General features: G+C 35.1%; 25 protein-coding genes and 13 tRNA genes. 11 read left to right on the top strand and 27 right to left on the bottom strand.

Annotated elements, in window-relative coordinates:
* Both ACP6PL_RS30545 and ACP6PL_RS30540 read right to left on the bottom strand, forming a co-directional pair.
* Positions 1-1,954 (bottom strand): ATP-binding response regulator (locus tag ACP6PL_RS30545; protein WP_426549125.1); only part of this gene is annotated, 1,954 nt, incomplete at its 3' end.
* A 257-nt stretch (positions 1,955-2,211) separates the two neighbouring features.
* Positions 2,212-5,613 (bottom strand): response regulator, encoded by a 3,402-nt coding sequence (locus ACP6PL_RS30540; RefSeq protein WP_426549124.1) that lies wholly within the window; start codon positions 5,611-5,613, stop codon positions 2,212-2,214.
* 687 nt (positions 5,614-6,300) lie between these two features.
* Here ACP6PL_RS30540 and ACP6PL_RS30535 point away from each other — a divergent pair.
* Positions 6,301-8,364 (top strand): NAD(P)H-quinone oxidoreductase subunit 5, encoded by a 2,064-nt coding sequence (locus ACP6PL_RS30535; RefSeq protein ID WP_426549123.1) that lies wholly within the window; start codon positions 6,301-6,303, stop codon positions 8,362-8,364.
* A 97-nt stretch (positions 8,365-8,461) separates the two neighbouring features.
* On the opposite strand, the gene ACP6PL_RS30530 is transcribed toward ACP6PL_RS30535, so the two are convergent.
* Positions 8,462-8,641, bottom strand: a complete 180-nt coding sequence (locus tag ACP6PL_RS30530; protein ID WP_426549122.1) for a hypothetical protein — start codon at positions 8,639-8,641, stop codon at positions 8,462-8,464.
* A gap of 77 nt (positions 8,642-8,718) precedes the next feature.
* Between ACP6PL_RS30530 and ACP6PL_RS30525 the strand changes: the two genes are divergently transcribed.
* A complete protein-coding gene (locus ACP6PL_RS30525; protein WP_426549121.1) occupies positions 8,719-10,299 on the top strand; it encodes an NAD(P)H-quinone oxidoreductase subunit 4 in 1,581 nt (526 codons plus the stop codon).
* Between the two features lie 69 nt (positions 10,300-10,368).
* Here the strand turns inward: ACP6PL_RS30525 and ACP6PL_RS30520 are convergent, their stop codons facing one another.
* The 5 genes from ACP6PL_RS30520 to ACP6PL_RS30500 form a co-directional block, all read right to left on the bottom strand.
* On the bottom strand, positions 10,369-12,306 hold the full coding sequence (locus ACP6PL_RS30520) for a type I restriction enzyme HsdR N-terminal domain-containing protein (RefSeq protein WP_426549119.1): 1,938 nt from the start codon (positions 12,304-12,306) through the stop codon (positions 10,369-10,371).
* Between the two features lie 141 nt (positions 12,307-12,447).
* The gene (locus tag ACP6PL_RS30515; protein WP_426549118.1) at positions 12,448-12,681 is read right to left on the bottom strand and encodes a DUF6737 family protein; all 234 of its coding nucleotides are present in this window, start codon (positions 12,679-12,681) and stop codon (positions 12,448-12,450) included.
* Between the two features lie 221 nt (positions 12,682-12,902).
* A complete protein-coding gene (locus ACP6PL_RS30510) occupies positions 12,903-13,145 on the bottom strand; it encodes a hypothetical protein (RefSeq protein WP_426549117.1) in 243 nt (80 codons plus the stop codon).
* Positions 13,146-13,290: 145 nt separating this feature from the next.
* Entirely contained in the window at positions 13,291-14,382 is a 1,092-nt protein-coding gene (locus tag ACP6PL_RS30505; protein WP_426549116.1) for a hybrid sensor histidine kinase/response regulator, read from the bottom strand.
* Positions 14,360-16,321, bottom strand: coding sequence for a PAS domain-containing sensor histidine kinase (locus ACP6PL_RS30500; protein WP_426549115.1), 1,962 nt, complete (start codon positions 16,319-16,321; stop codon positions 14,360-14,362). The genes ACP6PL_RS30505 and ACP6PL_RS30500 overlap by 23 nt, the downstream gene beginning before the upstream one ends.
* A 228-nt stretch (positions 16,322-16,549) precedes the next feature.
* Between ACP6PL_RS30500 and ACP6PL_RS30495 the strand changes: the two genes are divergently transcribed.
* From ACP6PL_RS30495 to ACP6PL_RS30485, 3 genes are all read left to right on the top strand, one after another.
* Positions 16,550-17,068 carry a hypothetical protein gene (locus ACP6PL_RS30495; protein WP_426549114.1) on the top strand — a complete coding sequence of 173 codons (519 nt, stop codon included), beginning with the start codon at positions 16,550-16,552 and terminating at the stop codon, positions 17,066-17,068.
* 767 nt (positions 17,069-17,835) lie between these two features.
* Positions 17,836-18,030: a DUF2949 domain-containing protein gene (locus tag ACP6PL_RS30490; protein ID WP_426549113.1), complete on the top strand. Its 195-nt coding sequence runs from the start codon at positions 17,836-17,838 to the stop codon at positions 18,028-18,030.
* A gap of 658 nt (positions 18,031-18,688) precedes the next feature.
* Positions 18,689-19,075 (top strand): nuclear transport factor 2 family protein, encoded by a 387-nt coding sequence (locus ACP6PL_RS30485; RefSeq protein ID WP_426549112.1) that lies wholly within the window; start codon positions 18,689-18,691, stop codon positions 19,073-19,075.
* 184 nt (positions 19,076-19,259) lie between these two features.
* Here ACP6PL_RS30485 and ACP6PL_RS30480 read toward each other — a convergent pair whose 3' ends face one another.
* On the bottom strand, positions 19,260-19,628 hold the full coding sequence (locus tag ACP6PL_RS30480; RefSeq protein WP_426549111.1) for a hypothetical protein: 369 nt from the start codon (positions 19,626-19,628) through the stop codon (positions 19,260-19,262).
* 987 nt (positions 19,629-20,615) lie between these two features.
* On the opposite strand from ACP6PL_RS30480, the gene ACP6PL_RS30475 reads away from it, so the two are divergent.
* Positions 20,616-22,097, top strand: coding sequence for a MurL C-terminal domain-containing protein (locus ACP6PL_RS30475; RefSeq protein ID WP_426549110.1), 1,482 nt, complete (start codon positions 20,616-20,618; stop codon positions 22,095-22,097).
* Positions 22,098-22,627: 530 nt separating this feature from the next.
* Here the strand turns inward: ACP6PL_RS30475 and ACP6PL_RS30470 are convergent.
* Positions 22,628-26,029, bottom strand: coding sequence for a CHAT domain-containing protein (locus ACP6PL_RS30470; RefSeq protein ID WP_426549109.1), 3,402 nt, complete (start codon positions 26,027-26,029; stop codon positions 22,628-22,630).
* A gap of 903 nt (positions 26,030-26,932) precedes the next feature.
* On the opposite strand from ACP6PL_RS30470, the gene ACP6PL_RS30465 reads away from it, so the two are divergent.
* Positions 26,933-27,532, top strand: coding sequence for a fasciclin domain-containing protein (locus ACP6PL_RS30465; protein WP_426549128.1), 600 nt, complete (start codon positions 26,933-26,935; stop codon positions 27,530-27,532).
* Positions 27,533-27,815: 283 nt separating this feature from the next.
* Here ACP6PL_RS30465 and rsmA read toward each other — a convergent pair whose 3' ends face one another.
* On the bottom strand, positions 27,816-28,637 hold the full coding sequence (rsmA, locus tag ACP6PL_RS30460; RefSeq protein WP_426549107.1) for a 16S rRNA (adenine(1518)-N(6)/adenine(1519)-N(6))-dimethyltransferase RsmA: 822 nt from the start codon (positions 28,635-28,637) through the stop codon (positions 27,816-27,818).
* Positions 28,638-28,932: 295 nt separating this feature from the next.
* On the opposite strand from rsmA, the gene ACP6PL_RS30455 reads away from it, so the two are divergent.
* On the top strand, positions 28,933-29,298 hold the full coding sequence (locus ACP6PL_RS30455; RefSeq protein WP_426549127.1) for a Uma2 family endonuclease: 366 nt from the start codon (positions 28,933-28,935) through the stop codon (positions 29,296-29,298).
* A gap of 202 nt (positions 29,299-29,500) precedes the next feature.
* Here ACP6PL_RS30455 and ACP6PL_RS30450 read toward each other — a convergent pair whose 3' ends face one another.
* Positions 29,501-30,844, bottom strand: a complete 1,344-nt coding sequence (locus tag ACP6PL_RS30450) for a hypothetical protein (RefSeq protein ID WP_426549106.1) — start codon at positions 30,842-30,844, stop codon at positions 29,501-29,503.
* A 160-nt stretch (positions 30,845-31,004) separates the two neighbouring features.
* Between ACP6PL_RS30450 and ACP6PL_RS30445 the strand changes: the two genes are divergently transcribed.
* Entirely contained in the window at positions 31,005-31,763 is a 759-nt protein-coding gene (locus ACP6PL_RS30445) for an SH3 domain-containing protein (protein WP_426549105.1), read from the top strand.
* Between the two features lie 131 nt (positions 31,764-31,894).
* Here the strand turns inward: ACP6PL_RS30445 and ACP6PL_RS30440 are convergent, their stop codons facing one another.
* Positions 31,895-32,140 (bottom strand): hypothetical protein, encoded by a 246-nt coding sequence (locus ACP6PL_RS30440; RefSeq protein ID WP_426549104.1) that lies wholly within the window; start codon positions 32,138-32,140, stop codon positions 31,895-31,897.
* Between ACP6PL_RS30440 and ACP6PL_RS30435 the strand changes: the two genes are divergently transcribed.
* Complete coding sequence (locus ACP6PL_RS30435; protein ID WP_426549103.1) at positions 32,133-32,636, top strand: SH3 domain-containing protein; 504 nt, start codon at positions 32,133-32,135, stop codon at positions 32,634-32,636. The genes ACP6PL_RS30440 and ACP6PL_RS30435 overlap by 8 nt on opposite strands.
* Positions 32,637-32,950: 314 nt before the next feature.
* A complete protein-coding gene (locus ACP6PL_RS30430; protein ID WP_426549102.1) occupies positions 32,951-33,583 on the top strand; it encodes an SH3 domain-containing protein in 633 nt (210 codons plus the stop codon).
* A 58-nt stretch (positions 33,584-33,641) separates the two neighbouring features.
* On the opposite strand, the gene ACP6PL_RS30425 is transcribed toward ACP6PL_RS30430, so the two are convergent.
* From ACP6PL_RS30425 to ACP6PL_RS30360, 14 genes are all read right to left on the bottom strand, one after another.
* Entirely contained in the window at positions 33,642-39,173 is a 5,532-nt protein-coding gene (locus tag ACP6PL_RS30425; RefSeq protein WP_426549101.1) for an AAA family ATPase, read from the bottom strand.
* A 469-nt stretch (positions 39,174-39,642) separates the two neighbouring features.
* Positions 39,643-39,720, bottom strand: a tRNA-Leu gene (locus ACP6PL_RS30420).
* Positions 39,721-39,729: 9 nt separating this feature from the next.
* Positions 39,730-39,804, bottom strand: a tRNA-Leu gene (locus tag ACP6PL_RS30415).
* A 7-nt stretch (positions 39,805-39,811) separates the two neighbouring features.
* A tRNA-Gln gene (locus ACP6PL_RS30410) sits at positions 39,812-39,882 on the bottom strand.
* A gap of 191 nt (positions 39,883-40,073) precedes the next feature.
* Positions 40,074-40,145, bottom strand: a tRNA-Asn gene (locus ACP6PL_RS30405).
* A 182-nt stretch (positions 40,146-40,327) separates the two neighbouring features.
* A tRNA-Met gene (locus ACP6PL_RS30400) sits at positions 40,328-40,403 on the bottom strand.
* Between the two features lie 10 nt (positions 40,404-40,413).
* Positions 40,414-40,487 (bottom strand) — tRNA-Leu (locus ACP6PL_RS30395).
* A gap of 68 nt (positions 40,488-40,555) precedes the next feature.
* A tRNA-Phe gene (locus ACP6PL_RS30390) sits at positions 40,556-40,628 on the bottom strand.
* A 4-nt stretch (positions 40,629-40,632) separates the two neighbouring features.
* Positions 40,633-40,707: transfer RNA gene (locus tag ACP6PL_RS30385), tRNA-Arg, on the bottom strand.
* Positions 40,708-40,791: 84 nt separating this feature from the next.
* Positions 40,792-40,873, bottom strand: a tRNA-Tyr gene (locus ACP6PL_RS30380).
* 45 nt (positions 40,874-40,918) lie between these two features.
* Positions 40,919-41,005, bottom strand: a tRNA-Ser gene (locus ACP6PL_RS30375).
* A 15-nt stretch (positions 41,006-41,020) separates the two neighbouring features.
* A tRNA-Trp gene (locus ACP6PL_RS30370) sits at positions 41,021-41,094 on the bottom strand.
* 65 nt (positions 41,095-41,159) lie between these two features.
* Positions 41,160-41,231: transfer RNA gene (locus ACP6PL_RS30365), tRNA-Ile, on the bottom strand.
* Positions 41,232-41,337: 106 nt separating this feature from the next.
* A tRNA-Ile gene (locus ACP6PL_RS30360) sits at positions 41,338-41,409 on the bottom strand.
* Positions 41,410-41,522 lie beyond the last annotated feature (113 nt).

Raw genomic sequence — 41,522 nt, 5'->3', positions numbered from 1 at the left:
GTTTGGTAACAGCTAACCCTAAACCTGTACCACCATATTTTCTGGCTGTGGAACCTTCTCCTTGTTCAAAAGATTTAAAAATGGTCTCTAGTTTATCACTCGGAATACCAATGCCAGTATCAGAGACAACAATTTTTACTACTGGAGATTGCTGCTGATTTTGATTAGAGTATTCTTGACTCCAGAGTTGGCGAGAATCTATAGAATTATTCATAACTACTGTAGCTGAAATTTCTACTTTCCCAGAATCAGTAAATTTAATACCATTGCCAATTAAGTTATAGAGAATTTGTTGGAGACGGTTTTCATCAGCACAAACGGGAGGTAAATTTGTGGGAATTGCATTGATTAACTGTAGACTTTTATTTTTGCTTACCAATAGATTTAAGGTGACTACTGTTTCTACGACTGCAAAAACATCAACAGGTTTAATTTGTAATTCTAGTTGATTGTATCTAATTTTGGAAAAGTCAAGAATGTCGTTAACAAGATTTGAAAGACGACGAGCGCTAGACACAATCATACTTAAGTTAGAAGTGATGAGTGGGTTTAGATTTTGAGTTTGCCCTTCTAGAAGAAATTCACCAATACCAATAATGCCATTCAGTGGGGTGCGTAGTTCATGGGAGGTGTTCGCTAAGAATTCGTCTTTAAGGCGATCTAATTTTTTGAGTTCCTGATTTTGTTCTTCCAGGGTGTCAAAGGAGCTTTTAAGTTGGTTTGCCATCCGGTTAAAAGACTGAGCAAGTTCTCCTACTTCATCCCTACGGTGAATATCAAGTTGATTTTCCCATTTTCCTTCGGCAATTTTTTTTGCAGCAGAATTAACTTGTAATATTGGTTTCGTAATCCAGTAAGCAGTAATTATCCCTACTAAGATAGCTACAACTAGAGCAGTAATACTTAATAGAATAGTAGTCCTTGTATTTGCGTCTATTTTTTCCATAAAATCACTTTCAGGAACAATAACAACTACTAACCAATCAATACCCTGTCCATCTCTAACTGGCATAATACTTGCATAGTACCACTCTTCATTAATAGGAAAATTGAGTTGTTTGCTGCGCTCAACTTTTTCTAAACTACCAAACTTTTCTTGTAGGTGGATTACAGTTTGACTTACCATAGTCCGATCACTGTCAATAGCGTGTAAGCGTTCTATTTTTCTCTTTCCATCAACTTCACTAATCACAAAAGGTTCAGGAATTTGGGAACTAGCAATTAAATTTCCTGATCGCTCCATGATAAAGCTTTTACCATTCGGACTAATATTTAATTGCTTGAGGAATTCTGTCATCTGAGTTAAGCTAGTTTCATTAGCTAAAACCCCAATAAAATCACTGTTATAATCAAAAATAGGTATAACAGCAGCTATATCTAAAGATGTGTTATAATTAGAAAAAGCAGAATAAATAGGACTCCATGTAGGTTTACCCAGTTTTTTTGCTTCTTGATACCAGGGACGAATACGCGGATCGTACTTTCTAGCTTTAAATAGTTTGCCGATATCGCTAATCTTTTCTAACTTATAAGCCTCACGAAATGGTTGAGTATCTGTAGTCCTAGTTTTCAAGATAATATCTTTATTCTCAAGATTAATTTCAAGGCTAAGATACTCTCCCTGTTCGTTACCAAAAAAAAGATTGGTTGCCAACTTCTGCTGTACAATAATTTGCCAAAAAACGAGTCGCATTTTCTCAAAGGTGTAGTCATCAGGGTTGCCACTCTTCATAGAATCATTCGTTACTCTTAGCACTTGATGAGATTCATCTAGATAATCTAAAATATGTTGCTGAATACGAGTACTAATTTCATTGGTTAACTTAAGCGCCAAGGTGTCAACTGATTCGCGTCCATTGGTAAAAGAAAAATATCCGACTAATCCAACAGCAGTTACAACTTGTAGAATAAACGGGACAATAAGGACAGTTTTTAGGGGAAGTTTGTTAAGCATTTTGCCCAGTTTTGTATTATACTAATTATTAAAAATAATGCTATAGTTTCAAACTACTTTAACTACTTTGGAATTAGGGTAGGTTATCAAGATATAATACTAATTTATAAGAATGATTACAAATTCATTACAAATAGGTTTTATTGTATCATATACATAGCAAATTTTTATCTCTGAATTTTGCATTTTATAAATTATAATTTATATCTCTTTATTATTGCTAAAAAAAATGTAGCAAAGTAAGACTAAAATCGGTATTATTTTTTAGTAAATACCCAAACCCCATTCCAGTTTTCAGGAATACCAATTAATGTTAATTGTTCGATTCTTTCTAGATAAACTCGAGCAGTTTTATCCGCAGAATTAACTGCTAATACTTTCTTGAAATAATTTTTAGCCGAAACTAAATTTCCCAAACGATAATATTCTAAACCTAATATAAAATCTGCCTGAGTTTTTAACTTTAATTCTTTTACATAATCCATTTCTCCATCTAAAACTTCATAAACATCGAGAGCCTCGTGCCTACCCTTAACAGATACACGATCTAAAAATCGAATTTGATATTGTTCTGGATTTTTTAAACCCTCAAAAGCTGATTTGGAAATTAGCAAAGAAACTCCATAATACTTAGTTAGACCCTCTAAACGAGACGTCAAGTTTACATTATCAGAAAGTGCATCTCCTGACATCCGATTTGGTTCTCCGACAATACCAACCATCATGTGGCCTAAATGGATACCAATTCCTACCTTAATCGGAGGTAATTTTTTTCCCTCCAGAGTCTGGTTATATTCTTGTAATTTTTTCAGCTTACCAATAGCAGCTTGCACCGCATCATCTGCACCATCAGGAAATACTGCCATAATACCATCTCCCATAAATTTAATAATTAAACCGTTACGGTCTCGTATCTCTGGGGAAACTTGTTGTAAATAACCATTGACAAAAGCAAAAGTTTCTTGAGGAGTCATCTGCTCAGATATAGTAGTAAAAGAGCGAATATCAGAAAATAATATTGCCATTTCTTTACTCACGCGGTCTCCTAATTTTACATCAAGAATATTTTCTTTTGATAGTAATTTTACATATTCATGAGGAACAAAACGTCCGTAAGCGTTAGTAATTTTTGATAATTGAAGATGAGTTTTTATTCTTGTTAATAATTCATCTTTAGCAAAAGGTTTAGTTAGATAATCATTCGCACCAAATTGAAAACCCATGACCAGATCGGCGATTTGATTTTTGGCAGTTAACATTAAGATTGGCAAATTTTGGGGAGGGTATTTTTCCCTAACTTTAGCACAAACTTCATAACCAGACATTTTAGGCATCATAACGTCCAGCAAAATTAGGTCAAAATTATGATACTTTTCTAAAGCACCTAAAGCTTCAGTTCCATCTAATGCTTGGGTAACTTGATATTGATTGGCTTTTAAATGATTGTTTAAAACTTGGATATTAATCGGTTCATCATCAACAATTAAAATATGAAAGTCACTATTAGCAACATCAGTTTTGCTAGAATTAATTTCTACGGGTACTTCTGTTTTATCGACAAGATAACGAATATTATTAACTGTAGGAGCAGTTGAAGTTTCTGCTACAGATTCTAGGGAGATGGGTAGGGTAAAGTAAAATTGAGAACCGACATTAACTTCGGACTCAACCCAGATATGACCCTCGTGGAGTTCGACTAATTGTTTTGTGATTGCTAAACCTAAACCCGTACCACCGTATTTTCTGGCTGTAGATCCTTCTGCCTGCTCAAAAGATTCAAATATTTGATCTACTTTATCCCTGGGAATACCAATTCCAGTATCTGAGATCACGATTTTCAATTGTTGAGAGCGATCGATATTTTGACTGAGGTATTCCGAATCTAGAGATTTGCTATCAGAATCTGTAAAATTGCTGCTAATTACCTCTGCGGAAATTTCAACTTTACCAGACTCAGTAAATTTAATAGCATTACCAATTAAGTTGTAGAGAATTTGTTGTAAACGATTTTCATCAGCACATGCGAGGGGTAAATCTTTAGCAATAGTATTGATTAATTGTAGATTTTTCTTTTTATTGACTAAAAATTGATTTAAGGTGACTACCGAATCCACTATTCCAAAAAGATCAACTGCTTTAATATTTAACTTTACTGTATGGTGTCTAATTTTAGAAAAGTCTAGAATGTCATTGACAAGATTAGATAGACGACGAGCGCTAGAAACTATGATACTTAAGTTAGAGCTAGTAAGTGAATTTAGCTCTGCTCTATTTCCTTCCAAGAGAAATTCACCAATACCAATAATACCGTTTAGTGGAGTTCGTAGCTCGTGGGAAGTATTGGCTAAAAATTCGTCTTTGAGGCGATCTAATTTCTGGAGTTGTTCATTTTGTACCTCCAAAGTTTCAAAAGAATTTTTAAGTTGAGTTGCCATACGATTAAAAGAGTTAGCTAATTCTCCTACTTCGTCATTTCTATGTATGTTAGACGTGTTTTCCCATTTACCTTCAGCGATTTTTTTGGCAGCAGAATTAATTTGTAAAATTGGTTGAGTAATCCAGTGAGTTGTCAGCATTCCTATCAAAATAGCGACAATTAGAGCAGCAATACTTAAGAAGATTGTGGTGCGGGTGTTGGCATTAATTTGTACCATGAAGTCATTTTCTGGAATGACTACAACTATCAACCAATCAATACCTCTACCATCTTGAAGTGAGATGACTCTGGCATAGTGCCAAACTTCATCAATAGAAAAATGGAGTTGTTGGTTACCGTTAATATTTTTAAAACTACCAAAATCTTTTTGTAACTGTTTGACGGTAGCAGTGACTATGGGTTCGTTGCTTTTGATTGCTGGTAAACGTTCTATCTTGCGTTTTTTACCTTCTCCAGTAATGATAAACGGTGCCTGAATTTGGGAACTGACTACCAAATCTCCCGATCGCTCCATAATAAAACTTTGACCGTTCGGACTAATATATAAATTACTGAGGAAATTTGTAACCTCCATAAGAGTAGTTTTATTCGAGAGAACTCCTCTTAATTGCCCAGTTGAGTCAAAAATAGGTCGAACTGCGGATATATCTAGGGAAGTATTTTGACGAGAAAACGAAGAAAAAATAGGACTCCATGTCGGTTTACCCAAGTTTTTTGCTGCCTTATACCAAGGTCGAATTCGAGGATCGTATGCTTTGCCTTTTAAATATTTACTGATGTTACCTTGGTTGTTGAGTAGATAAGTTTCCCGAATGGGTTGAGTTGTAATATTGCGAATTTTAAAAATAATATCTCCATGTTCTAGATGTTCAACCCCGATAAATTCTCCTTCTTCATTGCCAAAAAATAGATAATTCTCTAAATCTCTTTCTTTGACCACTTGCCAAAAGTAAGGTCTAAGTGTGGCAAAATCCTCAATATCTAAACCTCCACTTTTTATAGCATCATCAGTAACTCTTAGCACCTGATGGGATTTGTTGAGATATCCTAAAACGTGCTGTTGAATGCGGTTACTAATTTCGCTAGTTAATCGATTTGCCAGAGTATCGACAGTTTTGCGTCCATTGGCAAAAGAAAAATATCCTACTAATCCCACAGCTCCAAAGACTTGCAGCATAAAAGGGACAATGAGTACAGTTTTTAGGGGAAGTTTGTTAAACATTTTGCCCAGGCTGAGGGATAGAAGTTTAAATGCCATGAAAGCTTTAGGTATTTTTTCTAGTATATCTCTCGGCTTATAGAAGCCCTGGGTGTATCTCCAGAAAAGAGGGAGTAGGGAATAGGTATGGAGGAGGAAAGAATTATGGCCGTTTTCACAAAGGTAGACTACAAAATTTATTGTTATTAATTTAAAATTTAGAATTCAGAATTATTAAATTAAGGGATAGTATAAAAAACTTCTGCTTTCTGCCTTTAAGTAAAATCTCTGTACTCTATGTTAATGAAAACTACTATAATCTATGGCTATTAATTTCTACCTTTTCCCATATTCCCCACACTTCTTTGATATCAAAGCTAAAAAACTTACCTTTGTAAACTTCCCCTTCTACTCCCTATCCCCACACTTCCACTTCTTCCCCCTCTAGAGGAGTGAGTCACCACAATGCCAGGTGTGCCAGTCTACTACAAGTCAATTCTAATTTTTTTGACAAAAATCAATAAATATGATATCCAAAAAGTTTAACTCCTAAACGAATCAACTTTTGACCTTTAAATTTTAACTTTTGTCTTTTTAACCTCAATAACTTTTAAAAAAATCGATCTTTAGCGCCCATCCCAAGAAACTCTATGTAAGAATGCTTATTAGTTTTGCCCACGTTAGTTAAGAATTATAAAGTAACCATAAATTATGGAACCACTTTATCAATACGCCTGGTTGATTCCAGTATTGCCCCTATTTGGAGCAATGCTAGTCGGCTTAGGGCTAATTTCCTATAGTCAAGCCACGAATAATTTACGGCAGAGAGTCGCTGTCTTCATCGTCTCCCTGTTAGGAACTGCAATGGTTCTCTCCTTTGCATTACTCTGGAGTCAAATAAATGGCCATGAAACCTATACTCAAATGTTTGAGTGGGCATCAGCAGGTGACTTCAGGCTCAGTATGGGTTACACCATAGATCATCTGACTGCTCTAATGTTAGTCATCGTGACTACCGTTGCCTTCTTGGTAATGGTTTACACCGATGGTTACATGGCTCACGACCCTGGATATGTACGCTTTTATGCCTACTTGAGCTTATTTAGCTCTTCAATGCTAGGTCTAGTAGTCTCTCCAAACCTAGTCCAAGTTTATATATTCTGGGAACTTGTTGGTGTATCCTCCTACCTACTAATTGGTTTCTGGTACGACCGGAAAGCAGCGGCAGATGCCTGTCAAAAAGCTTTTGTTGTCAACCGTGTCGGTGACTTTGGTTTGCTACTGGGGATGCTAGGTATTTACTGGGCAACAGGTAGCTTTGAATTTGAGGTAATGGGCGTTCGTTTAGAGCACCTTGTAGAAACAGGCGCTCTAAGCGTTGGTTTAGCTACCCTTTTCGGTGTGTTAGTTTTCTTAGGACCTGTAGCCAAGTCAGCCCAATTCCCATTACATACCTGGTTGCCAGATGCAATGGAAGGCCCTACTCCCATCTCAGCCCTAATTCACGCAGCGACGATGGTAGCTGCGGGTGTATTTCTAGTGGCGCGGATGTACCCAGTATTGGAACATCTACCAATTGTAATGAATATTATCGCCTGGACAGGAGCTTTTACGGCTTTTCTAGGAGCAACGATAGCTATTACCCAAAATGACATTAAAAAAGGGCTCGCCTATTCGACCATTTCCCAGTTGGGCTACATGGTAATGGCAATGGGTGTGGGTGCCTATAGCGCCGGACTATTTCACCTAATGACACACGCTTACTTCAAAGCCATGCTGTTCCTTTGTTCTGGTTCAGTAATTCATGGTATGGAGGCAGTAGTTGGCCATGACCCAGTTTTGGCTCAAGATATGCGGTTAATGGGCGGACTACGAAAATATATGCCTATTACCTCTGCTTGCTTTTTAATTGGTACTCTGGCAATTTCTGGTATTCCTCCTTTTGCTGGCTTTTGGTCAAAGGATGAAATTCTTGGTAGTGCTTTTACAGCAAATCCGGCTTTGTGGTTTGTCGGTTGGGCAACTGCTGGTATGACTGCTTTTTATATGTTCCGGATGTATTTCTCCACTTTTGAGGGTGAGTTCCGGGGTAACAATGAGGAGATTAAACAGCAATTATTAGTTGGAACTCCAGCTCCTGCTATGGCTTTCGGCCCTGGGGCAATGGACCCGAATGAACTAGAACATGGCCATGATGACCATGACCATGATCATCATCATAGTCACTCTCCCCATGAGTCTCCTGTGACTATGACTTTACCATTGATGGTTTTAGCTATTCCTTCAATGATTATTGGTTTATTGGGAACGCCTTTTGCTAATTATTTTGAGCAGTTTATTTATGCTCCTGGAGAATCTTTAGCAGAGGTGCTAGAGGGATTAGCAGAGTTTGACTTGACTGAATTTTTAATTATGGCAGGTAACTCTGTGGGTATTGCTTTGATTGGTATTACTTTTGCTTCGCTGATGTACTTGAGTCGTAAAATTGACCCTGGTGCGATCGCGCAACAAATTAAACCTCTTTACAACTTTTCCCTCAACAAGTGGTATCTAGACGACATCAACGACAAGCTATTTGTTCAAGGTAGTCGTCGTCTAGCACGCCAAGTTTTGGAAGTAGATTACAAAGTAGTTGATGGAGCTGTTAACTTAACAGGTTTTATCACTCTTTTGAGTGGGGAAGGTTTGAAATATTTGGAAAATGGTCGCGCTCAGTTCTATGCCTTAATTGTATTTGTGGCAGTTTTGGGCTTCGTTGTCTTCTCTGGTGTCTAGTTCAGTTATCAGTTATCAGTTATCAGTTATCAGAGGTTCTCTTAGTGGTATTTAGGGAAATATTTTCTTTGTTAACTTTATGTTTCTATAAATAATATCAAATTCGGTAGTATCGGTACAATTCAATATTGTAGGAGTTTAATGACCAAACCTCTACAAAAATTGGAGTTTTTGCCAATACTCCAAAGTCAACAGATTTGATATAACTTCTGACTGATAGCTGATTATAACAAACTGTAAAACTCAATTCAACAGGAATAGAAACAAAAGAAGTCATAATTACTAAAACTAAGTTGCTTCAGGACTTCACTGCTCATAACCTTACAAAATTTTCAAAGTGAGACTTAAATATTTATGGCTGATTTTCCCTGGTTGACTACAATCATCCTATTTCCAGTAGTTGCATCTTTGCTAATTCCGATTATTCCGGATAAAGATGGCAAAACGGTGCGGTGGTACGCCTTAATTGTTGGATTAATTGATTTTGCTATTATCACTTCTGCTTTTTACACAGGTTACGACACGAATAACCCAGAACTCCAACTGGTAGAAAGTTATGCCTGGGTACCGCAGCTAGACTTAAATTGGTCAGTGGGAGCTGATGGTTTATCAATGCCATTAATTATTCTGACTGGCTTTATCACCACCCTAGCAATTATGGCAGCGTGGCCTGTAACTTTTAAGCCAAAGCTGTTTTATTTCTTGATGTTGTTAATGTACGGCGGTCAAATTGCTGTATTTGCCGTACAAGATATGCTGCTATTTTTCCTAGTTTGGGAATTGGAATTAGTACCTGTTTACCTAATTCTGTCTATCTGGGGAGGCAAAAAACGGTTGTATGCAGCAACTAAGTTTATCCTCTATACAGCAGGTGGTTCCCTGTTTATTTTGATAGCAGCGTTAACAATGGCATTTTATGGCGATACTGTTACCTTTGATATGAGAGCGGTTGCTGCAAAAGATTATGCTCTGAATCTGCAACTGTTGTTATATGGAGCGTTTTTGATTGCTTATGCTGTGAAATTGCCAATTTTCCCATTACATACTTGGTTGCCAGACGCTCACGGGGAAGCAACAGCACCCGCTCATATGTTACTGGCAGGAATTCTGCTGAAAATGGGTGGTTATGCTCTACTGCGGATGAATGCCGGAATGTTACCGGATGCTCATGCGGTATTTGCTCCGGCGTTGGTAATTTTGGGAGTTATCAATATTGTCTATGCTGCTTTAACTTCGTTTGCTCAAAGAAACCTGAAGCGGAAAATTGCCTATTCTTCGATTTCTCACATGGGGTTTGTGTTAATTGGTATGGCTTCCTTTACCGATATTGGTATGAGTGGAGCTGTGCTGCAAATGATTTCCCATGGTTTGATAGGGGCAAGTTTATTCTTCTTAGTGGGAGCTACTTATGACCGTACCCATACTTTAATATTGGATGAAATGGGTGGTGTCGGTAAGAGAATGAAGAAAGTGTTCGCCATGTGGACGACTTGTTCGATGGCATCTTTAGCATTACCAGGAATGAGTGGTTTTGTGGCTGAGGTGATGGTATTTATTGGTTTTGCTACCAGTGATGCTTATAACCCAACTTTCAAAGTTATGGTGATTTTCTTGGCAGCAATAGGAGTAATTTTGACTCCAATTTATCTATTGTCAATGTTGCGGGAAATTTTGTTTGGTCCTGAGAATAAGGAGTTAGTAGAACACGAAGTTCTCAAGGATGCGGAACCCCGCGAAGTGTTTATTATTGGTTGTTTGTTAGTGCCAATTATTGGGATAGGTTTGTATCCTAAGATTGTGACTCAGATTTATGATGCGACAACTGTACAGTTAACAGCGCGGTTACGAGATTCTGTACCGTTGTTGATGGAGTCTGAGAAAGTGGCGTTAACAGATGCGAGTGAGTCGTTGATGCGTGCGCCTGCGATTAAGTAGTGTTGCAGTTATTTTTGATTAGTTTTTTTGTCAACCCCCCTTTAATTATGGGGGTTTTATTTTGTTTTACTAATCTCGATTTGGATAAATATGACGCTCTTCAAAGCGACTTAATTCCCAAAGCGGTATTAGAGCATTTTTTGCAGCATTAAGTTGGGTTTGAGAGTAGTGGAGATCATCCTCAGACTCTAAAAGACAACTAAATGTCCTAGATATTAAATCTACATAAGAACTATTTTCAAATTCTAAATTACTAATTCTTTCTACTTGTTGGTCTAAAAAATTTACCACACGTTCGTAACTCCAGTTTCCATTATTTACTGAATTTAGCTGTTCATTTTTACTAGAGAGTTTATCTTCAATTGCTCCTAGTTTTTGAGTAACATAATGCGTTTCCGATACTTCACTATCTCTAACTAAATTTGTACAACTTTGGTAGTAAGGGTATAAGAGTGAAGCATCAATTGCTTTCAACCTATGGTTAGTCCATTGTTGAATATCACAAATATAAGGTTTTAGTTGACTAGCTTCATAAATGTTTCTAATAAGAATATGTTTTTCTTCTGGATAATCTAAAATATTATCTTCAAACTCAGTTTGATCTTGATGATGGAAGTAGTAATCAAGGACTTTGGGGATAAACTTTTCTAATAACCACTTTTTAGTATAGGTAGCATTCCAAAACCCTCTATAGCCTACATTTTTTCGCCATGACTCATAATACTTGTCAAAAAATTTTAATTCATCATTATATAGAAAATAGATTATATCAATACTATAATCTGAATCTATATTGGAGTTTAAGCTAGGCCAAATATTGGTTTGCTCTGGATAATTACTTCTACTACAAGGACGACAAACTTTAATATATCTTACTTTATCAAAAATATGCCAATCTGAGTTTCCATCATCATAACTAAACTCACTGACAAATTTAAGCATTAATTCCCACAATTCTTTGGTGACTGAAAACAGCTTAAAACCTTGAAGATATTCAAGATTAACTGGCTCAAATTCAGATGCTTCAAGAATATTCTCAGATTCGATAATTATACGTTGATATTCTGAAAAAACCTCATCAACACAATCACATAAATCTTGGGTTTCTGCTGCTGATAAAATTACTGTTGTTCCACCTAAACTTGCTTCAAAATAATTATCTTCTAATTGTCTAAGAAAACTACGAGTTAGCCAGTGAGGTTTAGTTTTTAATCCCATCATTAAGTTGCCAAGTATTTCTTGATGACTTAAATAAATTGTTGAACCTCTTAAAATTAAGCTACTAAACTCTATTGTACAGTCACCCTCATCAAATGCTATTGGCAAATTACATTCTATTGCTACTTTAGGCTTGACAACCCTTAAGTAATTTTTTCCTCTAGTAATAGAAGGTTCAAAATCACCTCTATCTAAAATATCTTGTATATCTGGATGACGTTGTAAGGCTTTTTCTAGAGATACATATTGACTATGAGTCAAGTCATTAGCTGCCTTTTCATTAATTTGTTTGACAATTTCAAAGTTGAGTTGATTATAAAACTCTGAAGCTATTTTTCTATCTTGAAATTCATCAGTAGTAATATCAAATACAGGTTCTTCTATACGGTGGCGAGGTCGCTTTAAAACTTTCACTTGATAGCCATTAGTTATTACTAAAAAAATCGACTTAAGGTAGTCACCATAAAATTTAGCTTGTTTTATATGTGGTTCTAAATTTTCTTTAGGCTTTTTTGCTTCAACAATAATCAGTGAGGTATCAGCATTCTGTTTTTCTTGGTCATCTGTTGAAAAATAGACATGATCTGCTTCTGGATCTCTACCTTGTTTTTTTCCTGGTTTATAAGCTTTGATAGGATATTTACCTCGGCGATTATTTTCTGGATAACCTAAGAGTTGAAAGAAGGGTATGACAAATTTAGTTTCAACATCATCTTCATTTTTCAGAAGTTCTGGATTGAAATTATTTATCCACTCAATTAATAAATCAATCTGATGTTTATTTGACATATTGTTATTAAGATTACATTATATTTAACCAACTAAATATATCTATATAGTACATAACTTTTTATTTTCCATATACGATCGCTTATCCTAATTATCTAGAAAAGCGATCGCTCTAAAATATCTCTAGATACTTTCTAACAATCAAACTTTATTTGACATTTTTAATTCTGCCATTAACTTCGGCCAGATTATTAAGAAAAATCCCATCCAAGTCAATATAGGAATAGAAACAATAACTGTTAACCAAACCATTCTAAATACAAACCAACTACTACTAATAATAGTAATTCCTGTCAAAAGTATTGACCAAGGTTGACACCACCAAGGTTTATAATTCCACGGGTTAAACTTTTCTGGTTCAACTGAGTTGTTCATAATAAATAATGTTAGGTTTAGATAGACAGATTATCAAAAAGTCTTTGTTTGTATTTATCCTTTATGATGCCCAATATTTCGAGCAGCGTAAAGCGTAACTACAAGCTACTATTATAAGTGTTTTAGCTAAAATATAATAGAGAATAGGAAATATTAAACAGGAAAAAACTTCTCCTTGAAGGGAGGAGAAATTTTTTATAAGTAAGAAACTACACTTAATCTTAATTAGAATTTAAGCGTTTAGTAATTTGTTTAATAATGCCACTGAGAATAGCACCTCCCATCAAAATTCCAATAGCTGGAGTAAAGACTGGTTCCCATAATCTATGCCAAAGATCGAGACCTAAAGACACCCCAGAATAACGACCAATAACAGCGATCGCAAACCAGGCAAAACCAATTATGACTAGAAATACATCTACTACTAAAAATGTATCTAACCAGTTGAGTAATTTATCTTTCATTGTTAGTAATTCCTCGTAAGAATTTAGAATTTAGAATTTAGAATTTAGAATTACTTATTCTTATAAAATAGTAATGCTATATTTGCTTGTTATTTCCCCACCCTCTCCATCTCCCCACGATCTCCACACTACCCATCTCCTCATTTTAACTTGTAGGGAGAAAAATAGTCACAGTTGTTTGCTCTTCTGGAATACTTTGGATAATTAATTTGCCATTATGTAATTCAGTCATCCGTTTAGCAATAACTAGACCTAAACCCGAACCTTGTTGCTCATATATGTGACGATTAAATTGTTTATAAGCTCCCACGCTAGAAATTTCATTAATACTCATTCCTGTACCATGATCTATAACATCAACAGCAAAAATATTATTAACTAATCTACCTATTACCTGCACTTTTGTGTCTACAAGAGAAAACTTAAAAGCATTGTCTAACAACTCATCTATGATTTTCCTAAAGTTAGGCTCAGAAATTTTTAAATTAGCATTTTCCGATGTTATTTCTAAATCTTGTAAGCGATTAAAACTTGTTGCTTTTTCCAGAGCAACCTCTCTAATTATTGACTTAGGATTACTAAGACTACCTGTTTTAAATAATTGTAATCTATCTCTATCTCGTGATAATAACTCTAAATCTGTATATAGTAAAAAATTTTGGATTAGTCGATATAAACGGTGAGCAGAAAAATTAATATTTTCTAGCATTGTTAAAATTTCATTCTCTTCCAAATCTTTAAAGTCTTCAATTATCAACTGTGAATAACCAATAATTCCATTGAGGGGAGTGCGTAGTTCGTGAGGTAGAGATAAAGTAATACTACTTCTTAAGTCATCTAATTGTTCTTGAGTTCTTCTTTCAATAACCCTTTGTTTATCTAACCTAGTATTAATAGCTTTCATTAATTCATCTCTAGTAAAAGGTTTTGTCAAGTAATCATCTGCTCCTAATTCCATTCCTTCTCTTAAATCGGCTTTTGTGGATTTTGCAGTCAGAAAAATAAATGGAATTGCTTCTGTTACTAAATTATCTCGTAATGACTTTAATACTCCATATCCATCAACTTCAGGCATCATCACATCACAAATAATTAAATCTGGAACTTCTTGTTGAGCTTTTTCTATTCCTACTCTGCCATTTTTTACTCCTATTACCACAAAATCTTCTGCTTCTAAAATATCTGTAATGATTGTTAAAATTGATTTATCATCTTCAATCACTAGAATTTTTTTCATCTATATTTCCCTTTTCTAAATTCAATGGTAATATGACAGTAAATGTGCTTCCTACCCCGACTTCACTTTCTACAAAAATCTGACCTTGATGCAAATCTACAAAGTTTTTGACAATAGTAAGTCCCAACCCTGTACCAGAAATATTGGCAACATTTTGAGCGCGGTAGAAAGAGTTAAATAGGTATTTTTGTTCTGTTGCTGGAATACCAATACCTTCATCTTGGATTTGAAAAATTGCATAGTTATTTAAGTAAGAAAGTTTAAGGTAAACCTGACCACCTTGGGGTGAATATTTGACCGCATTCCAAAGTAAATTATACAGGATATGTTGCAACAATTTTCTATCTATGAAAACTACTTCAGGTATTTGTTGTGGGAATTGATTTTGTGCTAATAACGTTGAATCATTTTCCCCCTGATTTTGCTGGTTTGAATCTAAGTTTAATATTTTATTTAAAATGCTTATATCTGGGGATTTTTTTATAGTTACTTGCTTGGCTTCTTGAACAGTAAAATCAAGGGAATATTGACTACCAATGTTGAGTTTAATATCTTCTATAGTATCTTGACAAAACCTTTCTAAATCTAATGGTGCTGGGTTAAAATCAAAATTACCTGATTCTGTCTTGCCAATAACTAATATGTCATTCACCAACCCTGTCATGTGTTGAGCTGTAGCTTGAATCCGATGCAAATAAGTCAGTTTTTTTTCTTCATTCCATTTATGACCGTAGTGTTCTAATGCCTCTGCGGAAGCTAATATGGTCGTTAAAGGAGTACGAAATTCATGGGATGCCATGGAAATGAATTGGGACTTAAGTTGATTTAGCTCTTTTTCTATTTCCAGTGCTTTCTTCATTTCTGCTTCTGCCCACTTGCGTTCTGTAATATCTTCAATATCACCTTCATAAGCAATGAGGTTCCCTTTTTGATCGTACACTGCTCTTGCATTTTCAGAAATCCAGAAAATGCTACCATCGGCGCGATAAGCTTGAGATTCAAATTTTAATACTGTTCCATTCCTATTAATCAAATCCACAAACTCATCTCTACGACTAGAGTTAACATAAATTTGCTTGCCTATATCATTAACTTGTACCATCAGTTGCTCTGGTGAATCATAACCAAATATCTTGGCTAAAGTAGGATTACTATATATATAGCGCCCATCTAGTGTAGACTGAAAAATACCTTCAACTGAGTTCTCAAGAATACTACTACACATGGCTTCAGCCGAATGTAGTTCTTGATATGCTGTTTCTAGTTGTAATTTGGTATTAAATTCAGTTTTTTGCAGAGACTCATATAAATATACGGAGAGATCGCAAATTAAACATACCCAGAAGATGCCAAAACACATCTTAACAAAATTCCAATCAAAAGGTGCTACATCAAAACCAAGAATTTGATTTACACTGAAGTAGTAACCTAAGATAGTAATTTGGGATATTAGGTGTAGAAACCATCTGACTGGAATTAAAGTTGCCTGAGTAAAGAAAGTCAACATCCAAATAAAAAACTCAGGATTAACATTCCTGGTAATTGTATCTGAAATTTGCTCAATCATCGTCACTGCCCAGGAAGAGCTGAGAAATATTAGACCTAGATGACGATGACCCCAAGTAGTTCGCAACAGAAATATACAGCCAACTAGAATTGAATGTACTAAAATTCTGGCAATTACCCACTGTTCTAAGCTAGGATATTTACCTTGTATAAAGTAGATTAGATTGAGTATAGTTCTACTGAAAAAGAAGAAAAAAGCTAGCCACAATGCTAAATTTAGTCGAGCGATTAAAAAACGATGTTGCCACTGTGGATAGGAGAGATTTGTTAAGTCTCTACAATTCTCAGAGGTAGGGTTAGCACTATCCAAATAGGTGAGTATTTGCCTAACTGGGCATACTTTCTGTAGTTTTCTGAGCCATCCATTTAGCATTGCTAGTGAGATTGAAACTTCAGATTTAGATTATAAACGTTGTACATCAGGATACCGTGATAATCGGTTTTATTTCAGCTAACTATTATTAAAATTTGCTTCCTCATCACCAACAATAATTTAGGAGAACAAAAATTATTGATTATTTGTAGCTAGCTTGGTTTAAAATGATATCATTATTTTTATTGTATATTGGTTATACTTAATACCTAAACGTTTACTCAGATTATGGTTAGTTATACCTTGCCTCAGAATCCAGATACAATCATAACTGTTAGGGGCAAAGATTCAGAAAGGGCCCGTCAGAAAGCTATGGATAAGCTTGTGGAAATGATGGACTCTGGTGAAATACCGACAGAATTAGAAAATGGATTTAGCCCGGAGCAGTTTATTGAGGTCAAAGAATCAAAAGAATCAAAAGAGATTACTTCTGAGGAAGAAGATGCTGTTGCTCAGGCAGTACAAATACTGAGCGATTTTGCTGCACTGAAGATGAAGGTTGTAGAGTCTAGAGAAGAGGCATTAAAAATTCGTTCTGCAATTGAGGTGCTATTTACAGATGAACCTGTAACAGTTGAAGAAATTGCTAATCTTAAAGACGGTTTTAAGACGCTGAAAATTTTTGCTGTGGCTAATTTACGCTATAGAGAAGCAAAACAGAAAGCAGAAGAAGCTCGTGTTGTTCTAGATCAAGCCCTCAAATCTGAGGAATCAGAATTAAAGCAGTCTCCTAAATCAGGTAAGTAGGTCATTTCAGTTATCAGTTATCAGTTAGCCTTCTGCGAAGGAACTTTCCTTTCCTGCGGAATGCTACCCATTCATGTCGCGAAGCGAAACGTTAACAGTTAACATTACCTCCTACTGAAGTAGGAGGCTTGAAATACTTAATTTTCTTTTTCTTATCCCCTTTAGAGGGCAGGAGGCTTGAGACCTGATTTTCTGGTCAACAATAGATTCTGATTAGTAATTTATTGGGTGTCTCTATCTGTGCATATCTAGTATAGTAGTACAGATATAAGTAATTAATGCAATTATTACTTATAACGGTAATATCACTGAGGGTGATGTAATTATGGTCTCCTATAATAAATTTATAAAATTTCTCGACCATCACCCTAGTAATGCCGTATTATGGAATTTGGATAGGATAATATAAAATTTGGAGTTCCTGGTCTTTTGATCAGATATTTACTTTATATTTACTACTCATCAAAAAGTAGACTTTTCCACTAAAACTATACTGAGACTTGAATCAGTCACAATTCTATAGATATTGAAATGTGTCAAGGTGGAATAAAAAAAAATCATGGGTTACTAACACTTAGCAGTACAATTTAGCATTCTCTACAATAAAATTGTGATCTGAATCATTGACAAAACTGAGATATCTCACATGATTAAAAGATTAGAGTCACTGAGGCTTTCTGAATAATAATTGATACTAGGTATCGTGATAAATAAATCAAACCTGTTTGAAAATTTTTTTAAGATACTACTGGAGAAAACTTTTAATCATGTCCACAAAACAAGCTCAGTTAATCAAATTCTTGAAGTGGGAGTTGTCCATCCCAGATTCTGCCATAGCTACTGCTTTACGACATCAGGAAGAAGACTCTAATCAATTACCGATGGTACTTTGGCAATATGGCCTAGTAACATTGAAGCAATTAGACCAAATATTTGATTGGTTACAAATGGCCAGTGTCTAATCAATTGCTTTCCGAGCATCACCTAGGGATAGATATATTTTCCAGGTAATACGAGTGAATCACCTTTATTTTAGGAGGTCTGAATTGGGTTTAAAACCAAAACAAATCAGAAAAACAAAATTGAATAAAAACTTTGAATTAAACAAGGGGGTATCTCAACTAGCTTTTTCAGTCAGATAACTCTCTTTTTTTTTTGGGAACAGGGAATAGGCAATAGCCAAAAATAATGTATCTAATTCATCATAGAACTGCTATATAAATTATTAAATATCTCAATTATATTCTCAATCTGTCGATCCAACAGAAAAATTTTTGATTGTAACTAATTATCTTGATACCATCTCCGCTGGTATCGGAGCTTATAAACAAGAGCGTGAATATCTACAGGAAATTAAATTTTTCTAGCTTTTAAGTCTTCTTCCTTCTTCCTTAACCCTTATTTTACAATACTTATGCTACCGGACTTGATATAATATCATGTTCGGATAATCACTTATAATAAAGTATATGGTTTGTAGTAGGGCTTCAGCCCTATCTACAGTTCGGGCTGAAGCCCTACTACGAACTTTAATTATATATAACTATTTAACCGAACATAATATAACTTGGTATAGTAACTATTATTTCGACGATAAACACCTACTAAATCAAGCTCAAAATGACAAAAGAAAGTATCGAAAAAGTGGTCAACTCTTACTTCACAAATATGACAGCGATGAATGCTCAAGGATGGTTAGAAATTTTTGCTGAAGACGCTGTTATTTGTGATCCTGTTGATAAACCACCCATGAATGCAAAGTCAGACGGTGAGAAACTCTTTGCGCTATTATCAAAGTTCTATGCCAAATTAGAATTGACACCAAACAATACATTTATTGTAGGTAATGGAGCAGCAGTAAAATGGACGATGCAGGTAGTTGCAAAAAATGGTAAGCAGGCAGTTGCAGAGGGAATTAGTGTGTTTGAAATTAATGAAAATGGTACAATTCAAAAACTATCTTCCTATTGGGATGAGGCTGCAATGCTCGCTCAAATAAAAGGCTAGAATTCTTGAGAAGATAGTAGGAACGTTCCATGGAACGTTATGATAATTTCTGTCTATTTCTGATTCTTTGAACAAAATCAACAATGAGGAGAGGAACTGATTATAATCAGTTCCTCATCTGTCATTTTCTTTTAAATCTATAATTTGCAAAGTATTCCCAAAAATTTGATAGCATCAATAATTTCTAGATTCCTAATTTCAACTTGAATCCTTTTCCAGATTGATCGCCGTCTAAAGTATCTTCTTCTAGAGGATTTTCTACTTGAGGCTCATCTGGGTTAACCGGAATAGAGACTCCAGGAATCACTTCTACGTTTTGCTCTTGACGACGCAGCTCATAAGGTTTAATTCCCTCATTAGAAGTATTACTAGCTTCTGGATCATCAATATATGTACGGTAATTATCATTAGTAATTGATCTGCCTTCTACTGTTTTGAGAGAATCTCCAGATATAGTTGTTTTGGTTTGAGGGTTATTGGATTGTGCTTTGGCAATAGTTGTAAAAGATAGTAAGATTGCACTAATACCCAAGATAGTAATAATTCTCTTCATAATTTATTTGCTTTTGAGTTGATACTTTTTATTGTAGTATATCAATGCCTAAAAATACTAGGAAAACTTCCTCTACATTGATAAATAAATTTTCAGTATAATCACTAAATGTTTAATGAAATTTAGGTAAAAAATGATATAAGCATAAATACTCATTTTTATTCAAAAATATTATTTTGTAGTCAAAAATCTATGTATTTTTAAGATTAATTAATTACTAATTACTGAATTAAATAAAAACATTAAATAAATCTTAAGATATTGAATTAAAGCAATAGTTGAAGTTGTCAATCTAGTGTTTAGTATGCCTCATTATTCTTTGGGGATTTGGTGACAATAATTATGGTGAATTATTTGATATTCAATACAGAGAAAAAATTATTTGTCAAGTTATTTCTGAACTTATTGATAAATTGATTAAATATAAATCTTAAAAAATAGTAGGTATTAGAGAGACATTTTCCAAAATTTTTAATGGCAAAAAATATAAAAATATGTAGAATATTATCTCAGTAATTAATGGTGAAAATTAATTAAGAAACTGATACTAATTATACCGATTTTTTTCTCGCTATTCGCTAAAAATATTTCTTCTCAAAAGGCAACTGTTATTAGTTCTAATGCTTTAGGAAAAATAGCCTTAGGGACTTGCGCAAAAATAAAGTACTACTCAAACAAGCTTTAATCAAGAAATTACAAAACTTGATTGGTAGATTAATAAACCGCAAGTCCCTTAAGTGCAATAGTACATACTCTTGAGATAATTGCCTAAATTATCAAAATCTGACAACTCCTTCAGGGCAAACGCATCTAAATTCTGGAAACTTCTGCCGTTAAGCTTTAGAGGGATAATGAGTATAAATATTTAGAAGTCTGATATCCTTGCCCTGTCAGAACTTCAAAATAAGATGCGTTTGCCTTGACTAGTTCTTTAGTTAATTGAAAAAAAGTCAACAAATATTGGATTTAAATAAAAATAGAGAAATTATGTTAAAAGAAAAGAGTAGGGTAAATTGTGACCAATTCAATGACTTCTTTGTAGAAGAAATTTGCTTAGAGGAGGTATCGGTTGTCAAAGATACAATTGAGTTTATCTATAGTATAGAAGGCGAACAGATTCGCTGTTCCATACGTTACAATACTCTTGATTTTACCGATCCAGCTTTAAAGTCACCAGAACAAGCTAAACGTTTTGCAGTAATTCTAGCAGTTATTTGCTCTGTGCGATTTGCCTCAATACTTCCGAAACGGTTAAATTTTCAAAAGTACAGTCGCTATATAGATGAGGAACTGTTGGAATTTCTGAAGGTTGTGATGCCTAGGAATTGGAGTCAGCATCGCTATCAAGTGGGAAAATTGAGTTATAAGCTTCCAGAGTTTGTAGTCACGGTTTCGGAACTAGGAAAAAACGTAAGTTATCCAATCTGGTGTGCTACTAAAATTAATAGTACAGTAGAAACTCTTTTAGGATCTGGTTCAGGTAAGGACAGTCTGTTGTGTAGCCTGATTTTGGAATCTGCTGGCGTTAAGTACGATATTATCACCTACTTTTACGATATTTATGGGGATAATTCCGGGCAAGAAACATTGTTTCAGCAGGTAACGACTCATCTAAAATGCAGAAATCAACATGGTATTTACTTAAATGATGAGTATTATGGGTGGCTCAAAAATCGGTTAAGCAAGACTAATATTATTGCTAGAACAAAGGATTATTTTGGGAAAAATCGCTTTTGTGCAGATGGGGGAGAAACTCTGCTAACTGCTATGGCGATGATACCAATTCAAATTGTACATGGTATTCCTCTTTTGGCATTAGGGCATGAGAAGAGTGCTGATGCCCCCAATTTGATTGAGCCAGAATCAGGGGAAGCGATCGCTCACCAATGGGTGAAAAGTTTGACCTTTCATCAAATAATCTCCAAGTTCATCCCACGAATGTTCGAGGGAGTTAATGTTGTAAGTCTGACTAAACCTATCCACGACGTCAAAATATTTGACTTGCTTTTTCAGCTTGACAACCAGCTACCTTATGCAACAAATTCCTGTAACGTGCAAAAACCTTGGTGTGGTAGGTGTGAAAAATGTTGCTATGTCTTTGCTGGTTTTTGTGCCTATGGCGAGGTAAGTAAAACAATTCAAGCTTTTGGTCAAAATTTGTTGGAAATGGAAGAAAATCTACCAGTTTGGCAAGATTTGCTTGGACTAAACGGGTACATTGCCTGGGAGTGCGTAGGACTTCCTGAAGAAACCCGGTTGTATTTTTACAAGCTTTATCTCAGGGGAGTTAAAGGTAGGGCGATCGATTTATTTGAGCAAAAAGTTCTGAATCCTTTAAAATCAAAAGGGGAAAATCATGTAGAACAATACTTTGCTGAAATAGAGCAACAGTTTTCCCAAGTCTATGAGAACCACCACACTATGTCTAAGTCGTTGTGGCAAAAGATTCAGCCAGTCTTGGAAAAGTAATATCATGTTCGCTAGAACAGTTATAATTAGGGTTTGCTGAAAAAGTATTTTTGCTCTTTGTAGTAGTCAGTAGTCAGTAGTCAACTCACCCCTAACCCAACCCACCCCCAACCCCTCCGAGGAGGGGAGCAGGAGGGGAAGTCAGGAGAAATGGGAATTTAGAGGTGGTAGGAGTTAGAATTGTTCCTCAATTTCTCTGTCCAACTCTTGCTGTTAATACTAACTTTTTGAGGTTTTTTAACTCAAAAAGGCGCACTTTTTCAAGACTTAAAAATCCCAATACCCTGATATGTAAACACTTTCAGATTTAATCAGCAAGCCCTAATTAAAGCTCGTAGTTGGGCTTTAGTCCTATCTATAGTTGGGGCTAAAGCCCAACTACAAACAAAAATTTTATTGTAACTAATTATCCGAACATAAATATCAAATCCGGTAGTATCTAATACCGCCAGAAACCAGGGAAAGTTTTAAATCCCCCACTGTAAACATCAGAGGTAATGATAACTGATAACTGATAACTGAAATGACTCTTACCAAGGAGTACCAATCATCATAAAAGAAGCCCAATAATAAGGATGGGAAAAAGTCATGTTTTCAGCAAATTCAGCATCTGGTAGTTTTACGCCATCATCTCCAACTCGACTACTTCTTAATCTTCCTGCCTCCAGACGTAGATCGCCATTAATCATTGCTATCTGTGCTTGCCTCAATGCTTCTGCTTTCACAGTAGTATCTTGTGAACTCAATTGTCGATAAAACTCTCTCATTAACCCTAAAGTTCCCCCGTCATCCACTTGCCATAAACTTGCTAAAACTGATTTAACTCCTGCTTGTACAGCTAATCCAGCAAAACCTAATTCTGCATCCAAATTACCAAAAGCAGTTTCACAAGCACTCAATACTAATAACTCTATTGGCTCGCCGTTTTTTGCTAACTTTCGTAATTGATCGAACTTTAATTGTTCGTTCCATAACTGAATAAAAGATTCGTTAGGCGCACTGGGTTGAAAAGACCCATGAGTTGCTAAATGTACAATCCTTGCTCCCTGTTTTATCCGTTGCTTTTGGAGATTTTCTAATGTAAAACTTTCGTCAAAGAAAATCTTACCCCGCCAATTTTGCCGAATCATTTTTAACTCTAGAGGAACAGCAGGTAAAGATACTATATTAGGGTCTTGAAAATCTGAGGCTCCCATTGCTAAAACTGATAAATCTTTAATATTTTTGTAGCTAGTATCAGTCATATTAATACTAGGAATTAACCCCATACTATACTTTTCTATTAAGAATTTTTCGCCATCATGGAGAGCTGCAAAAGGAATACTGCGCATAGCTGGATCTAGAGAGAACATAAGTGTATCTATCTCTCGTTTTTGTAATTCTGGTTCTAAGGGTGAAATTAACAACTTATATAATTTTTGTGAAGCAGCTAAATATTTATTGGGATTGCTAGGACTGGGATGACTAACTCCTCCAATAAAGCTTCGCATTTGTTGGCGCAATTCATCATTATTAGCTATTTCTATTCTCTGAAAAACTGGTGAACCTTCAGAGGTAACTAAAATTAATTCTAGGTATTCAGGTTGAGAAATAACATAAATAACTGCTGGTTTTTTTCCTGTTTGATTAGCAACAGCACTTAGTGATTCTCTAATGCTATTTTCAGTAATTGTGGGCGAGTTATCTAGATTTATTTTTAATTCATTAGCAAAAGCGTGACTACGGATTTTGTCGATTTTATCTAGGGATGTTTGGCGGTTTAGACTAGCAAGAATTAGATTTCCTGAATTGGGGCTAATAGTTGGTATTTTCTGCTCTGAAGTAAGATTGTTCCTCATGCTATTATTTTCTTTTTTACTCTCATTATTAACCAATTTTTTTGTGGAAGAGCGAACTAGATAACTATTTTCTAATTCATCAATTTTAGGAGAAGAACCAGTAGATTCTTCTACAGAAGAATTGATATTTTGATCTACTACATTAATATTTTCGTTGATTACCATATTTTCAGTGGGGTATCTGGGTTGAATATTAACTTGACCATCAAGATTATCAATAGAATTACTACCACTAGAAAAAGTAATTTGATTGCTCATTAGGCCGATTGTGCCTCCACCACGATTGGTAATTTTACCTACTGTTAAATTTTCACCAGATATAATTACAGAACTGCTGTTATTTACAATTGAAGTCCGATTGTCTATCGCAAATGAACCACTGCGATTGTGGTCACTATCGGCTAGAAGCTTGACCTGAGTTTGAGGTGTCTCTAATGTGTGATTATCGGCGTTTAAATTTAGTTGATTATCAGATAAATTATTGATAGTAATATCATTAGTTGCTGCTAAAGTAACGTCTGCATTATTAGTCATTTGTTCTAGAGAATTTTCAGAAATATCCAAGTTGCTAGAGTGATTGTTTTCTGCATCCGAAACTTGGAAATTAGTTTCTGGGTTGACCGTAATATTCTCCGACTCTAGTCGTACATCCCCAACATTATTCTCAGCACTTAAATCAATTGTGCCACTAAAACTGCCTCCACCAGAAATTTGCACAGATCCACCTTCGCCTAAATTTCCACTACCCCGAGCACTTATGTGGCCAGATATATCAATTTGCTCTCCAGCGATCACTACATTTCCAGCCTTACCAGTCAAATTAGCGTTGGCAGAAATTATGGAATCTGAGCTAACATGAATGTGAGTATTATTTTCCTGCTGACCTGTATAATTACCTAGGCTAACTGTCCCACCACCTCCATCCCCTGAGACATTAATATTAGCTTGGTTCAGGTCGATCTGATCGCCCAAAATCTCCACATTTCCCCCTACTAGCTTTGTATTTTCCTGACTGAGGGGAGGTAGGGAACGGTTAGTAAATTGAGTGTTTGAGACATCAATATCACCAGAGATAACCACGGAACCGGGGGTAGTTGGCAATGTTTCATCGCCAGTTAGGATAAACTGCCCATTTTGATTCATGGTGACTCTGGTAGCATTTCCTTTTGTACCTTCCCCAGTCAAAATCTTTGGTAAAGACAGATGATCGATTTGCCCATCTGGACTATTTGGGAAGCGATCTTTAGGTACTTCCAAACTCAGCAAATGTCCCTCTTGGCTAATTCTTACTATTGACTGATCTGGCACAGCAGCAATACGAATCTCACCACCGGGGGCTCTGATAGTACCATAATTAACGACATTCCCGGCCATGAGGGTGACGTTTTGCCCTGGTTTGACTTCGAGGTTGCCATGATTAATAATTGGTGCGGCTTCTTTGGGAAAAGTAAAGGCGCTAGGATTTCCGATCAGTGAGGCATAGTTATTTTTACCTGTTGCACTGAATAATTGATTGTTAAATTGGATGCCAGTAGCGGTGGTAGCGGAAAAAGCTGCAGGTATATTTAGTTGAGCATTTTTACCAAAAATAATTCCGGCTGGATTAACAATATATAGGTTAGAATTTCCTCCTGTTACTTTAATTAATCCGTTAATAAATGAAGAGTTACCACCATTTACACGAGTGATAATATTTTTAATTTTTTCAGTTGAAGAAAAGTTTACTATTTGACCTTTCTCGACGTTAAATTGGCTAAAACTGTGGAAACGATTTCTGCCATCTCCTGATAGTCTACCGCCACGAATATTAAACTGATTACCTGCTTTTTCAACGATTGTATTTGTACCATCTGTTGATGTCTTAATTGGTTGCGCTTTGACTACCGGAGGTAAGAGTAAGTATGCTAAATAGCTAATTGGGGATATTCTAGCTGCCAGATCTGCGATTGGCGACAGGTATACAGTTGATACTTCAGAACTTTTTTGATTTTTAATGACTGGAGATTTTTTTGTTTTTATTTCAGAGTCTTGATTTTCTATTTTTCTGAAAATTTCTGTCTTTACTTTAGATTCTTTTTGAGATTCAGGTTTCATATTACTGTCTCCGTTTACGATAAGAAAATAAATAGGAATAGCTGATAATTTTATTTGACAAAATAATAATTAGAATTATCTTGGTACTTATATGATAATTTCTCAATTATTGTCTTGCAGTGATTAGGATCAAAATCGTCAATCTTAAACGAAAAATATTAACAATATATAAATAACAAAAATATCAAAGTTAAACCAAAATTTATCTAACTTTTATTTTTATAGGAGCTAATTTAATAGCTTTACTTCCTGTCTTTTTCTTTCTTAAGTCACATAGTTATATAGTTCTAAAGATATATAATATCTTTCCTGAATGGGTAATAACTTACTTACTGGGCAAAGTCAAAATATTAAAAATTAAACTTTTAATATTTTGCAAATAACACAAATATCAAAATCAAATCTATCTAGCTATTATTTTCATAATAGCTAATTTTATACCTTGACTTGCTGTTTTTTTGTTTCTTAAGTCACATAGTCTTGATGGGTATCGCCATATTAAACATTATACCTTAATGGGTAACAACTTACCTAGTATGCAAAACCAATCATTGGTTATACCCCCCTTAAAGCTTGGATGTGCAAATATATAAAAAAACCGAAAATTCCTTGACGTTAATGGCTATTTGTTTGTATACTTAATAGTGGGTTTAACCCTCTTAGGTATTTTCCCTCCCACAATTTACAAGTCACCATTAGAGTATAACCAGTCATTGGTTATACCCCTCATAAAAAAGGGATCGAATACATGAAATAATTGGAAAGATTGCTTGAATATCTATAAATATCTGTTTGTAAGATATGTGTTTGTATTTCCAAAATCTTGGGCTTAACCAATCATGTATTTGACTAACCAGACAAACTTCGTTCTTTCAACCTTTAATAATTAAGTAAAAAGTAGTGATGAATACTAAAGCTTTCTCAAGTCCCACCAAAAAATTGACTGGCCTCTTACTAACTATTGCTGCCAGCGCTTTAATTAGTTTGCCAGTATTAGCCCAAAACTATTATTCTGCTGCGATCTTTAACCCACGGCGTAACTCCACAAGTCGCAGTGTTGATGGTACAATTGCCGGAGAATTTGATGTAGCTATCAAGTATTATCAGAACTTCCAAACCTTTGCAGAAGCAGTAAACAAAGCAGGGTTAATGAAACAATTCCGCTCATCTGACAACGACAAAGTAGAATATACAGTGTTTGTCCCCACAGATGCAGCTTTTGCAGCTTTGCCAGAAGCTACAAGGAAAGAGCTATTCAAACCAGAAAACAAGGATAAATTACTTAAACTTTTGAACTATCACATTGTTCCTGGTAGTGTTTCTAATGAAGAGGTGGCAGAGGGAAGAGTGGAAACTGTTTCTGGGGATCAAATTAAAATTAATCTAGATGCTACTGAGGATAAAATTACTCTGAATGAGTCAAGCACTATTGAGTCATCCCAACGTGCTAAAAATGGAGTAATAATATTAGTGGATCAAGTATTAATGCCAGAGGAACTATAACAGGACTTACCCAATTGAACCCAGAAACCCTGTTTTTTATAGACGTCTATTGTTCAAACCAAGAATTTTTTGTAGCAACTGGGTTTCGCGTAGGTAAGTCCTGTATAAAAATTTCAGAGAACTTACTTGTGTAATTAGTGATTTCACTGTGTTCGGGTCGCTATAAATTGGAGCTACGTTCCAATAAAGCGACCTTTGGAAACAGTTTTACGCACACCAAAACTAAATTAGAAAAGGCGTTTCGCGTGCATCACTCCTAATCATCAGTGATTTCACGGTAAGACTATAAAAACTCCTCTAAACTATTTGCTAATGCCACCCACTCCTGGACACTTAAATCTTCTGCACGACTTTGGGGGTTTACTTTTAACTTTTCTAATAAGTCGGAAAGGCGATCGCGATCGACAACTGCTTTAAGATTATTTCTCAACATTTTCCGTTTACTAGCAAAACCTAATTTAACTAACATTTCCATTTGTTTCGGGTTATTAGCCTGGGTTTCTATTAATTGAGGCCGTAGTCGTATTACTGCTGAATCTACTTTGGGTGGCGGGTAAAATGCTTTAGCAGGTACATCACAAATAAATTCACAGTTGGCTAAATATTGAATTTTTACTGATAGGGAACTATAAGCTTTTGAGTCTGGTGGGGCGCAGATTCTATCCGCTACTTCTTTTTGTAATAATAAGACGATTAAATCATAAGTATTAGTTACAGGTTGAGCAATTGTGCCTAATAGTTTTTCTAGGATTGGGCCTGTAATGTTATAGGGTATATTCGCCACAACTTTATTAGGATTTTGGAAAGCAGAAAATTGTGCCAAGTTTGTTTCTAAATCTAGGGATAAAATATCTCCCTGTAATAAGAGAAAATTTTCTACTCCACCAATTTTTTTGACTAACTTTTGACATAAATCTCTGTCAATTTCTACTGCAACAACTGAAGCTGCTAGGGGCAATAAACGATGAGTGAGAATGCCTGTACCTGGCCCAATTTCTAGGACGCGATCGCTCTCGGATAATTCAGCAGCTTGGACAATTTTATTAAGAGCTTTGTCACTCCTCAACCAATGTTGAGCAAATCTTTTTCGAGGTTGAATAGTCATTTCAGTTATCAATTATTAGTTATCAGAAAAAAAGAAGGATTTAAGTAAATAAATTATTTAAGAGTGTACCACTAAAGGTTTGTCTTGATGGAAAGTAGCGGATATTATAAGTGTATAACCGGATTTCATACAGGAATCAGGAGTCATTTATGAGATATTTATGAGATATTTAAGAACAATCAAAATCCTTTTATCTTCTGACCCCTGACACCTGATAACTGACTCCTCATTTGTAATTTTTTCCGTAACGCCCATAACCAAAAATTGTTGTTTTAAAAGTTGAAGCAGGATATAAATACTCAGAACTCAGCATAATATTAAAAACGAAATAGTACAAAGAAAAAATCAACTTACATTACAAGAATTTCTCGAACTTCTACCAGGAGATGGAGATATTATTTATGAATTTATTGATGGAAAAGCCGTAGCCAAAATGTCACCGAAAAAATTTCATTCTAAATTGACTCGTGCATTATTATATTTAATTGATGAATGGTGCAAAGGCAAAAGAGAAGTTTATCCAGAATTAGCAGTTAAGTTAACAAGAAAAGTAAAAGATTGGATGCCTGTTCCAGAATTATTATATCTTGCTGCCGAACATTTTCCTGAAGACTGGGAAGAAGATGTCGCTTGTTCTATAGCACCCAATTTAGTCATATAAATTATTTCTGCTGGTCAAACATTTGCTCAACTTACAGCTATAGCTAAAGATTATTTAGATGCGGGTGTATTAAGGGTGTGGGTTGTTGATAGTAAAGCTAGGAGTATTACAGTTTTTTATCTAGATGCACCGCCACAAACTTTTATGGGAGATCCCCCCATGATAGATTCTTTACAAGTATTTAATAAAGCTGGAATTCCAACTACATTTCAGTAAAATGTTTATACAATAAATGATGAATAAATTGATAGCGATCGCCTATTCTTTGTAACAATAATCGACTACTAGCATAATTCAGAAAACGACGATAATTCCAGGGAATATGCCCATTACTAAATAAAACAATTCGCAGCACCAAATTTTTCACTCCGGGCAAACCAAACCTTCCACCAATTAATCCACCAATAGCACCACTAATTAACCCTGCCTTTAATTTCCAAACCAAGGTAAAAATAAATCCAAAAGTAAACCCCCAAAATAATACACTAATCAAATTAATAATTAACTGATATGTCTGTACCTCGCCATTAGCATCTAGCCAACTTGACTGTAATTTTTCTATTCTAAATTCCTGAATATTTTCTGCTGCCATTTGCTTTGCTAACCATGCCAACCACCGTCTTGTTTGTTCTGGTAGTGGTTCTTGATTCCTAGAATACCATTTATAGTTAGTTTCTCCCCCTAATTGATAACGAATATAAGCATTTAATAAGTATTTTTCTCTTCCCTCTTTAGAAGTAATTCTTCTCCAAGCAGCAATTAAAATTTCTTCATAAGCTAAAGTCATCATGCTTAACATTAATGGTGTTTTAGCTAAGTTTAATAACTCTGGTTCCTCCTCAATATAATTCCAAAGTTCTCGACTTCTAGCCACGAATAAATAATCTTTAATCTGGCTATTTGTTAAAGGTTGTAACAAGACAGCAGCATTTACTCTCAACTTATTATGACAATTTTTATAAGTGGTAAAACTACTACAAACAACTAAGTGTTTTGGTTGAAAATCTATTGAGAATTTATTAATACTTTCTAAGTAATGTTCAGATAATTCTGGAGATACTCGATCTAACCCATCTATTAAAGGTAATAGTTGTTGATTTTCTAACCATTCTCTAGTAACTTTCTTGGGAATATTATATTTAAACTTAAGTTGCTCAACTAACCAATCTGAAATTTCCTGATTGTGATTTTTCCATTTTGAAAGGTCTAATAATACTGGAATTGGTGTGTTTGTATCTTTTTCCGTCCGAATTACAAGCCTTCTAGCTAATTCTAGCAAAGTTGTAGTTTTACCACCTCCAGGATTTCCTAATAATAGTAATTTTCCTTTCATGCGGTCAAAAACTTGCATAATATTTACTTTAGGAGGGATTTGAAAAATAGGGCGCTTTCCTACTTTTACTTCTAGATCCCAAGAACGTTTTAATTGTTGGGGTGGTTGCTGACGCACAAGATTAATTATTACTGCATTATGTAGAGACTGCGATCGCAGTTGCAGAACTTCTCTTTTAACTGTATTTAATAGTTTATTGCGATTTCTTTGCACCTTTGTATAACTCTATTTTTACATTGTTTAGTTAGCTATTATATGGTTAAAATATTCATAATATATATTTGCTTTAATAGTTAACAGTTATGCTTGTGATTAAAATTAAAATTGACTAAAAAAGTGAACATATAATTAAGTTGATAAGGAGCTAAAAATTATGTCATTGAATATGGGACAACTAATCGTTACAGGAATAGCTGGATTTGCGAGTGCCACTTCTATGGCTTATTTCACAATCCAGTCTGGTTCGTCACAACTTGCTAATAATTATTTCCAGACACAAACATTAGATAGCAACCTAGTTTCTCATCAACTACAGTCCTCATCTTCAACTCCGAGCTCCTCATATTTAGTTAGTCAAAAATCTAGTTCAGTTATCATTACACCACCAACATCAGGATGTAAAATTAATATGGCCATAGTAGACGATCCTGAAGCACCTCTGAATGTTCGTAGAACTCCAGAAGTTAAAGAAGGTAATATAGTTGGTCAACTTAACAATAATACCTTTGTTTCTGTTGCAGATGAACAATCTGGTTGGCTAAAAATTACTAATCCTGTTACAGGTTGGGTTGCCAAGAACCGAACTCGTAGCAGTTGTGCAAAAGTTGATAAGACTATTACTTTTTCCCCAAAAAGTGACACAGCTATTGTTAGAGGTGAGATTATTGGTACTGGTAGTCATAACTACCGGGTCAGGATGATACAGGGTCAGACCCTAACTATCAAAAACTTTGGGGATGTCTTTCCGGCAATTATTGGTCCTAATGACCAACTTATGGTACAGGAAGGTAGTGAAAGTGAGTGGACAGGTGTTATTTCTCTGAGTGGGGTATACACTTTACAATTAGATTCTAATTTGCGTGGATATGAATATGAATTTTCAGTGTTAATAGAAGGAAATGAGAATTTTTAGTTTACATCTCAATTAACGAAGTCAGAAGTTGTTTTTCTAAGGACTATTTAGAGCAACTCTCCAAAAACATTTCGCCAATCAAGGCAGAGTTGCTCGACTAACTAATCCGAAATTTCCCGATTGTTATTTTGCTATGTCGAAGGGTCTAATAAGACTGGAATTGGTAAGTTTGGATGTTTTTCAATCCTAATCACAAGTCTTCTTGCTAATTCCAGTACAGTTGTAGTTCTACCACCCCTAGCATTTCCTAATATGAGTAATTTTCCTTTAAAGTCCTCATCTTCTTCAACTCTCAACTCCTCAGATTTAGTTAGCCAAACATCTAATCTAGTTATCATTACACCACCAACATCAGGATATAAAATTAATATGGCCATAGTAGACGATCCTGAAGCACCTCTAAATGTTCGTAGAACTCCAGAAGTTAAAGAAGGTAATATAGTTGGTCAACTTAACAATAATACCTTTGTTTCTGTTGCAGATGAACAATCTGGTTGGCTAAAAATTACTAATCCTGTGACAGGTTGGGTTGCTAAGAACCGAACTCGCAGTAGTTCTGCAAGAGTAGATCAGATCATTGCTTTTTCTCCACAAAGCGACACAGCTATTGTTAAAGGTGAGATTATTGGTAATGGTAATCATAGCTACCGAGTCAGGATGATTCAGGGTCAGACCCTAATTATCAAAAATTTTGGGGATGTCTTTCCGGCAATTATTAATCCCAATGGCCAATTTATGGCAAGGGAAACTAATGAAAGTGAGTGGAGAGGTGTTATTTCTCTGAGTGGGGTATACACTTTACAATTAAATTCTAATTTGCGTGGATATGAGTATGAATTTTTGCTTTTAATAGAAGGGAATGAGAATTTTTAGTTGAAACTTCCAAGAAATTGTTAATTTTCTTTCCTTTTTCTGGTTCCAATAATTATCCTCCTAGAGGAATTGAGATTATAAATTCCGTACCTTTTTGTGCACTAGAAATACATTCGTTAGTGCAGAGTGCAAGGTGTGGGATAACTAATTATATCATTCCAGTTCCAAAGAGCGATCGCTAGTCATTGTGCAAGAAAATGCACGTCCATCCGTAATAACAAGGATTGTTGTGATAAATAATTCAAATTATCACACTTCTCCAAAATTTAGGAGATCATTAAAACATAGAGTTCAAACACAGGAAATCAAAAAATATGAAAAACCAAATTGTTGTTTTCGATCAACTAAATTCCTCATCTTCAACTCCCAACTCCTCAGATTTAGTTAGTCAAAAATCTACTCTAGTTATCATTACACCACCAACATCAGGATGTCAAATTAATATGGCAATAGTAGACGATCCTGAAGCACCTCTGAATGTTCGTAGAACTCCAGAAGTTAAAGAAGGTAATATAGTTGGTCAACTTAACAATAATACCTTTGTTTCTGTTGCAGATGAACAATCTGGTTGGCTAAAAATTACTAATCCTGTTACAGGTTGGGTTGCCAAGAACCGAACTCGTAGTAGTTGTGCAACAGTAGATCAGATGATTACTTTTTCCCCAGAAAGCGGCACAGCTATTATTAAAGGTGAGATTATTGGTAATGCTAATCATAGCTACCGGGTAAAGATGATTCAGGGTCAGACCCTAACTATCAAAAATTTTGGGGATGTCTTTCCGGCAATTATTAATCCTAATGGCCAATTTATGGCAAGGGAAACTAATGAAAGTCAGTGGAGAGGTGTTATTTCTCTGAGTGGAGTATACACTTTACAATTAAATTCTAATTTGCGTGGATATGAGTATGAATTTTTGCTTCTAATAGCAGGGAACGAGAATTTTTAGTTGAAACTTCCAAGAAATTGTTAATGTTCCTTCGTTTTTCTGGTTGTAATAATTATTGTCATAGGGGTATTTTCATCAAAAATTCTGTACCTTTTTGTGGAGTCGAAATACATTCTAAAATTCCCCCATGACGTTCTACAATAACTTGATAACTAATTGCTAAACCCAAACCTGTACCTTTACCTACTTCTTTTGTGGTGTAAAAGGGGTCAAATATTCGCTTTTGCACCGCCTCACTCATACCCATACCATTATCAGCAATCTGAATTATGACTTGATTTTTGGCTTCTATTTTTGTCGTAATAGTAATTTGAGGAGGGGAATTTGCAGATTCTTTTCTCATAGGTTGTAGTGCATCAATAGCATTACCAATAATATTCATAAATACCTGATTCAGTTCTCCGGGATAGCATTTAACTTTGGGTAATTGACCGTAATTTTTAACAATTTTAATTTCGGACTCATGGGGTTTAGCTTTGAGATTACTTTGGAGAATCATCAAAGTAGAATCTATGCCTTGATGTATATCTACATTCTTAACTTCTGATTCATCCAGACGAGAAAAATTGCGTAAAGATTCGACAATTTCTTTAATTCGATTAGTTCCTACTTTCATAGAATTTAATAGCTTAGGGAAATCTGTCACTAAATAATCTAATTCCACATCTTGAATAATATCGATGACATCATCCACAGGTTGGGGATAATTGTCTTGATATGTTTGAATTACACTTAATAAGTCTTCAGTATATTCTTGAGCATAGTCTAGATTGCCATAAATAAAGTTGACGGGATTATTAATTTCGTGAGCAACTCCTGCAACTAACTGCCCTAAAGATGACATTTTTTCAGTTTGAATGAGTTGGGTTTGAGTATGTTTTAATTCTTTGAGAGTTTGAGCTAGACATTGATTTTTTTCGTTTAATTGTTCTAGGGTTTGAGCTAGACATTGATTTTTTTCATTTAATTGTTCTAGGGTTTGAGCTAGACATTGATTTTTTTCGTTTAATTGTAGGGTGCGTTGCTCGACTTTTTGTTCTAAAGTATCGTAAAGCAAAGCATTTTCTAGGGAAATTGCTGCTTGAGTCGTAATCATTTCTAATAGTTGCAATCTTTCGGGAGTAAATGCACCTGTTGTTAAATTGTTTTCTAAGTAAATAATACCGATAAGTTTACCTTGCTTAGTAATAGGAGTACATAATATAGACTTAGGTTGCTGTCGTTTGAGATAGGAGTCGTTTACCCATGTTGCTTCTGTAGTCGCATCATCAAATACTTGGAATTTTTGAGTCCGCCAGACGTAGTTAATTAATGCTTGGGGTAATTCTTGACTTGCTGAAACGGGTATGATAGGTCGCTCAAAATTTCGGAAATAGTGTTTATTATCAGTAGAGATAGCTGTATTTACAACATGATTCATTGCTTCGAGGATTAACTTTTGGTCTTTGAGAAGAATGAGAGCGCATTTTTGTGCTCCCGCATTTTCCATGATCAGTTGAATTAAAGTTGAGAGTAAATTTTCTATCTTTACTTCTCCAGACAAAGTTTGAGAAACTTTAATTACAGTTGCTAGATCCAGAATATTTTCTCTATTGGTGTCAGAGCTATGGGTGTAGCTACTGCTACTAATGAGGTTGTTTTTTTCAGAAGACGAAACTAAAACTGTCGCGAGTAGTTGTGGATATCGTTTTTCTAAGTCTCTGAGTTTGGCGACTGCTCCCCAGTTAACATATCCATAGTATGCTTCGATCATGTAGGTTTGAGCAACTTTAGTTTTGCCCCACTCTAGATAAAATTTGGCACACAGTTCGTTTGCTAAAGCTGCTTCTTGAACATATTCGTTTTCTGTAGCCAGAGCGATCGCTTGTTCGTAAGCTTCAATAGCTGCTATTTTTTCTCGGAGTATTCTGTGTTTTTCTGCTTCTATTAAATAGTATTTGTGGGAATGGTTTGTAGGTGCGTGTTGTGCCCAGAATTTCATTTTTTCGGCATTGGCGGTTATTTGCTCTAGTATTTGTTTTTGTTCGTCAACTGTAGCACTAGGGTAAAAAGCTAGTTTAGTTAGTGAACTATAAAAGTAATATACTGGAATATAAAATAACCCTGTTACACCGCCAATATATTTTTCCGTTAAGACTTCATAATATTTAGCGCTCTGAAAATTGCCTAGTAAATAAGATATAATTAATTTATTGAAGTAGATTTGAAATAAAGCATAACTGTCATTAATATTTTCATAGAAAGGAATAAAATTTTCTTCATTAAAAGCACTGCCTGATAATAATTCATGATTTTCTGCATCACCTAGTAAATTGAGAATAGCTTGATGAAAAATTTGATTATAATAATAATTATTTTCTTGTTTAAGCTGCTTGAGAGAATTGCTATAATTTGCTATGTCTTCGTTGAGTTCATCTAAAGATATACCTGCAAAGTAAGAGTGACCACAGTAGTGAAGAATACTATAAGCAGCATACTCTAAATCTCCTATTTCTAAACCTATTTTATAAGCTTCTCGTAAATGAAGAAGAGTTTTGCGAACATGATTTTTACAATGTTCTATGCCAATGCAAACTACTTGAAATACTCTAGGTATCAAGTTTTTAGTGTTAAATTTTTCTAGTAGTTTATAGGCAAGTCTACCAAACTCATACCCAGTATCAATATCTTGTTCTAAAGCACATAAAAGCAAACCATAGTTGGAACAAGAAAAAGCAAATAATGGAGATATTCCTGACTGCAAAGATAGATTGACTTGCCCGCATATAATCAGTGGGAACAATTCTGCTTTGCTAACAAATGCGATAGGAACAAGAGATGATAAAATGCGAAGTGCTGCTAATTTTTCTGGGTCTTTAAATAATGGTAAATCAATCAATTCTGAGATATTTTTTCCCCTCAAGTTACTTTTAGTTTTTTGCAAGTATTCTTGAATATCTGATTCAGTTATATTTGTAGGAAAGCTGATACCAAGAATTTCTAAAACAGATAAACCTATACTTAAAGCTTCTGGTAGTTTCGTCTGAGCAATACAAGCTTGTATTTTTATTTCATAGACCTTGACTCTATCCAATATTTTATCAGCTTTTTCTAAGACAATATCCACCAACTTCTCCATTTCTTTAAACTCACCATTCAAGTAGTTAGCTTGTGCCGCTGATTCATATAGTGCTAATGTTAGTTGATATTGTGTTTGCCAACTATTTTTAGTTAGTAGATTTATCCCTATATTCAAATAAGATATTGCTCCTTGATAAGCAGTTGATGCTTTAGCTTTAATTCCTGCTCTTAAATTTAAATTTGCTAACTCTTCCCTCTCATCTGTTTCTGTGATTAATTCCACACCAGAATTAAGTTGATTAACAATTTCAAATATTTTTTCTTCTAGTTCCTCATTTACTGTATTATTTAAAAGTAATCTGCCAATTTTTAGATGAGTTTCTTGCTTTTTTTGTTCGGGAATTAGACTATAAGCTGCTTGTTGCACCCGGTCGTGCATAAAATGATAAATTGGTGTTTTCATATCTCTCATTTCTGGCAAATTATCATCATTTTCTCCCTGATAAAATTTGTAGGTTTCATCTACTGGTAAAATCAATCCTTCGGATAAAGCATTCCATAAGTCCAAGGCAGTTTTAGAAAGAGAATTCTCATACACAATAGATAGAGTTTTCAAGTCAAATTCGTTACTTATACAAGCTGCTAATTTTAATAATTCTTGAGTTGATTGAGGTAATTTTTTAATTTGGGCAGCCATTAATTCTACTACATCTCCACTGCCTGCTAAAATTTTAATTTTTGCTAAATTGAACAACCATTTCTCCTGTTGCTCATCATAAAAAATTAATCCTTCTTTGTACAAAGACTTGATAAATTGAGTGCTAAAAAATGGATTTCCTTTTGTTTTTCGATAAATTTGTTCCGTGAGTATCACTGATTTTTCTGAAGAATAGTTTATCGTATCCGCTACTAAATTATTCAATGCTGACTGACCCAAAGGTGACAGAATTATTTGATTAACTATTGGTCCTGTTGTTTTAATTTCCTCAATAGTTAATATCAAAGGATGCCCGACATTTACTTCATTATCTCGGTAAGCTCCTATCAATAATAAATAGTTAATTTCACTTTTTTCCATCACCAACTTCATCAACTTCAGAGAAGCTAAGTCTGCCCATTGTAAGTCATCTAAAAATATTACTAATGGATGCTCTGCTTCAGCAAATACAGATATAAATTTTGAAAATAATAAATTGAAGCGATTTTCTGCTGCACTTGGAGATAATTCTGTGGCGGGTGGTTGTTGACCAATCAATAATTCTAATTCCGGAATTACATCTATGATTACTTGTGCTTCTTCTCCTAGTATTTCCTTTAATTTATTGGCAATCTGTTGTAATTTTTCTTGGGGTTCACTTAAAGTTTGCTTAATTAATTCTTCAAAGGCATTTAACCATGCTGAAAATGGTATATCTCTTTGAAATTGATCAAATTTTCCCTCGATAAAATAACCTCTTTTTTCTAAAATTGGTTGATGAATTTGATTGACTAATGCTGATTTTCCTATCCCTGAAAAACCTGCCACTAACATCAATTCACTTTGGGATTTTTCTTGGTGAGATATTCGGTCAAATGCTGTTAGTAATATTTCTACTTCTTCCTCTCTTCCATATAGTTTTTCTGGGATAATCAAGTAGTTGCTACTGTCTTTTTTTCCTAGCTCAAATACTGTGACTTTGTTTGTCTTTTCCCACTCATATTGGCATTTTTCTAAATCATGGCGTAATCCGACTACAGTTTGATAACGTGCTTCTGGCATTTTGGCGATTAATTTCAACACTATAGAATTGAGGGTTTCTGGTATTTGGGAATTCAATTCTATGAGCGGTTTTGGTTGACGAGCAATATGAAAGTGAACTAATTCTATGGGATCTGTGGAAGTAAAGGGGAGTTGCCCTGTTAATAGTTGATAAAATGTAATTCCCAATGAGTAGAAATCACTCCGATAATCAATACCTCTATTCATCCTCCCTGTTTGTTCTGGTGATATATAAGCTAGAGTCCCTTCCATAGTATGGGGATTCTTTATTTCTACTGTTTCTTTGGGCAGTTTTGTTGTGGTACTAAAATCTATTAGTTGGATTTGTTGGCTTTCGGGATTAATGATAATATTTTGTGGTTTTATATCTTTATGAATAATCCGATTTTGGTGTAGTTTTTCTAGGGGGTTAATTATTTGTAGAGCTATGTTGAAAAATTGATTTATGCCTGTTGCATTTATCCAGTTAGAAAGATTGGCGTTACTGACGTATTTTTCCAGAGAAATCCCACCAAAATCTTCCATTACCAACATTAAACGTTGCTCAAATTTTTCCAGAGCTAGCATTTTTACTACTCCCGGAAAGTTCAAGTTTTTCACCAGGGTATAAGCGTTGCGATATTGAGTTAAGGAATGAAAATTAGGATAGGGATGATTGGGAAGTTTGAGGATGACTAATTTTTCGTATAATTCGGCATAGGCGCGATAGACAATTGTGCGATCGCTGGCATAAATTTCTTCTAGGAGTTGATAGTTCAGAATTTTCTGCATTAGTTAATTAGACTAAAGGTAATGAATTACACCTAGATTAATTATATAAAATCATTACCACCGTCTTTGTTGCATGAATATCTTGAAATCCTTGCTGTGTAATATTTTCATTAATGAAGTTGATTGAAAAAAAAGCTTACAGCAGTTTTAGCGTTGATGAAATACAAAATTTTAGGACTTTAGACAACAGGCAACAAGCAACAAATAACAAGCTATAGGCAACATAAAATTAATCCATTATACCTCATCATCCTAAAAAGTTCTGTAATTTATCAAGTTTCTGAGGTTTTTATGCCACAGAGACATTAGCTTATCATATAAAACTCTAATTACCCTGTAAAAAATGCCAGTCAAGGCCAATTTTTGTCCAACTAAATTAACTAATATAATTAATTTATTATGGCTTTGTTTGATGAGTACTTGAAAATTTAAGTATTTTTTCTTAGTCCCTAAAAGTTTTGTTTCAAAATACTCCTGGTGGGAGTCGAACCCACAAAATTAAAACAGATTTTAAGTCTGCCGCGTCTGCCTATTCCGCCACAGGAGCAAATGTTGATACTCCTGATGAGATTTGAACTCACACATAAGTTGTTTTTGAGACAACCGCCTCTACCATTTTGGCTACAGGAGTATAGTAACTGAGGGGGCAGGGATCGAACCTGCATTTTCGCTTTCAAAGAGCGATGTCATACCATTAGACCACTCCTCAATAGAGAAATAAGAAGTTATATCATGTTCGGATAATTACTTACAATAAAGTTTTTGTTTGTAGTTGGGCTTTAGCCCTTACAAGACTTAGTATTTGGGCTTTAGCCCAAATACTAGCCTAATTATAAGTGTTCTAACGAACATGATATTAGAAGTAATAATCAAATGATTTAAGACTTTGACATTAAATAGCTGCCCCGGTAGGGATTGAACCTACGACCGTTCGCTTAACAGGCGACTGCTCTACCACTGAGCTACAGAGCATTAAATCAGTTATCAGGTGATAGGGAATATTAACACCGTTTTACCGAAGTCAGAAGTCAGATTTTATATACTAACAACTTCAATAACGAAACCATACAGGTCTCGTAAGCAGGTGGTGAGATTTGCACTCATAAGAAGACTTTACAAAAGTCTCATGTTGCTGATTACATTACACCTGCATTTGGTGGCGGAGGTGAGAGTTGCACTCACTGATTTTTAGGTTATGAGCCTACTGAGCCACTCTTGCTCCATCTCCGCGTGTCACCAATACCCCTGACTGGAATCGAACCAGCAACATCTAGATCCTAAGTCTAGCGCCTCTTCCTATTGGGCTACAGGGGTGTATTATTATAGAATTGAGAATAGAGAATTCAGAATTGAGAATGACTATAACAGCTATTTCTAGGATATCCCCCAGGTCAGTATCGAACTGACGACTTCCTCCTCTTCAGACAGGCGCTCTACCAACTGAGCTACCGGGAGATAACGAGAGCGGAGAGAGTTGAACCCCCAAGTATCCAGTTTCGTAGACTGGCGTGTTATCCGTTTACACCACGTTCCCATAAAGTAGTTATAACGATAAAAACATTAACTGTTAACTGTCAACTGATGACTGATAACTGATAACTGATAACTGTTAAAAAGGTGGATCAGGCAGGATTTGCACCTGCACAGCATTAAGCGACAGTTTTACAGACTGTTGCCCTCTCTAATAGGCGAGCTGATCCAATAACTGCATAGTGTTTTCAGCAAAACCAAAATACACTACACAACGGAGAGAGTGGGATTTGAACCCACGACGGTGATTCAACCGTTTCTTCTTAGCAGGAAGATGCCTTAAGCCACTCGGCCACCTCTCCTAAAAGTATTTATATTGGCGCGGAGACTAGGATTCAAACCTAGATCGTCGGTTTTGGAGACCGAAATGTTATCGTTACACCATCTCCACTCATAGCTATTTTAATTTTGAGCTAGTACAACAACTAATCCGCTTGAGTAAACAGTTAGTTGCTATAGCAGTGGCAGGGATCGAACCTACACTCACCAAGTTATCAGCTTGGTGCTTTACCATTAAGCTACACTGCTTTATTTTGAGTCTGGGAAGGGAGTTGTTACACCATCTCCACTCATAGCAATTTTCATTGTGAGCCAGTACAACAACTAATCCGCTCTAGTAAACAGTTAGTTGCTATAGCAGTGACAGGGATCGAACCTGAATAGACCAAGTTATGAGCTTGGCGCTTTACCATTAAGCTACACTGCCTTATTTGGAGTCTGGGAGGGGAGTTGAACCCCTGATGATCGGTTTTGCAGACCAATGCCTTACCCAATTATTAATTATTAATAATTAATAATTAAATAATTCTGGTTTAAAGC

It is taken from the genome of Dapis purpurea BLCC-M126, assembly GCF_050015975.1.
Classification (GTDB): domain Bacteria; phylum Cyanobacteriota; class Cyanobacteriia; order Cyanobacteriales; family Microcoleaceae; genus Trichodesmium.
This window is presented reverse-complemented; position numbering and strand designations above follow the sequence as displayed.

Coding starts and splice junctions, on each gene's coding strand:
- ACP6PL_RS30540 (WP_426549124.1), bottom strand. CDS start 5,613: ATGTTTAACAAACTTCCCCTAAAAACTGTACTCATTGTCCCTTTTATG.
- ACP6PL_RS30480 (WP_426549111.1), bottom strand. CDS start 19,628: ATGAAGAGAATTATTACTATCTTGGGTATTAGTGCAATCTTACTATCT.
- ACP6PL_RS30495 (WP_426549114.1), top strand. CDS start 16,550: ATGGTTAGTTATACCTTGCCTCAGAATCCAGATACAATCATAACTGTT.
- ACP6PL_RS30485 (WP_426549112.1), top strand. CDS start 18,689: ATGACAAAAGAAAGTATCGAAAAAGTGGTCAACTCTTACTTCACAAAT.
- ACP6PL_RS30475 (WP_426549110.1), top strand. CDS start 20,616: ATGTTAAAAGAAAAGAGTAGGGTAAATTGTGACCAATTCAATGACTTC.
- ACP6PL_RS30435 (WP_426549103.1), top strand. CDS start 32,133: ATGGCCATAGTAGACGATCCTGAAGCACCTCTAAATGTTCGTAGAACT.
- ACP6PL_RS30490 (WP_426549113.1), top strand. CDS start 17,836: ATGTCCACAAAACAAGCTCAGTTAATCAAATTCTTGAAGTGGGAGTTG.
- ACP6PL_RS30525 (WP_426549121.1), top strand. CDS start 8,719: ATGGCTGATTTTCCCTGGTTGACTACAATCATCCTATTTCCAGTAGTT.
- ACP6PL_RS30530 (WP_426549122.1), bottom strand. CDS start 8,641: ATGACTTCTTTTGTTTCTATTCCTGTTGAATTGAGTTTTACAGTTTGT.
- ACP6PL_RS30520 (WP_426549119.1), bottom strand. CDS start 12,306: ATGTCAAATAAACATCAGATTGATTTATTAATTGAGTGGATAAATAAT.
- ACP6PL_RS30465 (WP_426549128.1), top strand. CDS start 26,933: ATGAATACTAAAGCTTTCTCAAGTCCCACCAAAAAATTGACTGGCCTC.
- ACP6PL_RS30500 (WP_426549115.1), bottom strand. CDS start 16,321: ATGCTAAATGGATGGCTCAGAAAACTACAGAAAGTATGCCCAGTTAGG.
- ACP6PL_RS30510 (WP_426549117.1), bottom strand. CDS start 13,145: ATGAAAGATAAATTACTCAACTGGTTAGATACATTTTTAGTAGTAGAT.
- ACP6PL_RS30470 (WP_426549109.1), bottom strand. CDS start 26,029: ATGAAACCTGAATCTCAAAAAGAATCTAAAGTAAAGACAGAAATTTTC.
- ACP6PL_RS30445 (WP_426549105.1), top strand. CDS start 31,005: ATGTCATTGAATATGGGACAACTAATCGTTACAGGAATAGCTGGATTT.
- ACP6PL_RS30425 (WP_426549101.1), bottom strand. CDS start 39,173: ATGCAGAAAATTCTGAACTATCAACTCCTAGAAGAAATTTATGCCAGC.
- ACP6PL_RS30440 (WP_426549104.1), bottom strand. CDS start 32,140: ATGGCCATATTAATTTTATATCCTGATGTTGGTGGTGTAATGATAACT.
- ACP6PL_RS30535 (WP_426549123.1), top strand. CDS start 6,301: ATGGAACCACTTTATCAATACGCCTGGTTGATTCCAGTATTGCCCCTA.
- ACP6PL_RS30430 (WP_426549102.1), top strand. CDS start 32,951: ATGAAAAACCAAATTGTTGTTTTCGATCAACTAAATTCCTCATCTTCA.
- ACP6PL_RS30505 (WP_426549116.1), bottom strand. CDS start 14,382: ATGAAAAAAATTCTAGTGATTGAAGATGATAAATCAATTTTAACAATC.
- ACP6PL_RS30515 (WP_426549118.1), bottom strand. CDS start 12,681: ATGAACAACTCAGTTGAACCAGAAAAGTTTAACCCGTGGAATTATAAA.
- rsmA (WP_426549107.1), bottom strand. CDS start 28,637: ATGACTATTCAACCTCGAAAAAGATTTGCTCAACATTGGTTGAGGAGT.